Origin of the sequence: Chitinophaga costaii, assembly GCF_900094705.1 — a bacterium.
Classification (GTDB): domain Bacteria; phylum Bacteroidota; class Bacteroidia; order Chitinophagales; family Chitinophagaceae; genus Chitinophaga; species Chitinophaga costaii.
This window is the reverse complement of the sequence record NZ_FMAR01000003.1, coordinates 288,358-346,028: the sequence shown is the minus strand read 5'-3', so window position 1 is coordinate 346,028 and position 57,671 is coordinate 288,358. Positions and strand designations below refer to the sequence as shown.

Annotated in this window: 52 protein-coding genes (2 of these 52 only partly in view); 22 read left to right on the top strand and 30 right to left on the bottom strand. The window is 48.7% G+C overall.

Annotated elements, in window-relative coordinates; genetic code table 11:
- A protein-coding gene (gene tgt, locus GA0116948_RS06665) for a tRNA guanosine(34) transglycosylase Tgt (protein WP_089710531.1) crosses the window boundary here: on the bottom strand, positions 1–502 show its beginning. Its footprint begins 629 nt before the window's first position; 502 of the gene's 1,131 nt are visible here — the first part of the coding sequence; it begins with the start codon at positions 500–502; the stop codon falls past the left edge of the window.
- 253 nt (positions 503–755) lie between these two features.
- Between tgt and GA0116948_RS06660 the strand changes: the two genes are divergently transcribed.
- Positions 756–1,895, top strand: a complete 1,140-nt coding sequence (locus GA0116948_RS06660) for a glycosyltransferase (RefSeq protein WP_089710339.1) — start codon at positions 756–758, stop codon at positions 1,893–1,895.
- 126 nt (positions 1,896–2,021) lie between these two features.
- Positions 2,022–2,660, top strand: a complete 639-nt coding sequence (rsmG, locus tag GA0116948_RS06655) for a 16S rRNA (guanine(527)-N(7))-methyltransferase RsmG (protein ID WP_089710336.1) — start codon at positions 2,022–2,024, stop codon at positions 2,658–2,660.
- Between the two features lie 48 nt (positions 2,661–2,708).
- Here the strand turns inward: rsmG and GA0116948_RS06650 are convergent, their stop codons facing one another.
- On the bottom strand, positions 2,709–3,638 hold the full coding sequence (locus GA0116948_RS06650; RefSeq protein ID WP_089710334.1) for a cation diffusion facilitator family transporter: 930 nt from the start codon (positions 3,636–3,638) through the stop codon (positions 2,709–2,711).
- Positions 3,639–3,878: 240 nt separating this feature from the next.
- Between GA0116948_RS06650 and GA0116948_RS06645 the strand changes: the two genes are divergently transcribed.
- From GA0116948_RS06645 to GA0116948_RS06635, 3 genes are read left to right on the top strand one after another with little or no spacing between them, the layout of a single operon-like run.
- Positions 3,879–4,466 carry an RNA polymerase sigma factor gene (locus GA0116948_RS06645; protein ID WP_089710332.1) on the top strand — a complete coding sequence of 196 codons (588 nt, stop codon included), beginning with the start codon at positions 3,879–3,881 and terminating at the stop codon, positions 4,464–4,466.
- Between the two features lie 47 nt (positions 4,467–4,513).
- The gene (locus GA0116948_RS06640; RefSeq protein WP_205686040.1) at positions 4,514–4,972 is read left to right on the top strand and encodes a hypothetical protein; all 459 of its coding nucleotides are present in this window, start codon (positions 4,514–4,516) and stop codon (positions 4,970–4,972) included.
- A 53-nt stretch (positions 4,973–5,025) separates the two neighbouring features.
- Positions 5,026–5,235 carry a hypothetical protein gene (locus tag GA0116948_RS06635; protein WP_089710330.1) on the top strand — a complete coding sequence of 70 codons (210 nt, stop codon included), beginning with the start codon at positions 5,026–5,028 and terminating at the stop codon, positions 5,233–5,235.
- 155 nt (positions 5,236–5,390) lie between these two features.
- Here the strand turns inward: GA0116948_RS06635 and GA0116948_RS06630 are convergent, their stop codons facing one another.
- The 5 genes from GA0116948_RS06630 to GA0116948_RS06610 all read right to left on the bottom strand — a co-directional run bounded on the left by GA0116948_RS06630 (position 5,391) and on the right by GA0116948_RS06610 (position 10,586).
- Entirely contained in the window at positions 5,391–7,271 is a 1,881-nt protein-coding gene (locus GA0116948_RS06630; RefSeq protein WP_089710328.1) for a M1 family metallopeptidase, read from the bottom strand.
- 84 nt (positions 7,272–7,355) lie between these two features.
- On the bottom strand, positions 7,356–8,024 hold the full coding sequence (gene rsmI, locus GA0116948_RS06625) for a 16S rRNA (cytidine(1402)-2'-O)-methyltransferase (protein ID WP_089710326.1): 669 nt from the start codon (positions 8,022–8,024) through the stop codon (positions 7,356–7,358).
- A 90-nt stretch (positions 8,025–8,114) separates the two neighbouring features.
- Positions 8,115–8,360: a phosphoribosylformylglycinamidine synthase subunit PurS gene (purS, locus tag GA0116948_RS06620; RefSeq protein ID WP_089710323.1), complete on the bottom strand. Its 246-nt coding sequence runs from the start codon at positions 8,358–8,360 to the stop codon at positions 8,115–8,117.
- A 64-nt stretch (positions 8,361–8,424) separates the two neighbouring features.
- Complete coding sequence (locus GA0116948_RS06615) at positions 8,425–9,186, bottom strand: CDP-alcohol phosphatidyltransferase family protein (RefSeq protein WP_165798330.1); 762 nt, start codon at positions 9,184–9,186, stop codon at positions 8,425–8,427.
- Positions 9,187–9,293: 107 nt separating this feature from the next.
- On the bottom strand, positions 9,294–10,586 hold the full coding sequence (locus GA0116948_RS06610; protein ID WP_089710319.1) for an aminopeptidase P N-terminal domain-containing protein: 1,293 nt from the start codon (positions 10,584–10,586) through the stop codon (positions 9,294–9,296).
- Between the two features lie 274 nt (positions 10,587–10,860).
- On the opposite strand from GA0116948_RS06610, the gene pckA reads away from it, so the two are divergent.
- The 5 genes from pckA to GA0116948_RS06585 all read left to right on the top strand — a co-directional run bounded on the left by pckA (position 10,861) and on the right by GA0116948_RS06585 (position 17,704).
- Positions 10,861–12,432 (top strand): phosphoenolpyruvate carboxykinase (ATP), encoded by a 1,572-nt coding sequence (gene pckA, locus GA0116948_RS06605; RefSeq protein ID WP_240619128.1) that lies wholly within the window; start codon positions 10,861–10,863, stop codon positions 12,430–12,432.
- A gap of 195 nt (positions 12,433–12,627) precedes the next feature.
- Positions 12,628–13,515: a bifunctional methylenetetrahydrofolate dehydrogenase/methenyltetrahydrofolate cyclohydrolase FolD gene (folD, locus tag GA0116948_RS06600; RefSeq protein ID WP_089710314.1), complete on the top strand. Its 888-nt coding sequence runs from the start codon at positions 12,628–12,630 to the stop codon at positions 13,513–13,515.
- A gap of 107 nt (positions 13,516–13,622) precedes the next feature.
- A complete protein-coding gene (locus tag GA0116948_RS06595; RefSeq protein ID WP_089710312.1) occupies positions 13,623–14,240 on the top strand; it encodes a 7-carboxy-7-deazaguanine synthase QueE in 618 nt (205 codons plus the stop codon).
- A gap of 91 nt (positions 14,241–14,331) precedes the next feature.
- Complete coding sequence (locus GA0116948_RS06590; protein ID WP_165798331.1) at positions 14,332–16,224, top strand: OmpA family protein; 1,893 nt, start codon at positions 14,332–14,334, stop codon at positions 16,222–16,224.
- 151 nt (positions 16,225–16,375) lie between these two features.
- Entirely contained in the window at positions 16,376–17,704 is a 1,329-nt protein-coding gene (locus tag GA0116948_RS06585; protein WP_089710307.1) for a hypothetical protein, read from the top strand.
- A 55-nt stretch (positions 17,705–17,759) separates the two neighbouring features.
- Here GA0116948_RS06585 and GA0116948_RS06580 read toward each other — a convergent pair whose 3' ends face one another.
- Entirely contained in the window at positions 17,760–18,584 is an 825-nt protein-coding gene (locus GA0116948_RS06580; RefSeq protein WP_089710305.1) for a 5'-nucleotidase, lipoprotein e(P4) family, read from the bottom strand.
- Between the two features lie 92 nt (positions 18,585–18,676).
- Here GA0116948_RS06580 and dprA point away from each other — a divergent pair, with 92 nt between their 5' ends.
- On the top strand, positions 18,677–19,777 hold the full coding sequence (dprA, locus tag GA0116948_RS06575; protein ID WP_089710303.1) for a DNA-processing protein DprA: 1,101 nt from the start codon (positions 18,677–18,679) through the stop codon (positions 19,775–19,777).
- Between the two features lie 59 nt (positions 19,778–19,836).
- On the opposite strand, the gene GA0116948_RS21215 is transcribed toward dprA, so the two are convergent.
- The 8 genes from GA0116948_RS21215 to ruvA form a co-directional block, all read right to left on the bottom strand.
- Positions 19,837–19,998, bottom strand: coding sequence for a hypothetical protein (locus GA0116948_RS21215; RefSeq protein WP_165798332.1), 162 nt, complete (start codon positions 19,996–19,998; stop codon positions 19,837–19,839).
- Positions 19,999–20,113: 115 nt separating this feature from the next.
- Positions 20,114–20,869, bottom strand: coding sequence for an SDR family NAD(P)-dependent oxidoreductase (locus GA0116948_RS06570; protein ID WP_089710301.1), 756 nt, complete (start codon positions 20,867–20,869; stop codon positions 20,114–20,116).
- An 85-nt stretch (positions 20,870–20,954) separates the two neighbouring features.
- A complete protein-coding gene (locus GA0116948_RS06565) occupies positions 20,955–23,603 on the bottom strand; it encodes a PKD domain-containing protein (protein WP_123891690.1) in 2,649 nt (882 codons plus the stop codon).
- Positions 23,600–24,418 (bottom strand): alpha/beta fold hydrolase, encoded by an 819-nt coding sequence (locus GA0116948_RS06560; RefSeq protein WP_089710297.1) that lies wholly within the window; start codon positions 24,416–24,418, stop codon positions 23,600–23,602. The genes GA0116948_RS06565 and GA0116948_RS06560 overlap by 4 nt, the downstream gene beginning before the upstream one ends.
- Complete coding sequence (lnt, locus tag GA0116948_RS06555) at positions 24,369–26,063, bottom strand: apolipoprotein N-acyltransferase (RefSeq protein ID WP_089710295.1); 1,695 nt, start codon at positions 26,061–26,063, stop codon at positions 24,369–24,371. Before lnt ends, GA0116948_RS06560 begins: the two co-directional genes overlap by 50 nt.
- A 189-nt stretch (positions 26,064–26,252) precedes the next feature.
- Entirely contained in the window at positions 26,253–27,728 is a 1,476-nt protein-coding gene (gene guaB, locus GA0116948_RS06550) for an IMP dehydrogenase (RefSeq protein WP_089710294.1), read from the bottom strand.
- Positions 27,729–27,937: 209 nt separating this feature from the next.
- Positions 27,938–35,257, bottom strand: coding sequence for a T9SS outer membrane translocon Sov/SprA (gene sov, locus GA0116948_RS06545; RefSeq protein WP_089710291.1), 7,320 nt, complete (start codon positions 35,255–35,257; stop codon positions 27,938–27,940).
- Positions 35,258–35,362: 105 nt separating this feature from the next.
- Positions 35,363–35,950 carry a Holliday junction branch migration protein RuvA gene (gene ruvA / locus GA0116948_RS06540; RefSeq protein ID WP_089710289.1) on the bottom strand — a complete coding sequence of 196 codons (588 nt, stop codon included), beginning with the start codon at positions 35,948–35,950 and terminating at the stop codon, positions 35,363–35,365.
- A 209-nt stretch (positions 35,951–36,159) separates the two neighbouring features.
- On the opposite strand from ruvA, the gene GA0116948_RS06535 reads away from it, so the two are divergent.
- The 3 genes from GA0116948_RS06535 to GA0116948_RS06525 all read left to right on the top strand — a co-directional run bounded on the left by GA0116948_RS06535 (position 36,160) and on the right by GA0116948_RS06525 (position 38,135).
- Positions 36,160–37,158, top strand: coding sequence for a beta-ketoacyl-ACP synthase III (locus GA0116948_RS06535; RefSeq protein ID WP_089710287.1), 999 nt, complete (start codon positions 36,160–36,162; stop codon positions 37,156–37,158).
- Between the two features lie 289 nt (positions 37,159–37,447).
- The gene (locus GA0116948_RS06530) at positions 37,448–37,756 is read left to right on the top strand and encodes a type II toxin-antitoxin system HigB family toxin (protein ID WP_089710285.1); all 309 of its coding nucleotides are present in this window, start codon (positions 37,448–37,450) and stop codon (positions 37,754–37,756) included.
- A gap of 10 nt (positions 37,757–37,766) precedes the next feature.
- Complete coding sequence (locus tag GA0116948_RS06525) at positions 37,767–38,135, top strand: helix-turn-helix domain-containing protein (RefSeq protein ID WP_089710283.1); 369 nt, start codon at positions 37,767–37,769, stop codon at positions 38,133–38,135.
- 77 nt (positions 38,136–38,212) lie between these two features.
- Here the strand turns inward: GA0116948_RS06525 and GA0116948_RS06520 are convergent, their stop codons facing one another.
- Positions 38,213–38,911 (bottom strand): NUDIX hydrolase, encoded by a 699-nt coding sequence (locus GA0116948_RS06520; protein WP_089710282.1) that lies wholly within the window; start codon positions 38,909–38,911, stop codon positions 38,213–38,215.
- Between the two features lie 130 nt (positions 38,912–39,041).
- Here GA0116948_RS06520 and GA0116948_RS06515 point away from each other — a divergent pair, with 130 nt between their 5' ends.
- A complete protein-coding gene (locus GA0116948_RS06515; protein WP_089710529.1) occupies positions 39,042–39,512 on the top strand; it encodes a GNAT family N-acetyltransferase in 471 nt (156 codons plus the stop codon).
- A gap of 98 nt (positions 39,513–39,610) precedes the next feature.
- Here the strand turns inward: GA0116948_RS06515 and fabD are convergent, their stop codons facing one another.
- From fabD to GA0116948_RS06500, 3 genes are all read right to left on the bottom strand, one after another.
- On the bottom strand, positions 39,611–40,492 hold the full coding sequence (gene fabD / locus GA0116948_RS06510; protein WP_089710280.1) for an ACP S-malonyltransferase: 882 nt from the start codon (positions 40,490–40,492) through the stop codon (positions 39,611–39,613).
- Positions 40,493–40,595: 103 nt separating this feature from the next.
- Positions 40,596–41,192, bottom strand: coding sequence for a GTP cyclohydrolase I FolE (gene folE / locus GA0116948_RS06505; RefSeq protein ID WP_089710278.1), 597 nt, complete (start codon positions 41,190–41,192; stop codon positions 40,596–40,598).
- Positions 41,193–41,201: 9 nt separating this feature from the next.
- Positions 41,202–41,624, bottom strand: coding sequence for a 6-pyruvoyl trahydropterin synthase family protein (locus GA0116948_RS06500; RefSeq protein WP_089710275.1), 423 nt, complete (start codon positions 41,622–41,624; stop codon positions 41,202–41,204).
- A gap of 134 nt (positions 41,625–41,758) precedes the next feature.
- Between GA0116948_RS06500 and mqnB the strand changes: the two genes are divergently transcribed.
- Positions 41,759–42,466 (top strand): futalosine hydrolase, encoded by a 708-nt coding sequence (gene mqnB, locus GA0116948_RS06495; RefSeq protein ID WP_123891691.1) that lies wholly within the window; start codon positions 41,759–41,761, stop codon positions 42,464–42,466.
- Between the two features lie 12 nt (positions 42,467–42,478).
- The gene (locus GA0116948_RS06490; RefSeq protein WP_089710272.1) at positions 42,479–43,264 is read left to right on the top strand and encodes a 1,4-dihydroxy-6-naphthoate synthase; all 786 of its coding nucleotides are present in this window, start codon (positions 42,479–42,481) and stop codon (positions 43,262–43,264) included.
- Between the two features lie 83 nt (positions 43,265–43,347).
- On the opposite strand, the gene GA0116948_RS06485 is transcribed toward GA0116948_RS06490, so the two are convergent.
- From GA0116948_RS06485 to GA0116948_RS06440, 10 genes are all read right to left on the bottom strand, one after another.
- Positions 43,348–44,655, bottom strand: coding sequence for a cryptochrome/photolyase family protein (locus tag GA0116948_RS06485; protein ID WP_089710270.1), 1,308 nt, complete (start codon positions 44,653–44,655; stop codon positions 43,348–43,350).
- A 69-nt stretch (positions 44,656–44,724) separates the two neighbouring features.
- Positions 44,725–45,564, bottom strand: coding sequence for an aminotransferase class IV (locus GA0116948_RS06480; RefSeq protein ID WP_123891692.1), 840 nt, complete (start codon positions 45,562–45,564; stop codon positions 44,725–44,727).
- A gap of 126 nt (positions 45,565–45,690) precedes the next feature.
- A complete protein-coding gene (locus GA0116948_RS06475) occupies positions 45,691–46,347 on the bottom strand; it encodes a 3-oxoacid CoA-transferase subunit B (protein WP_089710266.1) in 657 nt (218 codons plus the stop codon).
- Positions 46,348–46,399: 52 nt separating this feature from the next.
- A complete protein-coding gene (locus tag GA0116948_RS21210) occupies positions 46,400–46,900 on the bottom strand; it encodes a DUF4240 domain-containing protein (protein WP_089710264.1) in 501 nt (166 codons plus the stop codon).
- A 22-nt stretch (positions 46,901–46,922) separates the two neighbouring features.
- Positions 46,923–47,621 (bottom strand): CoA transferase subunit A, encoded by a 699-nt coding sequence (locus GA0116948_RS06465; RefSeq protein WP_170876070.1) that lies wholly within the window; start codon positions 47,619–47,621, stop codon positions 46,923–46,925.
- Between the two features lie 73 nt (positions 47,622–47,694).
- Positions 47,695–48,156, bottom strand: coding sequence for a DUF4296 domain-containing protein (locus GA0116948_RS06460; protein WP_165798333.1), 462 nt, complete (start codon positions 48,154–48,156; stop codon positions 47,695–47,697).
- Positions 48,157–48,210: 54 nt separating this feature from the next.
- The gene (gene porD, locus GA0116948_RS06455; RefSeq protein ID WP_240619129.1) at positions 48,211–49,134 is read right to left on the bottom strand and encodes a type IX secretion system protein PorD; all 924 of its coding nucleotides are present in this window, start codon (positions 49,132–49,134) and stop codon (positions 48,211–48,213) included.
- Positions 49,127–50,350 carry a bifunctional phosphopantothenoylcysteine decarboxylase/phosphopantothenate--cysteine ligase CoaBC gene (gene coaBC, locus GA0116948_RS06450; RefSeq protein ID WP_089710255.1) on the bottom strand — a complete coding sequence of 408 codons (1,224 nt, stop codon included), beginning with the start codon at positions 50,348–50,350 and terminating at the stop codon, positions 49,127–49,129. Before coaBC ends, porD begins: the two co-directional genes overlap by 8 nt.
- A 191-nt stretch (positions 50,351–50,541) precedes the next feature.
- Entirely contained in the window at positions 50,542–50,883 is a 342-nt protein-coding gene (locus GA0116948_RS06445; RefSeq protein WP_089710253.1) for a DNA-directed RNA polymerase subunit omega, read from the bottom strand.
- Positions 50,852–51,682, bottom strand: a complete 831-nt coding sequence (locus GA0116948_RS06440) for an outer membrane protein assembly factor BamD (RefSeq protein ID WP_089710250.1) — start codon at positions 51,680–51,682, stop codon at positions 50,852–50,854. The genes GA0116948_RS06445 and GA0116948_RS06440 overlap by 32 nt, the downstream gene beginning before the upstream one ends.
- A gap of 613 nt (positions 51,683–52,295) precedes the next feature.
- Between GA0116948_RS06440 and mraZ the strand changes: the two genes are divergently transcribed.
- From mraZ to GA0116948_RS06415, 5 genes are all read left to right on the top strand, one after another.
- A complete protein-coding gene (gene mraZ, locus GA0116948_RS06435) occupies positions 52,296–52,763 on the top strand; it encodes a division/cell wall cluster transcriptional repressor MraZ (protein ID WP_089710248.1) in 468 nt (155 codons plus the stop codon).
- Between the two features lie 12 nt (positions 52,764–52,775).
- Positions 52,776–53,693, top strand: a complete 918-nt coding sequence (gene rsmH, locus GA0116948_RS06430) for a 16S rRNA (cytosine(1402)-N(4))-methyltransferase RsmH (protein ID WP_089710246.1) — start codon at positions 52,776–52,778, stop codon at positions 53,691–53,693.
- Between the two features lie 237 nt (positions 53,694–53,930).
- Positions 53,931–54,302: an FtsL-like putative cell division protein gene (locus GA0116948_RS06425; RefSeq protein ID WP_089710244.1), complete on the top strand. Its 372-nt coding sequence runs from the start codon at positions 53,931–53,933 to the stop codon at positions 54,300–54,302.
- Positions 54,303–54,335: 33 nt separating this feature from the next.
- Entirely contained in the window at positions 54,336–56,447 is a 2,112-nt protein-coding gene (locus GA0116948_RS06420; RefSeq protein WP_089710242.1) for a penicillin-binding protein, read from the top strand.
- Positions 56,447–57,671, top strand: the 5' portion of a protein-coding gene (locus tag GA0116948_RS06415; protein WP_089710240.1) for a UDP-N-acetylmuramoyl-L-alanyl-D-glutamate--2,6-diaminopimelate ligase. Its footprint extends 242 nt past the window's final position; 1,225 of the gene's 1,467 nt are visible here — the first part of the coding sequence; its start codon is at positions 56,447–56,449; its stop codon lies off the right edge, out of view. Before GA0116948_RS06420 ends, GA0116948_RS06415 begins: the two co-directional genes overlap by 1 nt.

Below are 57,671 nucleotides of genomic sequence, written 5' to 3'. Positions count from 1 at the left end.
AGCGGTGGGTAAGTTCCATAGACTTCCTGGCATACGCATATGTTGAAGGGTATGGCGGGCACTCGTCGAAGGCCATAATAATATCTGCCCCAATGGTGCGCTGTATATCCATCACACTTTCAGGCGTGAACAGGTGGCGGCTGCCATCAATATGACTTTGAAACACTACTCCTTCCTCTTTAATCTTCCGGTTGGCCGCCAGGGAAAACACCTGGTAGCCACCACTGTCTGTCAGGATAGGACGTTCCCAGCCGTTGAATTTATGCAGCCCCCCTGCGGCCGACAGTACTTCCAGGCCGGGGCGCAAATATAAATGATAGGTATTACCCAGGATAATCTGCGCTTGTACATCTTGCCGTAGCTGTTCCTGGGTCAACGCTTTTACACTGCCTACTGTACCCACCGGCATAAAAATAGGGGTGTTAATGACCCCATGGCCGGTAGTTAGTACCCCGGCGCGGGCGCGGCTGGCAGGGTCGGTGCCGGTTAGTTCAAAATTCAAATGATCAATTTTATGTATTACAGCCTGCAAAAGTATCTCAAAAGTTTTATGTTTGTTATCACGTTCCGGGATCAATGGTCATGGCGCATCCGGGATAGGCCCAAAAAATGTTTAGCCTTCACTAAACCTTATACCTGGTCATTCTGCTCCCATTCTCCTAAAAGGGCCGGCTTGTGCCGGGACTATTCCTAAATGAGCGATTTTATCCACAACATTATACAAATAAAGAAAAAAATATATTTTTGTTCCTAATATGTTGCAAGATCTGGGATTAATCGCATTTTATACATTTGCCGGGGTGGCAGGTATACAGGTATTATATTATTTAGTTTTGTTTTCACGCCTGGCTTTTTTTAAAAATAAATTAGAGGCGGACGCACCACCTACTGCGGATGTATCGGTGATTATCTGCGCAAAGAACGAGGAACATAATCTGCAAAAATACCTGCCCGCCATTCTCCAGCAGCGCTATCACGGCCACGATACGCCGGCTTACGAAGTGATTGTGGTAAATGATAACTCCGAAGACGACAGTAAATATTATCTCCGTTCCATAGAGCCTGGCTACAGCCATTTCCGCCAGATAGAAATTAAACAATCTGCACAATTTATTCCAGGCAAAAAATATCCCCTTTCTATTGGTCTTAAAGGGGCCCAGCACGAAAATGTGCTGCTCACCGATGCCGATTGCAAACCCGCCAGCACCCACTGGCTGTCGCTCATGAGCCAGGGTTTTACAGACGGTAAAGAGATCGTGTTGGGCTATGGCCCATATGTGAAGCGGCCGGGCTTCCTGAATAAGATGATCCGCTACGAAACTTTTTTCTCCGCCATGCAATACCTTTCTTATGCCCTGGCGGGCGTAGCTTACATGGGCGTGGGCCGTAACCTGGCGTATAAACGGGACCTGTTTTTCCGCCACAAAGGATTTACCTCTCACCAGCACATCGCTTCCGGCGACGATGACCTGTTTGTAAACATGGCGGCCACACCAGATAATGTATCGGTGGTGATCGATAAGAACGCCTTTACCTACTCGGAGGCCAAACCTACCTGGAGGGCCTGGTTCCAGCAGAAAACCCGGCATATGTCTACCGGCAAGCACTATCGTTTTGTGCATAAATTCTGGCTGGGCCTGTTCACCACCAGCCAGTTGTTATTTTACCCCCTGCTCATTGCAAGCTTGTTTTATCGCCCCATGCTGGAATGGACGCTGGGTATTCTCGGCGTGAAGATACTGGTGCAGTCTATCATCACTTACTCCGCCATGAAGCGGCTGGACGAAAAAGACCTTTTCTGGTATAGTTGGCTCATGGATATATTGATGGTGGTGTATTACATTATTTTCATCCCTGCCTTCGTGCTGAAACCCAAGCCGAATAAGTGGAAGTGATAATGCCATTAACGATCTGAGAGGTGCAAAGTAGCCAAGCTTTGTACCTTTTTTTTATGCCTGATCCCATACATTTTCCCCGCCCTACCTCCACTGTACCGCCTACATTTACTTACCTTTGCGGCCATGGACATTATCCTTAAGTACTTCGATGATTTTACGCCTGTACAATTGCAGCAAATGCAGGCGTTGTCAGGACTCTACCAGGAGTGGAATGAAAAGATCAATGTGATATCCCGCAAGGATATTGAATCGCTGTACGAAAAACATGTGCTGCACTCGCTCAGCATTGCCGCAGCACACAGCTTTGCCGATGGTACCCAGGTACTGGATTTGGGTACGGGTGGTGGCTTTCCGGGCATCCCGCTGGCCATATTTTTCCCGGATGTACAGTTTCACCTGGTAGATTCTATTGGTAAGAAAATAAAGGTGGTGCAGGAAGTAGCGGCGGCGCTGGGATTGCAAAATGTTACCACGGCCCATAGCCGGGTGGAGGAGATTAAAAACCGTAAGTTCGATTTCGTGGTATCGCGGGCAGTAGCGCCCCTGCAAGACCTTTGGCGTTGGAGCAAGCCGCTGGTAAAATCCAGTAACCGCGCTATCCATGATCCCACGATGGTAAGGCCGGGGCTTATTTGTTTAAAGGGAGGCGACTTGCATGAAGAGATTTCATTGAGTGGCACACGGCCTGCCCTTACGCATATTTATGACTTGTTTCCCGAGGAATATTTTAAGGAGAAATATATGGTGTACGTGAAAAATTAAAGCTATGAAAAGCCCCGGGATACGGGGCTTTTGCATGCTATAATGGTGCTAATCGCAACAGGTATCGGTGTCCATATTTAGCTCCGTTTCTATAGTTACGTGCTGAATGTTAAGATGTTCCATTTCATGGCGGAAATCTTTTTTAATATTTTCTATGGCTTCCATGGAACTCGTACTATCTACCAATACCTGGGCAGTGAGCGCGTTTTCTGTAGTACTCATGCCCCAGATATGAATATGATGAATGGCCTTTACCCCATTGATCTTCAGGGCCACCGCTTTTACCTTGTCCATTTCTATTCCTTCTGGTACGGCGTCCATGGCTAGTTTCAGGCTATCACTCAGCAAATGCCAGGTACTCACCACGATCACGATAATAATGGCGATACTGACCACAGCATCCAGCCAGTACCAGTGCGTGAAAATAATGATGACACCCACCACTACTGCACCCAGTGATACCAGCGCGTCGGCCACCATGTGGAGGTAAGCGCCTTTTACATTGAGGTCATGTTCCTTATCGCGGAAAAACAGCAAGGCTGTGGCCGCATTTACAACTATACCAATGGAAGCTACAATGGCCACCACGTTGCCCTTCACTATCTCAGGGCGGCCAATGCGCTCAATGGCCTCATATGCCACGAAACCCATACCCACCAGCAGGATAATGGCATTGAACATAGACGCCAGGATGGTGCTTTTGCGGTAACCGAAGGTGAAAGTTTCGTTGGGCTTTACTTTGGCCAGGCGGAAGGCCAGCAATGAAAGGCCCAGGCTGGCCACATCCATCAGATTATGGCCAGCATCTGAAATAAGGGCCAAGGATTGGCTGAAGAAGCCGGCACCAAATTCAATAACCACAAAAACGAGGTTCAGGATAATACCCATTATGAACGCCTTGTTCAAATGTCCGCCTGCCGGCAATTGTCCGTGATGATGGTGCTGGTGCCCATGCCCGTGGTCGTGATCGTGTGCCATGCAGTAAAAATAAATTAAATTCCGGGCAGGGATTTTCTAAAAAATGAAACATAGTGGCAAAAATAGCCCGCTATGGCGGCTTTGGGCTTGCTCTGCAAGCGTTTGGCAAAAATGATAACCTCGTGTTAAACCGGGAGAAAGGGGGGGTAACATGCCTTGCTGCCAGACCGGTACCGGCTGGTGAAAAATAGTTTCCTTTACTTAAAATATGGGACCTGATCATTCGTCTTCCTTAATAAGATGAAAGATTTGCTCCTTACAAACATGCCCATGTCGCAGGAACAAAATGAGCGTATCCAGGCTACGGTGCAGCAGGAGCGAAAAAGACTGCTGCAATTTATCCGGAAGCGGGTAAAAAATGTGGCGGATGCCGAGGATATCCTGCAAGATGTTTTTTATCAGTTTACCGAATACCTCCGCCTGGGCAGCCAGGTAGATTCTATCACCAGTTGGCTGTTTGCCGTTACACGCAACCGCATCACCGATTGGTTCCGCAAAAAGCGGGAAACCACTTTTTCCGAACACGTGCAGGAAAGAGATGGGGAAGAAAGTTTTTTCCTGGCCGAATTGCTAAGCGACACGGCTGCCAGCGCCGATATGCCTATGCTGCGCAAACTGATGCTGGAAAGCATTATGGAAGCCATTGAAGAATTGCCGGAAGAGCAGCGCACGGTATTCCTTCAACATGAGGTAGAGGGCAAGTCTTTTAAAGAAATGAGTGCCGACATGGGCGTATCAGTTAATACACTTTTATCACGTAAACGGTACGCTGTGCTATACCTGCGGGAGCGTCTGGCCGATCTGTACCAGGAGCTGTCTGATCGTTGAGGAAAGCGGGCCACTGTATGTACCCCTAACTTTTAAAAATACAAATCATGAAATATGAACGTGGCTGGAAAGCCAGGAAAGGAATTAAAATTTTATGCTGCGTTGTGGCCTTCGTGGCAATCATCGGCTTCGTGGTGATGTCTTTGTGGAACTGGCTGGTGCCAACGCTTTTCCATGGACCCATTATCTCTTTCTGGCAGGCATTTGGACTGTTTGTACTCAGCAAGCTTTTATTGAGTGGCGGCAAGTCTGGACACTGGGGTTGGAGAGGACGCGAACACTGGCGCGAAAAAATGCGCGATAAGCTGGCGCATATGTCTGAAGAGGAACGCAACAAACTGCGCGAAAATTTTCGCAAGTGCGGCTTTAACCGCGACCGCTTCCGGGATTTTGGCAACCACTTCCGCGACCGGGAACGCGGTCAGTACCGCGAACCAGGCTTCCCCTTTGACGACGATAAAACCAGCCCCGCACCGCCCCCTGAGCCAGGCAGCGACATGGCTTAACTTTTTACAATTACGTTATATCAACATTCCGCTTATTCTAAAACCTGACTGTTATGATTGGCATTTTTAAGACCAATATTAATACGACCGATGCCCGGCAACATATTGTTAGTGCCCTGCAAAACCGGTTCCCCGTGCAATCCTGCCATGTAGACCTTGATGACTGCGACAAGGTATTGCGCGTAGAAGCCCCGCAATTGCAGGAGGCAGCCATCATCGCGTTCGTACATCAGGAAGGTTTCGAATGTGCGCCGTTAGAGTAACGCTTGCATACATGGCAGGGCCGCAATCCATGGCTGTGGGACCACACACGCCTACGGGATTTCCGCCCCGCCACAAAAAATCCCCCGCACCAGGACCACAGGGTGCGGGGGATTTGTGTTTAATGCGGGATGCATCCCTTACACACTTACTAATTTTATAACGTCACTTTATTATTCTTTCTGTTCACATCGGCCAGGCGCAAACTAGGATCTATCTCTATTGTTTTTAGGCTATTTAACGGAGCGTCTACTATCACGTCGTAAGTATAATTTACCCATGGCCATCCTTCATGTACCATTCGCTGCATGCCAGGATATTCATTGGGCTTCTGTCCGTACATGATGGTAAGCGGTATGTAATGCATCACCGGATCGCCATTTTTGGGAGTCACCACCAGGTCTATCGGCATGGGAAACCCGCCGATGCGACGCAGGCGTACTACGGTTTTATTGTCCTGTGCATACACACTGTCTACTGCATAATCAATGTGTTTGGTAGAGTTTACAAAATACTGTTTATACCAGTCCAGCGCCAGGCCACTCTCCTGCTCCATCACACGGATGAAATCATTAGGATTAGGATGTTTAAAACGCCAGGTGCGGTAATAACGCAGCAGGCCCGCATCTCGCACAGGGGCACCCATTACGTAACCCAGTTGCTCCATGAAGGTAGCACCTTTGGAATAGGCAGTAAGGCTGTAACCAAAGTTGGTATTGTAATGATCGGAATGTGTACTCATCGGCTCTTCCAGGCCGCTGGCGGCCAGGTAAAAATAACCACGGTAAGAATCCAGCAGGGGCCAGCGGCCTTTCAGTGAATCGGTGGTATTATAGATGATGTAATTTTCGGCAAAGGTGGTAAAACCCTCGTCCATCCAGGGATACAGGCTTTCATTGGTAGCAAACATGCCCTGGTACCAACTGTGCATCCACTCGTGCATGGCCACGCCGTACAGCCCTTCCGGGGTACCATTGCCCATGATAAGGGTAGCCATGGGATATTCCATGCCACCATCTCCGCCCTGAATAAAGGAATATTGCTTATAAGGGTAAGCGCCATAATGGGCTTTAATGTATTGATAGGCTTCGGGCAGGCGGCGTACCAGCACCGGCCAGCTTACATTGGTGGTATCGTTGGGCAGGAAAAAGAAATGGGCGGTGAAACCTTCGGGACCATCTATTTGTGTTTTCAAGTGCTGGTAGTTTGGATCAGCGGCCCAGACGAAGTCATGTACATTGGGTGCGTTGAAGCGCCAGGTAAGCGTTTGGCCGGCGGGGCGGGTTACTTTACTGCCCTCGGCTTCGTAGCCATAACCTATTTCCTGCGGATTTTGCAGGTAGCCGGTACCCGCCAGAACATACCTTTTATCAATGGTAATATTCACCTTATAATCTCCCCATACGCCATAAAATTCGCGGGCAATGTAAGGCGTGGCATGCCAGCCTTCATAATCGTACTCACAAAGTTTCGGGTACCACTGCGACATGGAATAGTCTACCCCTTCTTTGTTATCGCGACCACTGCGGCGTATCTGCACGGGTACCTGTGCTTTAAAAGTAAGATCAAAAGTAGCCCTGCTATGGGGCAGAATAGGCTTGTCCAGCGCTACTTCCAGGATGGTACCGATTACCTGCGGCGTAAGCGGGCGGCCATTATATTTAAAATTGGATATTTGTTGGTAGCCAATTTCATCGGGCTTCAGGTTAGCAATGCGGTCGCGCACGCGGTTGTCCCAATCGGGGCGACCGTTTGGCAGGGTGATCTTACCCAATTCACGGCTGCGTACATCCATCATACTGCCGGGCTGAAAGGCGTTCCAGTACAAGTGGTAGAAAACTTTTTTGAGCGTATCCTCCGAATTGTTGGTGTATTCCAGATGCTGCGTGCCGGTGAAGGTGTGCGCTTGGGCATCTACCGTTACATCCATATTGTAGTTTACGTGCTGCTGCCAGCGATCGGCTTGTGCATGGGCCAGTAGGGTGGCAGAGGTAAGGGCAACAAGGACAAGGCCTTGTTTCAGAAGATATGTATGCATTCGTTTTCTTTAGCTGTTTAGACGGCTAAAAGTAGGAAAAAGTAGGGTTGACACCGGGATTTGCGTTAATTATTTTTCAAGTGGTTAATCCTTGCCGGCCAGCACGATCACGATCTCCCCTTTCACTCCCTTTTCCTGGAAATAATCGCGCACTTCCTGGAGGCTGCCCCGTTTATTTTCTTCAAACATTTTAGTGAGCTCCCGGCTTACACATACCTGCCGGTCGGGGCCAAAGTATTGGATAAAATCGTCCAGCGTTTTCAGCAGCCGCATGGGCGATTCGTAAAACACCATGGTGCGCTCGTCGGTACTAAGTTGGGTGAGCAGGGTATGCCGGCCTTTCTTCAGGGGCAGGAAACCCTCGAAAGAAAACCGGTTCATGGGGATGCCACTGTTTACCAGCGCAGGTACAAAGGCAGTGGCACCAGGCAGGCATTCCACGGGGATGCCGGCCCGCACACATTCCCGCACCAGCAGGAAGCCCGGATCCGATACACCGGGCGTGCCAGCATCGGTGAGCAGGGCCATTTGTTTGCCCGATTGCAATTGCTGCACCAGGTGTTGTAATACCTTATGCTCGTTGTGCTGGTGATACGCCGTCATGGGCGTCTGGATGTTGTAATGTTTCAGTAAAATGCCCGATGTACGGGTATCTTCCGCCAGGATGAGGGATGATGCTTCCAACACCTTTACCGCCCGGTAAGTGATGTCTGCCAGGTTGCCAATGGGTGATGGAATGAGGAACAGTTTCATCCGGGAAAGATTTAAAAAAGTGAATGGTTAAAGACAAATCCCGCAAGGTGGCCGGACTTCCCTTTAACCATTTAAAAACGTTTCGGATTATTATGCAATGCTAACTTCGAAAGACTCCATTACCTGGTTGGCGAGTAACTTCTGACACGCGGTTTCGGCCAGTGTTTTAGCTGCTTCCGCGGAATCTGCCTCGATCTGCAACGTGATATGCTTGCCTATCCTCACATCCTGCACCTGGCTAATGCCCAGGTTTTTTAATCCTCCCATTACAGCCTTTCCTTGCGGGTCCAGCAGTTCCTTTAGTGGCATCACATTGATATGTGCAGTAAATGTCATGATCTGTAAAAATTTGACGCAAACCTACAAAAAATGGTTGAAAACCGCCGCCGTTAAATTGTTTTTAAGCGCTGCGTGGCTTTACAACCAATGATAACACTACGTACAGGACAAATGCAAATGGCACGGAAGCAAAGCCCAGCAAAGGTATAGCCGCTGCGGTAAGCACTATTAAAACGAGGCGGGGAATATTGCCTTTGTCTTTCAGTCCTTTAAACTTGAGGCTCATCATCGGAATATCGGCCACCATAAGGTAACACAGTACGGCAATGATCCCGTACAATATCCAGATATTTTGCAGAAAATGCGCCAGGTTAAAGGGGTTGTACAACATAATTAGCGGAAAACTGGCCACCAGTAAGCCTACCGCCGGAGTAGGCACCCCCATGAAGTGTTCTGATTGCCGGGTATCAATATTAAATTTTGCCAGGCGGTATGCCGAGCAACAGGGTACCAGCAAGGCTGGCAACAGGTTGATATTAGACACGTCGAATACGTCAGGCAGCTCCATATAAGCACTGCGCAACAGGCGGTAAAGCATCATACCAGGCACCAACCCAAAGCTAACTACATCGGCCAGGCTGTCTAGCTCCTTGCCCATAGGCGATTGTACGCGGAGTAACCGTGCAGCCAAGCCATCGAAAAAATCAAACACGCCGGCCAGCACTACCAGGGCAGATGCCCAGTACACTGGTTCAGGATTGATGATGCTGTATTCATTATTATTGAACGTTGCGATATACTGCGGAGCGTTGAGGATGAAAATAATCGCCAGGGCGCCGCAACATAGATTTCCTAAAGTGAGGATGTTTGGAATTTGCTTCATAGTAAATGATTCGCCCCTGCGGGCGAAATAAGTGTAAGATGGGAATTTTGGTAATATGATCCAAAGACCGCTGCAAAAATCATCCTCTCCCATCCAGGAAATAAAATTTAATGCTTCATCGCTGCTTCCACTTCATCGGCAGTAAGCGGTATGCTCTTCATCAGGTCTACATTCCCACTGGCTTTTATCCAGATATTGTTTTCAATCCGGATTCCCATTTGTTCTTCTTCGATATATATGCCTGGTTCTACGGTAAGTACGGCACCTTCTTCCAGCGGTTGCAGGAAAGATGGGGCCAGGTCGTGCACGTCTACGCCCAGGTGATGGGAAATGCCGTGATAGAGGTATTTGCGGTAGGCTGGATTTTCTGGGTCTTGGTGGTCTATATCACTTTGTTGCAGCAGGCCTATTTTTACAAATTGCTTGCCGGCTTCCACCCCTACCAGCTCGTGGTAATCACTCACTTTAATGCCAGGGCGCAAGGTGGCTTTGCAGAAATTATGCAAGTGCAGGCAGGCGTCGTACACTTCGCGCTGACGTTTGCTAAACTTACCATTTACAGGCACGGTGCGGGTAAGGTCTGCATTATAGCCGCCGTATTCTGCACCAAAGTCCATGAGGATCAACTCCCCATCGAGGCACTGTGCGTTATTAGATACATAATGCAGGGTGCGGGCCCGGTCGCCGCTGGCAATAATAGAGCCGTAGGCCTCGCCGGCAGAGCGGTTGCGCAGGAACTCGTGCAGGATCTCCGCCTGTATTTCATGTTCCCATACCCCAGGACGGATAAATTGCGCCACGCGGCGGAAAGCTTTTTCAGTAATATCCATAGCCACCTGCATCACGGCTATTTCTTCCGGTGTTTTCACGGCGCGCAGGGTTTTGAGGATAACGGCAGCGCGCTGGAATTGGTGCAACGGGTATTTCGCTTTTAGCTCCTGCGTATAGCGATCGTCGCGTACAGCCACGCGGTTGTGGCGGCGATTATTTTCATTACTGTTCAGGTAAATATGTACCGCTTCATGAATCCAGGGTTGTAAAAGGCCTTCCAGGCTATCCAGCCATACAATGGTTTGTATGCCGGAGATAGCGGTAGCCTCTGCTTTGCGGAGACGGCGGCCATCCCATTTTTCTTTCAACTCATTAGGACGCATCAGTACCAGCACTTCCCGGTATTTCGGATCTGGATTATCTGGGAATAGTACCAGCATGGTATCTTCCTGCTGAATGCCTGTGAGCCAGTAAAGATCTGAATTTTGTTTAAACGCATAGAGGGCGTCGCCATTGGTTGGCAACTCATCGTTGGCATTAAAAATGGCAATTGCCTGCGGCAACATCTTAGCCACGAAGCGCTGACGGTTCTTAATAAATAGCTGTGGGTCTAGTGGCAAATGTTTCATGTTCCTGAATTTAAATGAAATTGGCGGAGGCCAAACCTAGTACAATTCGGCGAAACGGGCAAAGCATCCTGACCTGCTAAATTAATTAGATAAATTTAGCAAAACAACCGATCTTTATTGAAATAAATCTAATACAGAAGCCAAAAAGTGGCACAAAAAATATATTTTACAGTTTAACAGGGGAATAATTTGACAGATTCAAAAAATTACTAGTTTTGCCTTTACACCAAAACAATCTTTCTTTATGGAGATTGGAAGTATAAAGCATCCAACCATGGATCTACAAGACCTGGGCATTGAGAACGTAGCGCAATGCTATTATCAATTAAGCCCGGAAGAGCTGGTAGCGCAGACCCTGGCCCGCCAACAAGGCATGCTGGCAGATTCTGGCGCACTGGCCATTAATACTGGCGCATTTACCGGCCGTTCGCCCAAGGACAAATATATTGTCAAAGACGCTATCACGGCAAACACTGTATACTGGAATGATTTTAACATCCCCGTAACACCGGCTGTTTTTGATCAGCTACAGCAGAAAATAGCCCATTACCTTTCAGAAAAAGAGGTATGGGTGCGCGACAGTTATGCCTGTGCCGATCAGCAGTATCGCATAAACATCAGAGTAATTACCGAAACACCCTGGGCCAGCCTGTTTGCTCATAACATGTTTCTACGCCCTACTGAGGAAGAACTTGAATATGGCAGCATCGAATGGACCATCCTGCAGGTTCCCGGCTTCCTGGCCAACCCGGCAGAAGATGGCACCCGACAGCCAAATTTCACTATAGTGAACTTCACCAAAAAAATGATCCTGATTGGCGGCTCATCCTACACCGGCGAAATTAAAAAGGGCATTTTCACCATCCTCAATTATATTTTACCTCAGGATAAAAATGTGCTGAGCATGCACTGCGCTGCCAACCAGGGAAAGGATGGACATACGGCCATTTTCTTTGGCCTGAGCGGCACCGGCAAAACTACGCTGAGCACCGATCCGGCGCGTAAACTCATTGGCGACGATGAGCATGGCTGGACAGCTTCAGGTGTCTTTAATTTTGAAGGCGGCTGTTACGCCAAAACCATAGACCTCAGTGCCGACAAAGAGCCACAAATATTCCAAGCCATCCGCGAGGGAGCTTTGCTGGAAAACATCGGCTTTTATCCCGGCACCCGTACCGTGAATTTTTCCGACAAAAGTATTACAGAAAACACCCGGGTATCTTATCCTTTGCACTATATCGACAACACCCTGGAACCATCCATCGGTCAGTTGCCTAAAAATATTTTCTTCCTCACCTGCGATGCATACGGGGTACTGCCGCCCATTGCCAAACTTACCCCGGAGCAGGCCATGTATCAATTTATTTCGGGATACACCGCCCGCGTGGCGGGTACCGAGGCGGGTGTGAACGCACCCAAAGCCACGTTCAGCGCCTGTTTCGGCGCGCCATTCCTGCCGCTGCACCCCGCCAGGTACGCAACTATGCTGGGTGAGCGTATGCAGCAACAGCAGGTAAATGTGTGGCTGGTAAACACCGGCTGGACGGGCGGCCCCTACGGCGTGGGAGCGCGCATGAAATTATCCCACACCCGTGCACTGATCAGCGCTGCACTAGCAGGTCAATTGGACAACCTGGCCTATAAGGAAGATCCTTTATTTGGATTTGCCATGCCGGAATACTGCCCCGGTGTACCGGAACACCTGCTAGACCCGCGCAACACCTGGCCGGATGCCACCACTTACGACCGGCAGGCGATGGCCCTGGCCCATCTGTTCGTCGAAAATTTTGAGCAATACACGGCACATACTCCACCAGCCATACTGGCCGCAGGGCCCCATGTATAAAAATTGTTTTTTTGCCCTTTATAAATTCCATCCGTTATTTTATTCCACTTATTTATTCCACGCTATTTGTAACCGCCTCCTTCCGGAGGTGGTTTTTTTTCGGGCAATGCCCGGCTGATCCACACTATCCCAACAATGAGTTTAATCCCTGCCCGCCATAACTGAAAATCCTCTCAAAAATTAATACCTTTGCGCATGCAAATCATAGATGGTAAGCTCGTTTCAGAAACGATCAAAAAGCAACTAGCGGAAAAAGTAACGGAATTGAAAGCCCTCGGCAAAAAAGTTCCCCATCTCGCCGCCATCCTGGTGGGTACTAATCCAGCCAGCGAAACTTATGTAGCCTCCAAGGTAAAATCCTGCGCGGAAATTGGCTACAACTCTACCCTGCTGCGCTTCGATGCCCAGATATCAGAACAACACCTGCTCGATCACATCCGATCCCTGAATGAAAATGCTGATATAGATGGCATCCTGGTGCAATTGCCCCTGCCCAAACATATCAACGAAGAGCTGGTGATTAATACGATAGATCCGAACAAGGATGTAGACGGTTTTCACCCGGCGAATGTAGGCCGGATGGTAAGTGGTTTGCCCACCTTTATCCCTGCTACGCCTTATGGCATTATGCTACTGCTGGAACACTACCGGATTCCCACTAAGGGCAAACATGCCGTGGTGATTGGCCGCAGTCATATCGTGGGTACGCCCATGAGCATATTGCTGAGCCGCAACAGTTATCCGGGCAACTGCACCGTGACTATTTGCCACTCGCAGACCACCAACCTGAAAGAGATCTGCCTGCAAGCCGATATAATCGTGGCCGCTATTGGCCGTCCTGATTTTGTAACCGCAGATATGGTAAAAGAGGGCGTGGTGATTATTGATGTGGGTATTAACCGCATTGCCGATGCTACTAAGAAAAGCGGCTCCCGGCTTGTGGGCGACGTTAACTTTAAGGAAGTGTCCGAAAAAGCCAGCTTCATCACCCCCGTGCCCGGCGGCGTAGGCCCTATGACCATCGCAGCCCTGCTAAAAAACACGTACTTCGCATCGCAGGGGCAGCAGGTGAAATTGAATTAAATTGTACAGGGTACCTGGTAAAATGTATCAGGCTAAAGCTGCTATTCCTGAAGGGAATGCCTACAGGCGCCTGCTACAGGCTACCCCTTGTCCGCAAATAAATCACCATGACTACGCTTCAATTGACCGATACATTGCCAGTGATGGAAGACTTCTACACGTTGCAGGGAGAAGGCATGTACCAGGGTCAGGCCGCGTATTTCATCCGCCTGGGCGGGTGTGATGTGGGTTGCCACTGGTGCGATGTAAAGGAAAGCTGGGACGAAAACAAGCACCCGCAAGTGGCCATTACCGACCTGGTAGCCAAAGCAGCGGCCTTCCCGGGCCGGCTGGCCGTGATTACTGGCGGAGAGCCACTGCTGCATAACCTGGACGTGCTTTGCACTACCTTACATGCAGCCGGTTTCCGTACCCATATGGAAACCAGCGGCTCCTCGCCCCTGAGCGGTGATTGGGACTGGATCACACTGTCTCCCAAAAAATTTAAGGCACCCCTGCCCGCAGTAAGTGCGGCAGCGCACGAACTGAAAGTGGTGATCTTTAATAAGGCTGACTTTGCCTGGGCGGAAGAACATGCGGCCCTGGCTGGTCACCACTGTAAGCTGTACCTGCAACCAGAATGGAGCAAGGCCGACGCCATGACCCCCCTCATTGTGGATTACATTAAAGCGCATCCACAGTGGCAGCTTTCTTTGCAAACACATAAGTACATCAACGTACCCTAAGGGATTCTTTTCATTTTTACTAAACGCGGGATCGCGCAGCTATTGCGTAATGCCGCGTTTATTATGTATTGTTGTACCACAATTTTCCGCCATGAAAAAGCCTGTATTGCTCTTCCTGCTGCTGGCCTGCCATACCTTCCTGCGCGCGCAGGCAGTGACTTACGAAACGGCCAAAAAGAAAGCAAAAGCCAGCTTCGACGAGGCCCTTAACGCCATGCGCAATTACCAGCCGGCGCAGGCCTTGCGATCGTTGGAAGAAGCCATTAAGATAGAACCGAATTTTGCCGATGCCTATGGCCAGATGGGACTTACCTATTCCGAGCTTAAAGATTATCCAAATGCTATCAAAGCCTTTGAAAAATTAAAAAGCATAGACGAAGCCGGCCTGGCCCCCGTGATGCTCTCCTATGCACGCGCACTGGCGGGCATGGGAAACTTCGTACAGGCGTTGGCGATAGTAAACCAATACAGCACGCCCCAGCGGCAAAGCCCCTTGGTAAAATCGCTCAAGGCCAACTTCGAATTTGCCGTACAAGCTGCTACCAACGTGCCTTTCCAGCCGCACAACCTGGGCCCGGGCATTAATACCAAAGACCCTGAATATTTTCCTTCAGCAACCATAGACGGGAAAACCCTGGTATTTACCCGGCGGGTAGGGGGCCGCAATGAAGACTTTTATATTTCGCAATGGGACAGTGCCGCCCAAAGCTGGGGGGCCGCAAAAGATATGGGCGAGCCGGTGAATACAGAATTTAATGAAGGCGCACAAAATATTTCTCAGGATGGCAGCATGCTGGTGTACACTGGCTGCGATTTCCCCAATGGCAGGGGCAGTTGCGACCTGTATGTAAGCCTGCGTAATAAAGATGGCGGCTGGCTGCCACCCCAAAATATGGGTGCCCCTATCAATACCCGTGGGTGGGACTCTCAGCCCTGCCTGGCACCGGATAACCAAACCCTGTATTTTACCCGCGCCACCACAGATGCGGGATACGATATTTTCATGTCGCAACGCAAGCCGGATGGTAGCTGGGATGTGCCGGTGCGACTGGATTCCAACATCAATACGCCCGGCAATGAAACCACCCCTTTTATCCATGCAGATAATCAAACCCTCTTCTTTGCATCCAACGGTCATCCCGGCTATGGTGGCATGGATATTTTTTACAGCCGCCGCCAGCCCAACGGGCAGTGGGGACCGGCAGTGAATCTAGGCTTCCCCATTAACACCATCGATGAAGACGCCAGCCTGTTTGTGGCCGCTGATGGCAAAACCGCTTTCTTCGCCTCCGACCGCTCCGATAGCCGCGGCGCATTGGATATCTACAGCTTTGAGTTATACCCCGCAGCACGTCCCTTGCAAACGCTCTATGTTACAGGATTTGTGTATGATGTGAAGAGCAATGCCCATTTACAGGCCACCCTGGACCTCATAGACCTGCAAACCGGCCTGGTAATAGCCAGTGTAAAAAGCGATGCAGACGGCCATTACCTGGTGCCGCTGCCGGTGGGAAAAGACTATGCATTTAACGTGAACAAACCCGGTTATCTTTTTTACTCCGGCAATTTCTCGCTGAAGACCACAATTGGCGATACGCCCACTACGCAAAACATTCCGTTGCAACCCATCGCCACCGACGCAGTGACCATCCTGCACAACATTTTCTTCGACAACAAAGCCTACGCCCTGGAACCCGGTTCCCTGCCTGAACTGGACCGCCTGGTACAACTGCTGCAAGACAATCCGGGATTACATATAGAGATCAGTGGCCATACAGACAATGTAGGCTCCGACAAAGACAACCAGTTATTGTCGGAGAACCGTGCTAAAGCCGTGGTAAATTACCTGCAGCAAAAAGGCATTGCCGCCACCCGCCTGCAAGCTAAAGGTTATGGAAAAACCAAACCCATTGCAGACAATGGCAGTGAAGAAGGCCGCGCTAAAAACCGGCGTACCGAGGTAAGGATCACCGGCGTTCAATAAATAAAAACACCTTTTACTGCAAGCCCCGGCCATCACCTGCGCCGGGGCTTTTACTACTTGAAGCGCGTTTGATAAAGGGCCATACATATGTTAGTTATGTAAAATATATTCCCTATTTTTGAAAGTACACACCTACAATACATGTAACCATATGAAAACCTATCTGCGCTATGCCAGTCTGTTGCTGCTGCCCCTTACTTTCTGGGCCTGCTCTAAAAAAGACAGGGTAAAAACGCCCCCGCCAATACCCGATAGTGCTACAGTATATACCGCACAATTTAAATTTCCACTCACGCGTTATGGCGCTGGCGCCTTGCAGGACAGCCTGGTGGTCATTCCCGTAACCAATGGCCGGCCCCACCTGAGTTTCACCTACCTCATCACCAGCACCGGTGGCCTGAAGCCCGGCCAGCAAGCCGTACAAGGCAAAGGACTGCTGGACAACAACGGCACTGACACCCTGGACTTCACCCATTACCTGCAGGTATACAACGACGGCACGCTCACCCTCGCCCTCTCTTTTTCCGACAGTACGCATGGTAGTACTTCCACCCTGAAAGAGCAATACGGTATACGCACTTACGCCGACATACATGGTATTGAGTATGACCTTAGCGGTAATTACAAGCAACTGGAAGACATTGCCTTCCCTTCGCTTACCGCCTTACAAAACCTGCATCGCTATGGCGCAGCAATATGGTCTACGTTTAAAGGCACTTACGATGGCAATGGCAAAGCACTCAACAATGTTTCGTTTTATTCCGATCCTAATACACAATTTGGCGGCAATGAACTGGGCTTTTTCCAGTATGTGGATACCTTCGCTATCATTAAAAACGTGCGGCTAACCTTTTCTGCCGATGGCTCCAAATCTGTATCCGACGGTTATTCGGGCGGCATTGCTGCCACCAGTTATGGCACCATTGTGGGCTGCACGGTGAATGGTATCATTGACGTATCCGGTCCTACCATTTCTTATACAGGGGGCATTGCCGGGGCCAATTATGGCAGCATCCTGGCCTGCGCATTTAATGGTACCCTTAACGGGGAAATGACAGGTGGTATTGCCGGCATTAACCGGGGCAGTAATGGCAGGATAGACGCCTGTTATGCCAATTTTACCACCCTTACCCAGGTAGGCGGCGGCATATCCGGCAATGTGCTGGTAGATATCAATCACCAGACCACCATTGCTAACAGTTATGCTAACGTAACAGTAAGCAGTGCCAATAATTTTGGGGCTATCCGGCTGCAGAACAATGCCTCCTTTACGGCGGCAGAGGCCAACCTGATTGTGAATTGCTTCAGTAACATTTCTACGCCACAACCCAATACCAGCTTATTTTCCGGCCTAACAGACCTTACTGCGCAGGTAACGGCTTTCACCTTGTCTAGCTTTCCGGCCCAACTTACCCCGCCTGCAGATGGCAAGCCGTTCAAGGCAGCGGGTACCAATCCGCCGGTGTTATGGTGGCAGTAAAAATAGCTATTGCATAAAAAAATCCCTGGCGACTATGGCAAGGGATTTTTTTTATTTAGTAGTTGCGAAGACTGCTTCGCAAAATAGCATCTTTTTGAAGTATACTCAACCCTCTTTTATAGTGGTATAATGAAGGTTCCCAATCGCCATACATCACATTAGGCAGGATGATAAAACGTTTGCCAAAATCCGCTGCTGCATTTTGTACCGCGTGGGTGCGGGCATCGGGCAGTTGATTTTCAAAAGCAGCGGAAAAGTCTCCCAGGTTATCGCCTACCAGCAGGATGATCTCGTGTGTACTGGCCACCGCTTCACGCCGGCCTTCTTTACTGGAGGCAGTTCCTCGCAACACCAGGTGATCGCCCGTGGCCTGTGGAAAGTTCCAGCGCTGAAGATTTTGCAACGTGCCACTGCGTTCTGCTTCGGAGCGGTTGGAGATATAAAAAATATCGATGCCTTTGGCGGCGGCGTATTTAAAAAAGGTAAGTGCTCCAGGCACCGTATCTGCGGTTGCTTTGGCCGTCCATTCCTCCCAATCCTTTTCGTTAAATCCTTTTCCCTGGAGGGCCTGGTGCACTGTATTCGGACTATTGTCTAATATCGTTTCATCGATATCGGTTACGATGGCTAATGGTTTTGAGTGAGATTGTAACAGGTCCTGATCTACCCGCCATGCGGCCAATTGGTAGGCCTGCAAACAAAGCGCCTTGTACTCCGCAGCTTGTTGTTGCCACAGCGCCGCCCATGCAGGTCCATATGGCTGAAATATGGTAACAGGTGGCGTGGTAGCAATTTTTGGCGTAGTGGTCACCTGGTGGGCAGGATGGCAGGCCACGGCGGTTCCTAAAAATAAGTAAACAAAAAAGCGGTTTTTAAACATGTGCCTGGTTTAATAAATTTGATGTTAATGATGGGGGAAATTAAAAATCATCGGGGGGAAGAGTGTAAATTAGGTGATACATTTTGTTGACCATGACCCAGGAACTCATACACCAGATAGCCCTTACGCAGATCCCGCACATTGGCGATGTACTGGCCAAAAGATTGCTAGAACATTTTGGCAGTGCGAGTAATCTTTTTCAAGCGCGTTTGCACGAACTGGCATCCATCCCGGAGGTGGGGAAGTTCAGGGCCCTACAAATTAAGCAATTCAACAATTTTGCAAGGGTGGAGGCCGAAATTTCTTTTATCACGCGATATCAAATTCAGCCTGTGTTTTACACCGATGCGGCCTACCCGGAGCGGCTGCGCCAGTGCCACGATGCGCCGGTACTCCTTTATCAGAAGGGCGATGCAGCGCTGCAAGCGCCGCGCATGCTCAGCGTTATTGGTACCCGCAAGCCCTCCAGGCACGGACGGGAGGTATGCGAGACACTCATTGCCGGACTGGCGCCCATGGGCATCACCATTGTAAGCGGCATGGCCTATGGCGTTGATATCATTGCCCACCAAGCAGCATTGGCCAATGGCTTACCCACCATTGGTATCCTGGGGCATGGGCTGGATCGTATGTACCCGGCCATACATAAAGACGTGGCGCGGGAAATGATTCAGCAAAATGGGGCGTTGCTGACAGATTTCATCAGCGGCACCCAGCCAGACAAACAAAATTTCCCTAAACGTAACCGTATTGTGGCAGGTATCAGCGATGCCACCCTGGTCATAGAAACAGGGTTGCGGGGCGGCTCCCTGATCACAGCCGATATTGCCTTTAGTTACAACCGGGATGTACTGGCTGTGCCAGGGCGCATAAACGATGAGCTTTCTGCTGGCTGCCATGCCCTGATCCGCAACAACAAGGCACAATTGGTGACTGGCGCAGCAGATATTATAGATGCCCTGGGCTGGGATCTCCCCACCGTCAAATCTGTGGTGCAGCCTTCTTTGTTCTTAACCCTTAATCATATAGAGAAGGCTGTGGTAGCGCTTTTTAATGACGAGGCGCCAAGGCACATCGACGAAATATTCCGGAATAGTACCCTGCCCAACAGCGAGGTGGCCAGCGCGGTGCTAAGCCTTGAAATGCAATGTGTGATCAAAAGCTTGCCGGGACAATATTATACGATGGCCTAAAAAAACTATAGCCTCGCCAGGCAGCGAAGCTATAGTTATAAAATTTTTTGTACTGCATTTCAGCTAAAACTGAAAGCAAAGGGTTTGCTGGATTCCCATTCCTGCTTTTTAGCCCAACGGCCATAGGCATCTCTGCGGGTGTCAGCAACATAATGGCGCCATTGTGCCTTCCACTTAGGGTAGTAAAGGCGCACCAGGTAAACAGTGGTGAATGTAAGCATAGGGATATGGTTATAGTTATAGGATAGAAGACAATGAAACTATTAAACCAAATATAGTAAAAAAAAATATTCGTTATATAACACATGTGTGTTAAAACAAATTCGTTCCCCTGCCCTATTTCCGGTCGTAATAAAATGCGTTAGCCTGCTGTAGAGGGGTTACTACCAGGTCGTTAATGCAAACATGCCGGGGAAGCTGGCTACAGTAAAAGATGATATCGGCAATATCTTCCGCCGTAAGGGGCGTTAGGCCTTTATACACATCGGCGGCCTTTTGGGCATCGCCTTTGAAACGCACCAGGGAAAACTCTGTTTCCGCCGCACCGGGGTGTACGCCGGTTACTTTAATGCCGTAGGGCAGCAAGTCTATCCGCATGCCCTGGGAAATGGCATCTACAGCGGCTTTGGTAGCACAGTATACATTGCCTTTGGCATATACCTGCTTGCCCGCAATAGAGCCAATGTTGAAAATATGGCCCTGCTGGCGCGCTACCATCCAGGGCATTACTACCCGCGATACATAGAGCAGGCCTTTTATATTGGTATCTATCATTGTGTTCCAGTCTTCCACATCGCCTTCCTGTATGGGACTTAGGCCATTGGCGCCCCCGGCATTGTTCACCAGGATATCTATAGCCTGCCATGCCAGGGGGATATTGCCCAATACCTTTGCTACGGCTTCCTGGTCGCGCACATCAAAAGCCAGGGGTAGTATCTTAATGCCGTGCTGCGCCTCCAGCGTAGTTTGCAGCGTTTTCAGCCTTTCTGCACGGCGGCCAGTAAGAATAAGGTTGTAGCCAGCCGCGGCGTATTTTTCTGCACATGCTTTTCCAAAACCTGCGGTGGCGCCGGTAATTAAAATGATAGCCATATACTAATAATTTATGGGTAAAGAGATGGTTCCTGTAAACAAAAAAGCTCCTGCCTGGGCAGGAGCTTACAAAATTATTGCATTCTTACCGGATCAGCGTTACCGTTCCTTTTTCCATCACTATCTTTTTGTTCTGATCCAGGCCTCTTACCATCCATACATAGGTGCCCATGTTAGCCACCTGCCCATGAAAAGTGCCATCCCAACCCTTCATATATTCATTGGTGGAAAACATTTCATTGCCCCACCGGTCGTAAATGCTGAAATACTGGATTTGCAGAATGCCTACCGGCAGGGGCCGGAAAATATCGTTCTTCCCATCTCCATTGGGCGAGAAGGCATTCGGCACGTAGATGTTAGGACCATTCATGAAACGTATGTTGATATCGTCCTGATCTACGCAGCCCTCTTGGGTATATACCGTAAGGGTGTAAGTAATATCGCGGGTACTGTTAGTAATAGGATCGGCAATATTTGGATTCGTTAGCATGTCCGTGGGCGTCCAGGTGTAGCGGTAACCGCCGGTGCCGGTACCATGTAGTTGAAAAGCCTGGCCCAGCACAATAATGGTGTCATTGCCCGCAAAGGCATTGATCTGTGGCACCACGGTAACCAGCATGGTATCGCTCACGGCACGGGGGCATCCCAGTGTATCCGTTACCGTTACTATAAACTGATAGTCGCTTTTAGGGAAGGCTTTGACATCGGGTACATTTGTCTTTGAAAGCAAAGCAGCCGGCGTCCAGCGATAGGAACTGCCCCCACTTGCATGCAGGAAGGCCGTTTCTCCGTAACAGATAGTGGTATCCATACCAGCACTAGCTACAGGCGGGTTTACAAGGGTGTAGGTTACCTCATCGGTGGCAGAACAGCTACCCAGGGTGGCCAGCACTTCATAGTGTTCTACTGGCGAATCGGGCGTTATATCCAGGTCGGCCCCGCCGCCCAGATTGCGGCTACTAGGCAGTTCCAGCCAGGTTATAGCATACGGCCCGTCGCTGCTGGCGTGGAGGTGCACTGTATCGCCGGTACAGATGGTACTATCTGGTGGAGCGTTTACTAACAGGACCGACTTCACATCTATTTCGGTGCGGGCTGTATTGGTACACCCTTGCTGGTCGGTGAAGGTTACCGTGTAGGCCGTATCTAACTGGGGAGACACGGTGGGTGTAGCTGTGTTGGCGTTGGTAATATCATACAGGGGCGACCAGCTATAGGTGCCGGCCAAGGAGCTGTTGGCATTAAGTTGAAGATCATCTTTGGCGCACATAACTGTATCCCCGGTGGCGGTAAGTGGTGGCTTATCGTAGATAGAAATCTTTTGAGTGAGGGTTTGTTCACATCCTTTATCGGTGCGTACCAGCATGGTTACCGTATAATCGCCGGTAGCCGGGAATTTAAAAACTGGATTTTTTTCTAACGATGTATCAGCAGCCACCCCTGTTCCAAAGTCCCAGCGGGTATATGCCACAAAATCGCCTGCATTGTTAGTATAAGAGGTATTATTTAACTGGGTGGGGAACTCGGCACACAATCCTTTGAAGCCCAGGCTGGGAAAGAATTGCGGGAAGGCGTATACAACAGTGGTGGTGCTATCGTAGCAGGAATTTCCGGGATCTACTACCAGCTTTACATGATACACATTGGCACTTTTGTAAGTATGTGGCAGCGGATCGGTACTGTAAGTAGTAAGCGTATCGCCATCGCCAAAATCCCAGAAGTATTTTCTGCCGATTGTACTGTTATTAATAAAATTGATGGTAAGCCCATCGCACTGGGCGTATTTGTCGGGCGTATCGGCGGTTACGTATTTTACACAGGTAGTTACCGATATATGAAAATCTTTATGGTGGATGCCAATAAGCTGCCCATTGCGATATTCGCTTACGCAAACGGTTACCACATACTTGCCCGCCTGTGGCGCAATGCCGGAGATAATACCAGTATGTGGGTCTATGACGGCACCTACCCCCAACGGCGCACCGCCACTATAAGGTGAATAATAACCAACCGTTTGGTAAGGTGGCGGATCACTTGGGTCGGGTACGCCACCGCTTTGTCCATCGATGATCTTTCCGCCTTTATAAGCGTCGCAAAAACTGTACACCAGGCTGTCATTATCCGGGTCGCTGGCGGTAAAGGTGTAGGTAAATTTTTTATCGGCACACACAATGATGGCGGAATCTTTATCAAATATAGGGCTATTGTCGCCGGGAATTCCGGTAAGGCTGCCCGGTATTTCCGTGAAATAAGTAGCACCTGTACCCCGCTGGCCGCCTTGCTGCACTTCCAACTGGATATTGGCCATATTTTCGTCGCGGCAGCAGCTTTGAAAAGCCACCACATATCCCTGGTCATTTAACGGTAGGGTAACGGTAGTCGTATAGGTGCCGATCTGGAAACACACGGTGGGTGGGTTTACCATGCAAGGATCATTAGACTTCATGGATTTCTGGGTCAGGGAACCAAGTGCGGTAAAATGGTTGTCACCAACCTGCGAATTATCTTTTTTGTCGAACACGGAAAAGTAGATGTCAGGCGGCATGGGAGCCAGGCCATTGCCGGAGGTAGACACATCGCACACGCGATATAATTTCAGTGTAATCCGGTATTGGTATTGTCCATTGGCGTCTTTGCCGATATATGCATAGTACATTTCCCCCCCAATGATGTGAGATCCCCGGGCGGTAAGGCACAAGGCAAGGATGAAGAGGAGACTGTAAATATGTTTCACGATTGGTTGGTAAAATGAAGCTGGCTGCTAAAATCAATAAATTCCTGTAAAACCTGGCTGCTCGCTGTTGTTGATTCCCACATACCCATATGCCCGGTGTGATTAAAAACATGTATGCTACTGGTGGCTGGCAATACGGCCTGCGGCCAGATGGTGTTCATGGGTACGGCGGTATCGTCTTTACCCATCACAAATAAAACAGGGAAACGGGCATCTTCCAGTACCGCTGTACGGTCTGGACGATCTATCATGGCTTCGTAATAACCAATGAGTGTTTCCTGCTGGCAGCGCGCTCCCATGTTGATGTAATCTTCTACCAATTCGGGATGCGCGCTGCGAGTAGCGGGGCTAAACATGGCAGGCAATGCCTGCCGTACAAAGGCCTCGCTGCCATATTGCTCCATGAGCTTAATAGACTTGCGCCGGGCTTCTTTCTTCTCATCGGCATCTGCCAGGGCGGTGGAGTGGAATAAGCCCAGCCCTTTTACCAGGGATGGTTGCAGCGCCGCGATACCCAGGGCTACATATCCGCCCATAGAGTGGCCGATGACTACGGCGCTATTTATATTTTCCTGCTGCAAGATCGCTATCACAAATTCAGCCATAGTGTCTATGGTAAGCGGTGTGGCAATAGGGCTGCGGCCACTGCCGGGCAGGTCTGGGAGGATAACGCGATAACGCTGCGATAACCCTGCAGCCTGCTGGTCCCATATTTCATTATTCTCCGGAAATCCATGTAGCAACACGACTGCGCTGCCCTGTCCCTCATCCCGGTATGCTCCTTTTGCTTGATGCTGGTTGATCTCCTTCCACATAATTGGCCCTTTTTGCAAACCGTAGATAAATGCGATAAATAATCAGCAAGATACAAAAGATCGCTGCGGCTTTATAAAGGTAGTCCCCAAACCGAACGTATAACGTCTGAACCGTCTCGATTGTTACGGAATGTTCCATCACTGCCTGCTGCCAATATGGCTGAGCATCAATAACTTCGCCGCTAGGGCTAATGAATGCTGATATGCCAGTGTTAGCGCAACGTGCAATCCAACGATGGGTTTCGATAGCCCGCAACCGGGCGTAATTTAAATGTTGGCGATGTCCTTCGGTATTGCCCCACCAGCCATCATTGGTCATGATCACCGAAAATTGGGCGCCTTGTTTCACTTGCCGGGCCATGTATTCCCCGAACACCGATTCATAACATACAACGGGCGCCACCTGTGGGCCATTTGGACTACCCAAACCGGGCCCGGGTTTAATGTCCCTGCTCATTAATAATACGCCTGGTGTAAGGCCATATCCACCGGTAATGCCGCCCATATCCAGCGCAAAATTGCCCATAAAAGACAGGTACTTCACGTAGGGAACAATTTCTGCGCCCGGCACCAGTTTGGCTTTATGATACACCTGCACCCCACCTGCAGGGTCTATCTGGATAGCAGCATTAAAAGCGTCGTAGGCCCCGCCATCGCTCAGTGGGCGGGCAGTGTAGGGAAATTCCTGCAATTCGTGCCCATAACGTTTTAGAGTAGAGGCACCGCTAATGAGTACTGCATTGGGCGCATGCTGTTGCAGGAAATCGCGGATGCGTAATATCTCCGGATTCATGCGTAGCTCATTTTCCCAGGCACCCTCGGTGAAGAGGGCTGTTTCCGGCCAAATAATATACTGGGTACTGCTATCTGCTTTTTGGGCAGAGAGTTTTAGCAGCAAATCCAGTTGCTGGGCATCTGCACCTTCAGTAAATTTATCGTAAGGGTCTATGTTGGGCTGCACAATCACCACCTTTATTTTCATTGGCTTGCTGTCGTTTGCCGGATGAGTATTTAACAAAGCCAATACATTCAATACAAAAGGCACTACAAACAGAACCAGGGCCGGTTTCCATAATAGCCGCAGCATACGGCCCACATATTTGATATCCAACTCCGGAAATTTTCTCCAGCATTCGTAAGCGGTTATATTGACCAGCAATACCCATAATGTTCCTCCGCCCACGCCGGTATACTGGTACCATTGCACCCAGTCAGGCCGCATGGCAAATGCATTGCCGAGGCTCAGCCAGGGCCAGGCAAATTCCCAGGTAAGGTTTACATATTCAAACGTCATCCAGTACACGATGAGGGCTACATAGGCCCCTGTTCTGCCCAGGCGCTTGCGGGCACCATAGTAGGAAGTGAAGGGGATGGTCATGAGCAGTGCCGTAAAAAGATTGGCAAATACCCCACTGGCCGGCACCGTAGTATTGCCCACCCACCAGGTAGTAGCCGCGTTAAAGAGGGTGAATGCCAGCAAAGTCCAGGCCCAATAAGCCTTTATGTTGCGCACATTTTCTGCCAGCCAAAGCAAAGGCGTGAGTGCCACAAAAATAAACAGCGTGCCGGGAGAAGAGGGCCAGGCCAGCCATAACAAAGTACCGGCTATGAGGCTAAGCAGTAAATATTGGAATCGGGATGACATGTTTCAAATGTAAAAGCCTATTTCGAAAAAACAATTCACTACCGAATAATTTCCTGCAACCTATTGCATCCATATTTTTTTATATGTTATATGATATGGGTAATACCTAAATTTCAAATCCCGCAACGGCATGACCATTGCGGGATTTGAGCTATAGCAAGTTTACACTTCGTTGTTGGGAATCTTATTTTAGCGGCTGTAGTTCGGTGCCTCTTTGGTAATCACCACATCGTGGGGGTGGTTTTCTTTTACCGTAGCGGCAGTGATCTTCACAAACTGCGCCTGCTGCAAGGTGGCAATATCTTTGGAACCGCTATAGCCCATGCCAGCCCGCAGCCCGCCTACGAATTGCTGCACTACTTCAGACAAGTAACCTTTATATGGCACCCGGCCTACAATGCCTTCCGGCACCAGTTTCTTTATATCGGCTTCTACGTCCTGGAAGTAGCGGTCTTTGCTACCTTCAGACATGGCTTCTATACTGCCCATGCCACGGTAAGATTTAAACTTGCGGCCTTCGTAAATGATGGTTTCTCCGGGGCTTTCTTCTACGCCGGCAAAGATAGAACCCGCCATGATGGTGGATGCACCGGCAACGAGGGCCTTCACCATATCACCGGTATAGCGAATGCCTCCATCTGCAATCACGGGAATACCAGTGCCTTTCAGGGCATCTGCCGCGTTCATGATAGCAGACAGTTGCGGGAAGCCTGCGCCAGTTACCACGCGGGTGGTACAAATGGAACCGGGCCCCACCCCTACTTTCACCGCGTCTGCGCCTGCTGCTGCCAGGGCAAGGGCACCTTCGGCAGTGGCTACATTGCCAGCTATTACTTCCAGTTTAGGAAATGCTTTTTTAAGCCGGCGTACACATTCCAGTACACCCAGGGAATGCCCGTGTGCGCTGTCCAGGCCTACCACATCTACCCCCACGTGCAGTAGTGCCTGTGCGCGGTCCAGCACATCTGCCGTAATACCGAGGGCAGCGCCTACCAACAGGCGGCCATAGCCGTCTTTCACCGCGTTAGGATAACTAGTGGTCTGTAAAATATCGCGGTAAGTAATTAAGCCAATCAGCTTACCAGATTTGTCTACCACTGGCAGTTTTTCGATCTTATATTCCTGGAGTATGCTTTCGGCTTGTTTTAAACTGGTGCCTTCGGGAGCGGTAACCAGGTTTTCCTTGGTCATGGCGTTGCTCACAAGGCGATTCTGATCTTTCTCAAAACGCAGGTCACGATTGGTGAGAATGCCCACCAGCTTACCATTGTTGTCTATAATGGGAATACCGCCAATACCATTATCGCGCATCAGTTTTTGTGCCTGTGCAATAGTGGCGTCGGTTTTCAGGGTTACTGGGTCCAGTATCATGCCGCTTTCGCTGCGTTTTACCTTGCGTACCAGCTCGGCCTGTTTTTCGATGCTCATGTTTTTGTGCAGGATCCCTATACCACCCTGGCGTGCTAATGCAATGGCCAGCGTAGCCTCCGTTACGGTATCCATGGCAGCAGATACCATGGGAATATTCAGTCTTATATTACGGGTAAGTTGGGTCGAAATGTTAACTTCTCTAGGCAGGACTTCCGAGTAGGCGGGCACTAACAATACATCATCGAAAGTGAGACCGTCCGCGACGAACTTTGGTTTTGTAATTTCTCCAGGCATGCGCAACTATTTGTCAGTTAAAAAATAATTGCACGCAAATCTACGCTTATTTGATGAAACATTTGGCCGAATTCTTTCTCATGACAATTACTTAACATGCGGCAGGCTCTCAAGCAGATAAGTTTTCCCTCCGCTTTAAGAACATCCCGCGACTGGTAGCCTGCGCGGGATGTTCTTTTGATAGCAGAAAGTTTAGGCGTGTTGCAAGTCTATTGCTGTAACATAAAGCGGAGGGTAAGCCCACCGCTGGTGGTGGTGATGGGGTAGGCAGTGGAAATAACCGGGATGGTTTGTCTTCGATCATAGAAGAAGCGCAGGTTTAAGCGGTTATTCACGATGTAATCGATCGAGGGCGATATGGCAATCACCTTCTGGCCGCTGGTGGGTATTACCAGGTCGGCATCCAGGCGATTGTTCACCGTTTTATCATCCCGCAAACTCATGTCCAACCGGAAGTTCAGGTCATTTTGCAGTTTGTGTGATCCGTTCTTGCCCACCACAAAAGGCATTACCAGCCCACGTACACGGTAGCTACCACTTAATTCGATAGTGGTACTGCGCACTTCCGTCAGTTGGTAATCAATGAGACTCAGGCTCAGTGAGCGGGCTTTTTTGAAACCTACGCTGGCACTGATATTGTTGATGAAGGTTCCATCCAACCGTATCAGCGGGTCAAAGGCTTCGGTGAGGGTTAGGTTGGGCACCAGGTAGTACGGAATATAGTTGCCCGACACTGTATCGATGAAACCAGGATAACCCAGAATGCGGGGGTCTGCATAGTTCAGGGACGAGTTGAAAGAACTCATGTTCAGATCACCCGTGTAACGGTGGGTGATGGTGAAGTTGGTCATGAAATTCTTGAACGGCTCCAGGCGGGCCAGGCCACTGTAGGTGAGGCCCCAGTTGGGCAGCGACTTGATGCTGCTGAACGGATTGCTCTTTACGTTATTGGAACCACCGTCTTTCAAGAGTCCTATGGATTTCGGGTCTTTGCCAGTGTAAGCCGCCAGGAAGGCCGGTATCAATACGTCCTGGGCATACCGTCCATAACCATATTTGTAAGCCGGGTCATTGGGCTGACCGGACTGGGGCGCATACTTGGAATAGGGATTTTCCTGGAACAATCGGCTGGAAATAATGGAGCGATAATCCTGGAATTTCTGGAAGGTCCGCGACATGCCGTTTTGCTTGTTAATAGACCCGAACATGGTTTTCACTCCAATGAATGTTACATCGAAGCCGCCTGCGTCATAAGGATTAAGTCCCGCATAAGCACCCAGGCCTGTAGTATCCTTGAATAACTCGGAGTGGGTTTTGGTGAACATGCGTGTAAGATTCACATCTATACGAAGGTCGCGAACGGGTTCCAGCGTAGCTTGTATTTTCAGGTCGCGGGTAAATTGCTGCTGGTACTGAAGATTGAATAAGGTATCGTGCGTGATAAGTCCCCTGTTGGCAAAGTTACGCAGCCACTTATCATTAGGCTGCCCGCCCAGCACAAAGCCTATACCCGGCGACATGGTAGCCCAGTGCATGCCCAGCACCTTGGTACTGTCCATATACCCGGGCAGGGCGGTGGCGGCGTTCTCCGAATAGCTGATGTTTACACGCTTCAGCGACATCACCACGCGCATAGCAGCTTTCAGGGCCATGGATATACCGTCGTCTTCCGAAACCGCTTCTGGCTGTGGCTTTTTGCCAGCCTGGCTGCCATTCATTGGTGGGCGGCTATTGCCCGACGCACCAGCAGATTTGAAGGCAAATTTTCGCATCCACTTCGATTTACTATATAGCTGATCGAAATTCAGTTCACCCGTAATGTTCATGGTATGGGCGTTCTCGATGGCGTTTCCTTGCTCCAACGCCTGGCGGGATGCCGCCGTCCAGGTATATTGTGTATTGTAGTTCAGCGTGATATTAGTCCAGGTCAGGGCCGGGAATTTCTGCGTGGGCAGGGTGTAGGTGGCCGTGATGGAATGAAAATAGTTAGTGGTGCGGCCCAGGTGCAGCAGGTTGCGCCATAGGCTATCTTTTTTTGCGGAGGTATTTAAGCGGCCATCCGGCTCGTCTACACGGGCATTATTCACCGCCTGGAAATCGATATTGATACTGTGGGTAAGGTCCCACTTCAGGGCATAATAGCGGTCAAAGGTGAAGTACTTATTGTACGTTTCCTGTAGTAAATAGTTGCTGCCCACATTTCGGATGCGGGTGGCGCCAAACTGCCTGGTGAGGTCTATACGAAAACTAATGAGCGACGGCTTATAGTTTATGTTGAAGTCTTTGAGTAATGCCAGCCAATGCGATTTGCTTTTGATCAACTTCCGGAATGGCGTGAGGAATTTGGCTGTAGCACTATAGTTATATCCAAAACCGCCCCGGTTGCGCGTCAGCACATCGTTTTGTACCAATGGGTTATGGTGGGTGGTTTGTGAGAAGGAGTAATTAAAGTCGAAGTTTTCCAACGACCATATTTTTAACTTCTTACCCGATTTATTCAGCTTTCGGACGTTGGTAAAATTCAGACTGGTGATGGAGGTAAAGTCTTCTGCCTGTGCCTTGATGGAATCCCTCATTTGTTTAGAGGATGCCATGCGCAGTTTGGTTTTGAGTTTGATATCCAGGTCGTATGGATCATATTCCGGTGTACTGATAGCTTGTGAATAACCGGCGTATACGGGGATCACCAGCCCCATTTTTTTGGGCAACAGCTTGCCCAAATCCAGGTTGGTTGCAGCATCGTACTGGGTATAGTTATCGCGGAAACGTTCATTCACTTTCTGGTCTACAGCCCCAAAACCGGCCGTGTGCATATTGCCGGAAAGGGAAAGCGTACCCAAGTCGGCCAGTTGCATGTCTATGCGGGCCACGGCACCATAGCCGCCTTTTTCATCCAGGCCGGTAAGCCGCAATTCATCGAACCATACCTCGGCGCATTTGGCAACCCCGTCGTCGGCGGGGTTTTCAATACCGATCATGATGCTTTTCACATCGCCCAGGCTGGGGTTACCCACAACCGTAATGGTATTGCCAGTGGCACTGTCTGTCACAGAATAGGGCGTTACAGGCGAGAAGCCGGCCATATTACGTTTTAGTTTCAGATCGCTGAACTTGGTGAGGACTACGTCCAGATTATTGGCCGCAGGCCATATATCTACATCGCGTACTGCGCCAAAGGGCGTCACCGTAAGCGGTATTTTATATTCGTAATAATTCCCTACAAAATCACTTCCTACCCGGATAATGGCATTTAGCTGTTTGTTTTGTAGTGAATTTGGATCATTCACAGGTTCTGCGTGGATAAACATCTGTAGCTGTTTGTACTGACGCAAATCCATGCTCAGATTTTTATAGATGGCGCGGGAGTCTCCGTCTTTCAGGTTACACAACTGTACCGACAAAGACTGTTCGTTGAGTTGCAGGGTAGTATTATTTGTACTGATAGTGTTCTGGCGCTGGATGCCCGGCGGCAGTACGTAATGAATAGGGGTACGGCTGCTGTTTTCTTCCACGTTCACCGCTGTGAGGTTGAAAGTAGTACCAGCCGTTACCGGAACCGGGTCGCCTGATTTAAGCTGATATTGATACTGGCGCCATTGGTTGCGCACCAGGTCCAGCTTTGCAAAACGCAGCACGGTAGAATCCATGAAACCGGTCATGTACATACGCATAAAACGGATGGATTTGAAATCGGGGATCTCCCCTACTTTCTGGTCGTACTGGGCAATGGGTATTTTAAATTGATACCACACCTCCGGCGCGGTGGTGCCATTGGCCAGGGTGGGGTTTACCGTAATTGAATCTACCACGTAATCATAGCCCACCCGCATTTTCGGATGCAAATTTACCCGGTAGGCGAAATACTCTTCGGTTTCATTCATGGTATTATCATGATTCAGGTCTTCCGACTCCGGAATGTTTGTAGCGGCGGAAGAATACTGGGAACCGCTGGTACTCACGGGAGAGTTACCTTCCGGCATGCTGTAACGTTTGTAACGCTGCAGAATATTAAGTTTTTCGCGATCGTAATCATCGCCGCGGTAGTTATGGTAATCATCGTTCGAAGGATCACTGGCGGCCTGCTGGTAGATAAGCGAGTTAGCACCAAAATTCATACGCAGGGTATCTAGATAGCCCTTACGGTAAATGCTTTCATAATCGGTACGCAACCCATCATAGCCAATGTCTTGCCAGGCGCGGATGCTGGGGTCGTTGTCGAATGCCTGCGTAATCTGCTGCTGGTAGCGTGGTATGCGACCCCAGATGGTGGAGTCTAGCTGGTTGGCATTCTGTTGCGGATTAGGCATACCATTTTCAAAGAACTTACGCGAGTCTTTCAGCACATCCTCCGAAACGTTACCCAAATTAAAATATAACTGACCACCGTTTTGATTGGTCTTACTATTGAATGGGTCCTGAAGCCAGAATTCGATATACTCGATGTTGGCCGTTTCGAAATCGGAATTATCAATGCTGCGCATAACACCAGCCCAGCGTTTTTCCGGGTGGGTTAACAAGCCGTTGCCATTAATCTGAGCGGGATTATATTCAAAGTTATAAGGACCTTTTTCTTTCGGGTAATAAGCCAGGTCAAGGGTACTCAACTGAGCTTGCCCAAAATCGGTGCTGCGGTTAGGGAATACCTCTTGCTGATACACCAGGCGGGAACGAGGGTCCGACTGGTCATCTTTGGATATGTTAGCAGGCAATCCCGCGGAATTGGGTATTTGCAAGGTTGGTTCAATGGTATACCAAGCCAGCAAGGCCCTGTTCTTGCCATAGTCCAGCGAGTTGTCGTGGGTAGCCTCGGGAAACATGACCATACCGTTGGCATCCTGTGCATTTGCAGGCGTAGAAGCCAGCGCCCAGCTAGTGGCCGGGAATTTCAGGTCGTAGTTACTCTGCGCGCCTTCAAAATCATCGATATATACCTGGCCCTGTTTACTGCCAGCAGCGTCTACCAGTTTATTATGACCTGGGAAGAGGCGGGCCACTTCACCGGTGATATTTACGTGCGACATTGCCGTGGTACTATAGTTGGGCAGTTTGTCCAGAAAACGGGTTAGTCCTTTCCAATCGGAGCTGTAGTTTCCATCCAATCCTAATACAGTATTTTTAATCGGATCATCGCCATAGTTCACCTTCTGATAGTAGGGCCTTTCACTCATCCGCACAATGGTAGAACCGATACTCAGCTTGTCATTCACCAAATAGTCGAACCGGGTACCGAAGTAGTTGCGCACCTGCTGTCCAAATAGTGCATTGTTTTCGAATTGCACATTGATGGGCATGCCCGAACTCAATACGCCTTCGTTCACAATGGTTACCTGGCCTACGTTATAGTCAATGATATAATCTACATTCTCGCGCAGCACCTGGCCGCCGGCTGTGATGGTCACAGAACCCTGGGGTACGTTGAGTGCATTGAGCGAGATCTTGTTACTCACGGTAGATTTAAAAGACCCCTTCATTACGTAGCGGTTCAGTTGCGGGAACTGCTGGGCAATCACTTTAATGGAGTCGTACAACTGGGGATATAAATATTGCTTTTCCAGCGTAGCATTGCCACCAAAGGCAGGCCGTAATCCATTAGCAAAAGGTTCCAACTGGGGGAACATGATCTTACCCGTTTGGGAATTAACCGTATATCCATCCACGTAATCAAACACACCATCTGGTTGCGGATCGTTTTGGGAATTGAGCCGGTCCAGGTTAAGGATGGTAATGAGTGGCGCGCCGGAATACTGACCGGTAGCATCGGGGATGTACCGTTTAAAGCTGGGCACCCGGTTTTCGCCACCTGGGTCGTTATAGTACACGTCCATCTTAAAATCGGCCTGGGTAAGCCCGTAAGCGCCGGTGGCGTAAATATTTTTCATCATCAGGTCCCAGATAGGGAGCTGTGGGCGGGCTGAGGTGGCTTTCAGCATTTTCAGGAAAGGAATACGGGAGTTCGCCGCATCGTTCTGATCGGGTGGCACATCCTGCGAAAATTCACCCACCTGATACACCCTGCCGTTGTAAGTATATTGATAGGCTACTCCCAATACTTCATCTGGCTGGAGCTGCTGGGCCAGGGAAATAAAACCCAGTTGTTTATTGAAAGTGTATTGAGTAGAGTCAAGTTTATGGGCAAAAGTTTTTTCGAAGTCCTGCGTGGGTACCAGGCCCAATGCAAGCAGGCGGCTCACCACGGTACCTGTGTTACGGGAGGCAGGGTCGGATACCAGGTTTCTATACAGATCGTTGAGGCCGTTGTCTGGTAGTTTGCCAGCGCCCTGCACGTGTACATTGCCGTTGTAAGGCTTGTATTCCCCCAAGTCTGCCAGGGCTACGATGTCGCGGGCATTGGTAGTGGCGCCGGTTTTGTTCGTGACCCAAACTTCCAGGCGAATGATATTGGCCTGAGAGCGGATAACGGGCAAGTTGGACATCGCATAGTTGAATGTATCGCGGAAGAACTGCGCCATCAGGAAGTGGCGGTTGTCTTCATACTGATCGGCGGTGATGGTGTAGTCTTGCGACTGTGCGCCACCATTTACCATAAGGTTTTGTTTCTGTGATTTCTGGTTAGACAGTACACTTGTTACAGTAAGTCTGCCAAACTGCAACTGCGTTTTCACGCCAAACAGGGATTGCACCCCAGCTATCAGGGAGCTGCGCAGTGGAAAGCTTACGTTACCGGCTTCGATCTTTTTAATGATCTCATCATCGTAACCAGTGTATTCCAGTTTAATTTGGTTTTGGAAATCGAAATTTGCCTGGGTATTGTAATTGGTAATGATTTTAAGCTTGTCTCCGATACGGCCCGTTACGTTCATATTAATATCCATATCGAAATTGAACGTACCATTTTTGCGCGCCTGTTCTACCAGTACGGGATTTTTGATATTTTGGCCCTGGTAGCCAAACGTGAGGTCCAGGTTGCCCTGTGGACGGATGTCTACTTTGTTGCCACCAAATACCCGGTCAAAGAGGCTATTGCTTTTGTAAAGCACCGGGCCTGAGCCTCGTTGGTTCAGAGTGCTGAGTGATCCCGAGCGGGTTTGCCAGTAATCATCCATATCACTCTCCGATTGCAGTTTGTAGTAGTCGTCAAAACTCAGGATGGTAGGATAGCGGTAGTATTGGTCGCCAATCTTTTCGTAAACCGTGTATTGTTTTGTAACCGGGTCGTAGATCACCGATTTTTTAATGGCGTTGGGGTCTTTAAGATCCACAGCGTTGCGTTGTGGATCGGTCAGGGCAGTACCCCGCCTATCTTGCAGGCCGAACCTTAATGAATCAGTCGTTTGGGGGGCAGTCGTATCCCTCCCCTTCGTGGTGTCGGGTGTAGGGAAGAGCTGCTGGTGCATAGCAGGCCTTTTGTCATCGGCACCTGGCGCTGGCGCCGTTTTAACGGGGGGTAAACCAGGCAGGTGGGGCAGGTAGGACCGTTGATGCGCAATGTTTCTCGCAGCGGTACTAAAAATGACAAAAGATACTACGCCTATTGCTGCAAAAGCACCAAAATATGTCTTCCTTGCCAAGCGTAATAGGTTTTTATAGCGGTCAGGGTAAAGTAATAAATTAGTCAAGAATGTTCTAAATCCTCTCTCAACGCGATATACGACGATAAACGATATAGATGATAGTTATAGACTTTTAAGCGCTTTTTTGATCAGTTCTTCCAGATCCTGTGTTTGTGGATTGGCTTTCATCACTTTCTGGATAGCTTGTTCTGCCATATTTCGGGCGATCCCTAATGTCACTAACGCATTTAACGCGTCATCTTCCATTGTATTGTGAACAGATACAGATAAATATGTAATATCTTCTTTGTTCTTTTTCAATTTATCTTTCAATTCAAGTATAATACGTTTGGCGGTTTTAACACCTATGCCTTTAATGCCTTCCAGCATACGTTCATTTTCCATGAGGATGGCTCGCTGCAGGTCTTCTGGGGAGAGGCTGCTCAGCATCATACGGGCTGTATTTGCACCAATGCCAGATACGCTGAGCAGGGCCAGAAACATTGTTTTTTCAGCTTCTTCGAAAAAGCCATACAATGTATGAGCATCTTCCTTGATGTGCAGAAAGGTAAGTAGTTTTACATGATCCAAGGCCTGTATGCGGGAATAAGTGTGAAGGCTGATCTGCACCTCATAACCTACTCCATTCACGTCGAGGTGTAACAAGGCGGGCGATTTATAGGCTAATTTTCCACTGAGATAAGCGATCATAAGGGTTTATAAGATTCGATATTTAACAAACTTACGAATTCCAATGGGTTAAATATGCTTTCCAGGAGCTAAATTACATTTTGAACAAGCTGGCAACCACGGCTACAAGGCTTTACTCCCACTAACGGGTGGTTTTTAGAAATTGAAATGTTGGTTTTGGAATTTAATGGTATTTTTACGGCGCGTTTTATAACCTTATTTATTTTAATATGAGCAAAATAACAGCCGCTATTACAGCGGTGGGTGGGTATGTTCCCGATTATGTACTGACGAACCAGGAATTAGAGAAGATCATTGACACAACGGATGAATGGATCACTTCCCGCACTGGTATTAAAGAACGAAGGATTTTAAAAGGCGAAGGCAAAGGCACATCCGACCTTTGCGTACCGGTTGCTCAGCAAATATTGGAAAAGAAAGGCCTGCAGGCTGATGATATTGATCTCATTATTGTAGCGACAGTAACACCAGATATGGTATTTCCGGCAACGGCCAACATTCTGGCCGATAAGATTGGTGCCACCAAAGCATTTGGTTTTGATATTGGTGCTGCTTGTTCCGGTTTTTTGTATGCGCTGGATACAGGGGCGCGCTTTATTGAAAGTGGTCGTTACAAACGCGTAATGGTAATTGGGGCAGATAAAATGAGCGCTATCGTAGATTATACCGATCGTGCCACCTGTATTATTTTCGGCGACGGTGCCGGCGGCGTGCTGCTGGAACCCAGTACCGAAGGGTACGGTTTGATAGACAGCATCCTGAAAAGCGATGGCCATGGCCGTTTATACCTGCATATGAAAGCTGGTGGCTCCGTAAAACCGGCTTCTATTGAAACGGTGACCAACCGGGAACACTATGTATACCAAGAAGGCAAAATGGTGTTCAAGTATGCCGTGTCTAACATGGCTGAAGCTGCCTACGAACTGATGCAGCGCAATCACCTGCGTCCGGAAGACATTGCCTTTTTGGTACCACACCAGGCCAACAGACGCATTATTGACGCCACGGCGCTCCGCATGGGATTGCCAGAAGAAAAGGTGATGATTAATATTGACCATTTTGGCAATACTACAGCAGCTACTATACCACTATGCCTTTGGGAATATGAAAAGAAATTGAAAAAGGGCGACAACCTGGTGCTGGCAGCCTTTGGCGGTGGCTTCACCTGGGGTTCCAGCTTCATCAAATGGGCGTACGACGGGAAATAATGCTATTCATAAATATTTATTTGCAAAAGGCTGCTGGTATTACACCGCAGCCTTTTGTTATAGGCATTATACTAAAAAATTTAGCTTATTAACAATACATTAAGGAATTAAGTTAGAAACTCCTTCATTTTTGTAATTATAAACAATTGATTGCCATTATAACGTAACAGCAGGCAAGCGATTATTTACATTTGTAAAAATATTATTCATTCGTAAAATTTGTATCCCATTGAAAAAAGTGTATCTTTGGGGGAATAGGGCGGGGTATAAACCAGCGAGCAATTCATTGATGATGAGAGTTATTTCCCGACCACCGCTTATTGAGTTTGGCAAAAAACATCCACCCGCTGTTATTCCATTATCAGACTGGCTTAAAAAGATTTCGCAGGCTACCTGCAATAACCTGCATGAGCTGAAAATATTATTCAACACTTGCGATTACATTGGCAACGACCGTTACGTTTTTAATATCGCAGGTAATAATTACCGGCTCGTTGTAATTGCGCATTTCAAGCGGCAGGCTATTTATATTCGGGGTGTACTTACCCATGCAGAGTATACTGCCTACAACAAAAAAGGATCTTTAGTGGACCTCTAAAATATGGAAGATGATGACAATTGAAAACAAACAAGGTTACTTCCAAGCCATGGCCGAAATAGAATCTTTGCTTCAAATAGGCCTTTCCAACCTCACTGAAGAAGCAGACGCACGCCTGGACGAACTTACCTCCGCTGTAGAAAGCTGGGAAAACAAGGCCTACCCTATTCCTGAAAATCCGGATTTTAAATCGTTATTGCAGTATCTGATGAGAACGAAAGGTTATAATCAAACACAGTTATCGAGTGAATTACATATCTCTAAAGCCTTCCTTTCCGCCATCCTTAATGGTACCCGGGAGCCTAATGTGCAGTTGCTAAAAAGCATGCATACCAATTTCAATCTGGATGGCAACCTGTTGCTGGAAAGCCTTCACTGATAAGCATTTCAGTGCTAAACATACAAAAGGGAGACATTTTTGAAATGCCTCCCTTTTGTATGTTTATTGAATTTCTTTTATATTTCAAATACAAATCCTTTCTGCGCCAGTTGTTCATATTTCTGCTTATCGAAACGATAAAGATGCGCCCCTTTTTTGGAGGTGGTTTTATCTTTTTCTTCCAGCTTTTCCAGGATATTCATGGCGAGTATTTTTTTCCGGAAATTGCGTTTGTCCAGCACCCGCTGGTAGATCTCTTCATATAAACTGCGCAACTGGGAAAGGGTGAATTTTTCGGGTAATAATTCAAAACCGATCGGGTGAAAATGAGCTTTGTCCCGCAGGCGAAACAAGGCGTCTTCAATCATTTTGCGGTGATCAAAAATCAGTTCGGGGATCTCATCGAGAGCCAGCCATTGTGTGCCATGTTGGATGGCCAGTTTCCGGTCGTGTTCTTCCACGCGGATGAGGGCATAGTAGGCCAGGGATATTACCCGGGAGCCGCTGTCGCGGTTTACATCGCTGTAGCAATGCAACTGGTCCATGAAAATATTACGGAGGCCGGAAACCTGTTGCAACACGCGGGTGGCAGCATCGGCGGTGCTTTCGCTTTCCAGCACAAAGCCACCTACCAGCGAGAAGGAACCCTGGAACGGATCTACCATCCGCTGCATGATCAGTAATTTTAACCGGCTGTCTTCAAAACCAAAAATGATACAATCCACCGCCACCAAATGCCGGGGCGCCTGGGCGTAAAAGGACTGTTGCAAATTCATAACTACATTATTTAATAATTTCAGCCCGAAAGGTGGTAGACAATACAGGGCTATGTTGACGTACAAGGTACGCTAATTAAGCGGTAACTTCATCCATTCAAATTCAATGCATCCTGTTAAACAAACCTTTATGCAAGATATCGTTCGCCTCCGGGAAGCGCAGCGCACAGACTGTTCCCGCATGCTGGAACTTATCCGAGAATTAGCCATATATGAAAAAGCACCAGACGAGGTTACCGTAACACTGGAGCATTTTGAAGAAACTGGCTTTGGCCCAAATCCGGTATGGAAGGCTGTTGTAGCCGAACATACTTTGGCAGACGGGCGGCCAGCGATCATTGGTATAGCACTTTATTATATCCGTTACTCCACCTGGAAAGGCAGCAGGTTGTACCTTGAAGACCTCATCGTATCAGAATCGTTCCGGGGCAAGGGTATCGGCAAAAAGTTACTGGACTCCCTGATAAACATTGCCCGCCAGCAACACTACAGCGGCATGATGTGGCAGGTGCTGGACTGGAATGAACCAGCAATTAATTTTTATAAGAAATACAATGCCCGCTTTGACAGCGGGTGGTTGAATGTGCATATAGATTTCTAAAAGAATTTTACCTGGAACAAAAAATTCCAATTTACCATATGGCAGATTGGAATTTTTTGTTGCTGATCTATTTTTTCATTATTTGTTACCCAGGTGTACTAGCTGATACCCGCTACCACAGCCGTTTTATCTATTTTCTGAATAAGGCCTTGCAACACTTTGCCCGGCCCTACTTCGGTGAAGGATGTAGCGCCATCGGCGATCATCTGCTGCACGGTCTGTGTCCATCTTACCGCACCGGTAAGCTGGTCTATCAGATTTTGACGAATTGCTGCCGGATCGGTTACGGCGTTGGCTACCACATTCTGGTACACGGGGCAGGATGGTTTGCTGAAGGTAGTGGCTTCGATAGCGGCTTGCAGTTCTACCTTGGCAGGGGCCATGAGCGGAGAATGAAAAGCGCCACCTACCGGCAATACCAGCGCACGTTTAGCGCCGGCAGCCTTCATTTTTTCGCAAGCGATGTCAATGCCCTTGATACTACCAGAGATCACCAACTGACCAGGGCAGTTAAAATTAGCTGGCACCACGATCTCTTCTGTAATCGCTGCACAGATGGCAATAACCTTTTCATCGTCGAGGCCCAGTACAGCGGCCATGGTGGAGGGTGCTAACGCGCAGGCTTTTTGCATGGCATTGGCGCGGATGGCAACCAGTTTCAAAGCATCTTCAAAGGTGAGGGCACCATTGGCCACCAGTGCAGAAAACTCGCCCAGGGAGTGACCTGCCACCATATCGGGGGTAGCATGCTCACTGCATAGGAAGGCGATCACTGCGTGCAGAAATACAGCCGGCTGCGTTACATTGGTTTGTTTCAAGTCTTCTTCCGTACCGTTAAACAGGATGTCGGAAATGCGGAAACCTAAAATATCGTTGGCTTTTTCGAACAGGACTTTCGCTTTTTCATTTTGTTCATACAGCGACTTGCCCATTCCCGGGAACTGGGAACCTTGTCCCGGAAACACGAATGCATTTTTCATTTATAAGGTATTAAGTAATAGACAACCCGCAGCCGTGGCCCGCCAGGTAAAAGATTGAAATAGCGCTGCAAATATATAATTATTTGTAATAAGTATTATGCCCTCATATGATATTAGCGCCTATCAGTCGAATAAATTCGGCCCTGGTGCGCCCATCCTCAAACTGCCCGGAGAAGGCGGAGGTAGTTGTTACGGAATTTTGTTTTTGTACGCCGCGCATCATCATGCAAAGGTGTTGGGCCTCGATCACCACGGCTACTCCCAGTGGTTGCAATGTTTCCTGGATAGCGTCTAGCACCTGGTGGGTAAGACGCTCCTGTACTTGCAGCCGGCGCGCAAATACATCCACTACACGGGCCAGTTTGCTCAGGCCGGTGATATAACCGTTAGGGATATACGCTACATGGGCTTTGCCAAAGAAAGGCAGCATGTGATGTTCGCACATGGAATATAGTTCAATGTCTTTTACGATCACCATCTCGCTATATGCTTCGGTGAATTTTGCTTCATTGAGTATAGCATGGGCATCCAGTGTATAGCCCTGGGTAAGAAATTGCATGGCCTTGGCCACGCGTTCCGGCGTTTTTAACAGGCCTTCCCTGGCCGGATCTTCTCCTAATTTCTCAATCACGTCGTGGTAGTGGGCCGTAAGCTCCTGTGTAATTTTTTCGTCGAAAGATTCTTCTTTGTGATAAGCCATGTGTGTCGTTTAAAGCCCACTGTGAGTGCCAAAATATTCCACGTAGATGCGTGGCGTTTCGTAAAGTTTTATGCTATGCAACTGCACGCTGGCGGGCAGGTGCGGAGCCAACTGGTCCCAGATGCCGATGGCCAGGTTTTCGGCAGAGGTAAATTTGCCTGCCATAAATGCTACGTCCATATTGAGGTTGCGGTGGTCTATTTTTTCGATTACCTCATTCTTGATGATTTCTCCCAGGATTTTGGCATTGAAAACAAACCCCGTATCCGGATCGGGATTGCCTTTGATCGTTACATGCAATTCGTAGTTATGTCCATGCCAATTTACATTGGCGCATTTTCCAAATACTGCTTCGTTTTTCTCGTCGCTCCAGGCCGGGTTAGATAACTTATGCGCTGCATTGAAGTTTTCTACTCGAGTTAAGTAAATCATTGCGTGTGTTAAATTTCCGCAAAAATACCACTTTTGGCCCGATATCCCTTAAGCCCGTATGGAGGGCGGGGAAGAAACTACAATTGAGGGACAGTTCTATCGGTGAATACCGCACAAAGGACTATTTTTACATCATGAAACTTGCTATCGTGGCGGCCACCCGCCTTGAAATACAACCCTTTATCACGCAACTTTCTGCAATAGCTACGCCCCTGGGCGCAGATGTGTTTCAATGGAATGGCCATACGGTGACTATCTGGATTACCGGCATTGGACCCATGCATACTGCCTTTACCCTGGGCCAGCGCTTGCCTGCCTGGCAGCCCGATTTTGCGGTGCAGGCAGGCATTGCCGGCACCTTCCGGCACGATTGGGAGCTGGGTAGTGTGGTAGCCATCCGCCGGGAAGTATCCGGCGACCTGGGCGCAGAAGACAACGGGCAGTTCCTGGACCTTTTTGAAATAGGGCTTTGCCAGCCCGGGGAACCGCCTTACCAGGGAAAATACCTGGTGAATGGTTTTACAGGATGGCCATCCCCCCCCGCCTGGCCACTAGCCACCGGTGTTACCGTAAATACAGTAAGTGGAAGCGTGTCTACCATATCCCGGCTGGAAGCCCGCTACCAGCCAGAAATTGAAAGTATGGAAGGTGCGGCCTTTCACTATGCCTGCCTTGTGGAAAAGGTGCCTTTCCTGCAACTCCGCTGCATTTCCAATTATGTGGAGGTGCGCGATAAAAGTAAATGGGAAATAGGCCTGGCTGTGAAAAACCTGAACAACGCCCTGCTGCAATTAATACAAAGCATGGTAGTTGAAAATACCAATGCAATAACAGCAAACTAAAAAGATAATAATATGAAACTAACGCTCGGATTTTCTCCTTGTCCCAACGACACTTTTATCTTTGATGCCCTGGTAAATCATAAGATAGACACCCAGGGATTTACTTTCGACACCCAGTTACTGGATGTGGAAACACTGAACCAGGGCGCGCTGGAAGGCCGCCTGGATATTACAAAACTAAGCTTTGCGGTGTATGCAAAAGTAAAAGACCAGTACGAACTACTGAATAGCGGCAGCGCTTTGGGCCGTGGATGCGGACCTTTACTCATTGCCAAAAAACCCATCGCGCTGGAAAACATTGACCAGTGCCGCATTGCCATTCCTGGCGCAAATACTACGGCCAACCTGCTTTTCTCTACTGCCTTCCCTAATGCGAAGAACAAAGAAATCATGGTATTTTCCGACATTGAGCAGGCCGTGCTGGACGAACGGGTAGACGTGGGCGTAATCATTCATGAAAACAGATTTACTTATCAACTAAAAGGTTTGATAAAACTGATGGACCTCGGCGCTTACTGGGAAGAAACCACTGGCAGCCCCATTCCCTTGGGCGGTATATTCATTAAGAAAAATATTTCCGCAGACGCCCGTCAACAACTGAACGATCTGATCCGCCAAAGCGTGCAGTACAGCTTTAGCCAGTATCCTCAGCTCTCTCCTTACATACGTGAGCATGCGCAGGAAATGGATGAAAACGTAATGCGTCAGCACATCGATCTCTACGTAAATGATTTCAGCATAGATCTGGGTAAAGAAGGATACGCCGCCGTACAACGTTTGATGGAGGCGGTAAAGTAATTTCAATCACTACCTGCCATTAAAAGGGCTGATCGAAGCATAGCATTTGATCAGCCCTTTTAATGAAATGGTGAAGAGGTCGCCTACGGCTTAATACCCGCTTCATACACTGCCAGTGCACGTTTACGGGCAGCTTCGTGTATAACTATGGGTGGCGGATATTGCAAGGTATCTAACTCCGGAACCCAGTGGCGGATGTATTTTAACTCCTTATCGAAACGCGTGGTTTGCAGATAAGGGTTAAAGATGCGGAAATAAGGTGCCGCATCGCAACCACTTCCTGCTGCCCATTGCCAACCGCCATTGTTGGCGGCCAGGTCGTAATCCAATAGTTTAACGCCGAAGTAAGCCTCCCCCCAGCGCCAATCTATCAGCAAATGTTTGGTAAGAAAACTGGCAGTGATCATACGTACACGATTGTGCATAAACCCGGTGGTATTTAACTGCCGCATGCCAGCATCCACAATGGGATAGCCGGTTTCACCCTTACACCATTTTTCAAATTCTGCTGTATTGTTACGCCATGATATGTTATCGTACTGGGCTTTAAAACTTTCTGTAACTACCTTTGGAAAATGCCAGAGTATCATCTGGTAAAACTCCCGCCAGATCAGTTCATTCAGGTAGGTTTCATTGAGTTGCAGTGCCTTGCGCGCCAGTGTGCGAATACTAATGGTACCAAAGCGCAGGTGTACACCCAAACGGCTGGTACCTTGATCTAATGCAGGATAGTCACGTGTTTTATCGTAATGCTGAATAATGGCATCGGCGGGTTTACTGCCGGGGAAATGCTTATCCGTTTCTATAAAACCCAGTTGTTGATACGAGGGCAAAGCAGGTGGTGCTTGTTGGAAAAAAGAGCTGGCATATTTATCACAGGGATAATTTTTCAGCGCAAAATTTGTAAGCAGGGATTTCCATTTTCGGCTGTATGGGGTAAACACCGTATAGGGTTCACCGTTATCTTTCATTACTTCAGATTGCTCAAATATCACCTGGTCTTTATAGAAATGCAAAGCAATGTTCTTTTCCTGCAAGTGCTTACTGATGGCTGCATCCCGGGCTATGGCGTAGGGTTCATAATCCTGATTTGCAAAAACAGCCTGCACATCGTAGCGCGTTAAATAATGATCAAAAGCCTGCTGCGGCGTGCCGTAAAAAACGTCCAAACCACTTCCTTTTTTGATCAGTTGGGCCTGCATATTTTCTAAAGTGGTATAGATGAAAGTAATGCGGCGGTCACGCTTATCTTCCAGATCGTCTAATATGTTAGTATCAAATATAAACACCGGCACCACGGGAAAGCCACTTTTCAAGGCATGATAAAGTGCGGCATTATCCTCCAGCCTCAGGTCACGCCGCATCCAGCAAAGACATATTTTATCAGACATCCTGTTATTTTTTTAAGGGCTTAACATGCATGTGCATGCATATATTAACAGGTGAAACACTGGGAAGGTTTACAATACGGCCTCCTGCAGTAAGTCGTGCAAGATGGTGGCTGTGGCATTGCCATAGCTATTATCGCGGAAACGCTCTACCCAGCGAATGCCATAGATGGTATTGGTAAGAAAAATTTCGTCTGCATTTTCCAGGTCGCTCACCGTGATGGGATGTTCCATGAGATGCAAGGTGGTATCAAGTGCCAACAGGTATTTGCGCATCACCCCACACACGCAGCCTTCCCCCAGAGGCGGCGTCCATACTTGATTGCCGCGCACTATGAAGACATTACTACTGGTGGCGTCTGCCACTCGGCCATGGGTATTGAGCAACAGTGCATCGTTCAGCTCATGTTCGCGGGCATACATGCCAGCCATGATATAAGGCAGGCAATTGGCGGATTTAATAGTGGAGAGTTTTTCGCAGGTTTTGCGGCTTTCTGGATAGATGTCAATATCAAGCCCGGTTTCATTTAACTCAAAGACTTGTTTATGCAGCTCCCAGCATTGAATGAGGAACTCCGCCGTATTATTTTCAGGAGTATACAATCCACCTTCGGTACGGAATACGCTCAGGCGTACGCGTGCTAATGTTTCCACCTTATTTTTCACGCATAATTGCGTAACCAGGTCCATCAGGTAATCGCGGGTAAAATGTATGGGCATTTCCAGATGCAGGAGATGTACGCTGGCCATGAGCCGTTCAAAGTGCAATTCTTCCAGCAATACCCTTCCCTGGTACACTTTCATGGTTTCAAAACATCCGTCACCATAACGAAAGCCGCGATTGTCCGCTGAAAAGATGGGGCTGGAACAAGACTGAAAACGACCGTTATAACATAGAATTCCCGTATGCACCTTGAACAGATTTATGATCCCCTGAGCGGGTTTGTTAAGGTACGAAAAATTGCAGGTTGTGCAATGTCATATTTCGTTAATAGTAGGCCAAAAAATAGTATGCCCCGTCGTAGCCGGTATTAAAATTTACAATACCATCTCCGGCACATTGCCCTTAATGATGAGCCGTCCCGCTGTTTTGGCGATGATCTCCTCCACGGGTACACCCGGCGCTCGTTCCAGCAGTTCAAAACCGGAAGGGGTAACGTTTAACACGGCTATTTCCGTTACAATTTTTTTTACGCAGCCTACACCCGTGAGGGGCAGTGTGCAAGCCGGCAGCAGCTTGCTTTCTCCTTTGGGATTGGTATGCATCATGGCCACAATTATGTTCCTTGCAGACGCCACCAGGTCCATGGCCCCGCCCATGCCTTTCACCATTTTACCGGGTATTTTCCAATTGGCAATATCGCCCGTATCGGATACTTCCATAGCGCCCAGCACGGTGAGATCTATCTTGCCAGCGCGTATCATGCCAAAGCTCTCTGCGGAGTCAAAAAAGCTGCCGCCGGGCAGGATGGTTACCGTTTCTTTACCGGCATTGATGAGGTCTGCATCAATGGCTGCGGGATCGGGATAGGGCCCCATGCCCAGCATCCCATTTTCCGACTGTAACATAATGGAAATGCCCGTAGGTATGTAGTTAGCCACCAGCGTAGGTATGCCAATGCCGAGATTCACATACATGCCGTCTTGCAGTTCCTGTGCTATTCTTTTGGCAATGCCGTATTTATCAAGTGACATGTGGTGTATGATTTGTATAACGTGGAGTTGGGGGGTTACATGGTATTTTTTCTTATGCTTCGGCTTCGTCCCAGCCGCCATCTTTATTGGAAGTAGATTCCGTATTATGTATCAGGTTACGCTGAAATTCTTCTGCAAATTTATCTTCGTACACATCATAACCCGCAAATACAAATTCATCGCACTCCACATCCTCGGTAGCTTCCGAAGGATTTTGATCTATCTTGTTGTAATATGCCTCACCCATAAACACGATGAAGCCGCGGGCATATAAAAAACCGTCGTCACTACCGTCGGTATTGTTGTGAATTTCCTTGCGGTCTAGGTGAAACAGCTTCTCCTCCAATATTCGCAGGAAAGCCGTCAGGGAAGCCTGATCCAACGCGGCGAGCCGCTCGCGATAGTTATGCACGATTACATCGGTCATCGTATCGCTTAGTTCCAGTAGCTCATCTTCATCATTGGTCTCCAGCGCCTTCAGGCGGTCTTCGTTATCTTCCGGAGCGTCTGCCCAGGAGGCTTCTATTAACTCCCAGAATAATTCTTCATTCATGACTTTGGATTTTAAAGACTTTTTATTGAGCCATGGCCACCGTTCTTTTCTCGATACGCTTCTCATAGGCTGCGCCCTTGAAAATGCGGTGTACATAAATGCCTGGTACGTGAATATGATTAGGGTCTAGCTCACCCGGCTGCACCAGCTCCTCTACTTCTGCAATGGTAACCTGGCCTGCTCTGGCCATAGCGGTGCTGAAATTGCGGGTGGTTTGGCGAAACACCAGGTTGCCCATAGTATCCCCCTTCCAGGCCTTCACGATCGCAAAATCTGCCTGCAGGGCTAACTCCATCAGGTAGTGCTTCCCATTGAACGCCCGCACTTCTTTACCTTCGGCCACTTCGGTGCCATAACCCGCCGGGGTAAAAAAGGCCGGAATACCCATGCCTGCCATCTGGATGCGGGTGGCCAACGTTCCTTGCGGGATGAGTTCCACTTCCAGCTCACCAGACAGCAACTGCCGCTCAAATTCTGCGTTCTCCCCTACATAAGAGGCCAGCATTTTTTTAATCTGCCGCGTTTGCAGTAACAAGCCAAGACCAAAATCGTCTACACCCGCATTATTAGAAATGCAGGTAAGGCCTTTCACCCCCTTCTGCACCAATGCGTGAATAGCATTTTCGGGTATGCCGCATAGACCAAAACCTCCCAGCATAAGGGTGGCGTGATCTCGAATATCAAACAGCGCGGCGGCTGCATCGTGGAATACTTTGTTCATGAGGAATACACATGGTTGGAGCATTCAATTTACAGTAAATTTTTTATAAGGAAGATGGCGAAAATACCTTTTCCTAATAAGGCCCACGCAGGAAAGGAATACGACCATGAAATGAACGGGGATACCACTTTTCCCAAAGAGGTGCCTGGTCATGAGCGCGCCGGTTAGCCTCGTTGAAATTGTTGTGTGCATTGGCGCTATCATTCATAATTTTATACACGTCTTCCATACGGTCGGCATGCAGTTCGTAATAGTGATAACTTTTCATAAAAGCATCCACCGTGAGACCATGCACCTGCAAGACCTGTGCATACAGGGTTTTCACCCGCCGCTCCCGCAGGGAATCGGCCAGGTGGCCCGTGTCGGGGCGCGTGCCGCTGCCAGTTACCGGGTTACGGCCATAGGCTTCCGCCAGATTAAAATCCAGCAATATGTTGGCCATTTTCTCCTTGGAGAGCACGTTACCTGGTACCTTGCCATCCTGACCACAAGCTACGCAACAAAGTATGATGAAGAAGGCTAGTGCTTTACGCATAGGCCGCAAATATAAGTTAGATGGTGACATGGTGTAATGGCAGGAGTGTTAAAGTTACTTCAACTGCAGGTACTTATTGGCGTTGGGAACGTCCAGGGTAGCCAATAGCTGCGACACCCGGCCCTTTTCCTGGGGAGTGGCTTTGTTGAATATTTTAAACAGCTCATCATTTTTTGCCAGAAAAAATACCTGCAACAACATAGCGTTGGGAATGTCTTCATTGATAGCCGCCAGCATGTTCACACAGTTTATCACCGCCCCTCTCCCGCGGGCCACATCGTCATACATCACATCCAGTCCCTGGCGGTGGTATTGGTACATCACATCATGAAAGCGGCTAAACTTAACGTTCATCAGGTTATCGACGAGCCAATAGCGGTTACGGTTGCCTTCAAAGGCTTTCCAGCCGGCCACGTCTTTGCCGTCGGGAGCATTGTTTACAATATTCAGGGCCTTTTTAAAGAAGGGATCACCACCGCGTGGTGTAAAGGAATCGTAGTCCAGACCCAGGATAACATACACGTAGTAAGCCAGTACCGCCGTTAGATTGGAGGTCATAGGATCATTGCCCACCACCCGGGTGTCGCTGAATTCCAGCGGTTGAAACTCGGCGTATTTAAAAGTAAGATTGTTATCCTGATAATTCAGCAAGGTAGTGCTGTAATTGGTGTTGTACACTGGCCGGGTAGCCTGCACGGTAAGATTGGCCCTGTAGGTGCCGGAGCTTATTTCTGCCGTAATATTGATGAGGAAATTACATTCTATCCTTTCTGCCGGCGCAAAAGCATCGTCGCTCCAGCGGCGGTTATTTACAAATTCTTTGATGGCGTTCTGCAGCGTGGTGTACACCCGCTTGTCCGTAGTGCTTTGTACAGAAGTGGCTACCACGTTCACCGTGGCGCGCAATTCCTGCGCCCTGGCAGAAATACCTGCCAGCAACAGGCTTGCAGCGAGCAGAGAACGTAAGTATTTATGCATGGTGCAATGAGATAATGGCATTCACAATCTCCCTGGCCACTGCTTGTTTGGATTGCAATGGCAAGGCTGTTTCTTTGCCCCGGTTATCGAATAGGGTCACTTTGTTCGTATCGTAGTCAAATCCTGCGCCTGCATCGGCCAGGGAATTCAACACCACCAGGTCCAGGTTTTTTTCCCTCAATTTCTTTAACGCGTTTTCACGTTCGTTATTGGTTTCCAGGGAAAATCCCACCAGCACTTGTTCGGCGGCTTTATTATTACCCAGGGTACGGAGTATGTCGTGTGTTTTTTCCAATGCTAGCTGCATGCCACCCTCCCCTTTTTTGATTTTCATTTCGGCCACCTGGGCAGGGCGGTAATCAGCCACGGCAGCAGCCATTACAATCACATCTGCCAGGGGATATTCGGCCACACAGGCGTTGAACATTTCTGCGGCAGATTCTACGGGGATAATGCGCACACCGGCATGGGTGGTGCTAATATGAGTAGGCCCCAATACCAGCTTTACTTGAGCGCCTGCATCGGCCAGCGCCTCGGCAATGGCAATGCCCATCTTGCCGCTAGACCGGTTGCTGATATAACGCACGGGGTCTATAGCCTCCACGGTAGGGCCGGCAGTCACCAGTGCTATCTTTCCCGCCAGTGGGCCGCTGGCGGCCATCTGGGAGGCATTGGCATCTTTTTGAAAATGCTGTTGCAGGTATGACACGATGGTTTCCGGTTCGGCCATGCGCCCTTCGCCATAAAGTCCGCTGGCCAGTTCCCCCATTTCCACAGGAATTTGTTCATGCCCATAATCCAGCAATTGCTGTATGTTGGCGCGGGTAGCCGGATGCCGCCACATATCTTCGTCCATGGCAGGGGCAAACAATACCGGGCAGGTGGCAGAAAGGTAAGTGGCCATCAGCACATTGTCGCAAAAGCCGTTGGCCATCTTGGCAAGGGTATTGGCGGAAGCAGGTGCCACCAGCATCACATCTGCCCATCGGCCCAGCATCACATGGTTGGTCCAGGTGTTGTGTTCAGACAAAGAGACTACGACTTCATGTTTGGAAAGGGTGGATAAGGTGAGCGGCGTAATAAACTCGGTAGCGTTAGGCGTCATCACCACTTTTACAAAGGCGCCTTCTTTTACCAGGAGGCGGGTAAGGATGGCCGTCTTGTAAGCAGCGATGCTGCCAGTGATTGCGAGGAGAATTTTTTTTCCTTGTAACATAGGGTAATAGAAAAGTGGCATACGGGATGTGGCTGCCACTATGAAGATAAGCCTAAAAGGGAATTTCCAAAAAGACAATTTCCGGGATGCCTGACCAGTAGGATACCTCCTTCTACAAAACACAATTTCCAAAAGCCAAAGCCGTTACGGGCATTGATTTTTGGAAATTGAGCTATTAAAACCTACAGCACTTAGCTGAACAGGTCGTCGTCGTTCTTGCGGAAATAGATCTTATCGTCCAGAAATTCCTGGGTAGCCTGGATAGCAGGATTAGCCAGACGCTCGTAAAAGCGGGAGATCTCGATCTGTTCTTTGTTTTCGTGTACTTCTTCCAGGTTGTCGGTATGCGTGGCAAACTCGTCCAGCTTGGAATGCAGTTCTTCCTTCACCGAAATATTGATCTGGTTGGCGCGTTTGGCGATCACCGCGATAGACTCGTACAGGTTTCCAGTACGGTTCTTAATATCCGTGGTGTTCTTGGTTTCTACCCAGGGGTTTAAATTACTGGTTAGATTTCTCTTTATTTTGCTCATGTTCCAGGTTTTTAATGTTATTCTGCGCTAAGGCGTAATATTTTTCTGCATCTGGTTTCAGCTTGCTGTTACCATAATGGTCATTGAAGTCCATATACTCGGTCAGCACCTGCTTATAACGTTCCATTTGCTTTTCAGGAATACTATTTTGCGCATAACGGTAGTAGGCGCGAATAGAATACAATTTATAACCGTCGCTTTTATCGGAGTCCGGATAATTACGCATCAGGCTTTTAAAGGCAATGCCTGCTGCTTTGTAATAACCCAGGTTGAAATAAAGTTCTGCAGCGTTAAATTCTTTTTGTTCCAGTTTCTTGCGGCACAGTTCAATGAGCAGGTTGGCCTCTGGCACTTTATCACCGTTAGGAAACTCATTGATAAAGGTCTGCAATGCGGCAATAGCCTTAATGGTATTGGTCTGATCCAATGGCACTTTAGGCGACTGCTTATAGTAGCAGTAAGCTTGCATGTAATCTACCTCCTGTGCGCGGGGGCTGTTTGGAAATGCTTCCAGGTAATTTTTGAACAGGAAAGCACCCTGTACATAATCCTTTAAGTTATAGGAGCAATAAGCATTGCGGTAGTTAATATCCTCAAACTTATCGGTGCCTTTATACACAGGACGCAGCTCTTCATAAAGCTGCTGGGCCGTGGCAAATTTCTTCTTGTCGAACAGCTTGTTGGCGTATTCCAGCTTTTTCTCCGGATCACCGCTTTTTTCAATACGATGCATTTCGCGGTTACAAGCCGATGCTAACACCAGCACACAAAGACAACTATATACTAAAAATTTCCGCATAAAGGACTGCAAAGGTAAGGATTTTAATGAAACGTAAATGTAAATAGAGTAATTGAGGCGACTTGTTAAAATTTATTTAAATTCCAATCATAGCAGTCACCTGTATTATCCGGGGATAGGCCTTGAATTTTCCACTTTTTTCCACCTTACCGGGTATTCTCCCACTTTTCTACACGACCCCGGTTATTTTCACCAAATTTGCCTTTTCAATCCCTGCCAGTTATCCAAATATCCCATGACCCGGACCAAGTCGGTCGGCTTAATCTACAAATACCCTCTTTTGCCATATGAATATTAAATTTTCTGGTCATTTTTCAAAATATACCAGGGATCTAGGTGGGATGGCGCGTTTTTCCAGCATATGTTTTTTCACTGCATATGCGCCACCAGCTGCTATCGAGCTTACTTATCCACTAAAATAAACCCCCATTAACATTTTATCCACATTTCAATATGATTATCCCCATTAACTGTCCTCCATTTCCACGAAGCGGGGCCATCATGGGCATATCGCGGCTGTGGAAAAAATTTAAAGTTCATTTTTTCGTTAAGAAGTGGGAAAAAGTGTTATTTTGTGTTAGAAAATGGAATTCAAGCACTTTCACCCCATGGTATGACCGGATTTCTGGGCGAATATGAAGCAACAATGGATAACAAAGGTCGTTTTCTGCTCCCTGCTGGATTTAAAAAGCAGTTGGCAGAAAGCGCCGGAGACCAGTTTGTGCTAAACCGTGGCTTTGAAAAGTGTTTGACATTATATCCCATGAATGAATGGCAGCCCATATTTGAGCGTATCGGAAAGTTGAATGATTTTGATCCGAAAGTTAGAGAATTCCGGCGCTATTTTCTGAACGGGGCTACCATTTTAGACCTGGACAGCGCCGGCAGGCTGCTGGTTCCTAAAAACCTGATGACGTACGCCGGTCTGGAAAAAGACATTGTACTGTCGGCAGCTACCAATAAAATTGAGATCTGGGATAAAGTGAAGTACGCAGCGTTCTTTGAAAACTTTTCACCTTCCGCGTTCAGCGATCTGGCGCAGCAAGTGATGACGGGCGGCGATCAACCTTTCACCCTTTAACTGAAGATTGGAATGGATGACGCTCAACAATATCACCTGCCCGTACTATTGCAGGAAGTGGTTCAATTGCTCCCGGTAAATCCGGCGGGAACTTACGTAGACGCCACCTTTGGCGGCGGCGGCCATTCAAGGGCTTTATTAGAAAAGCTCAACGAAAACGGCCGGCTCATCACCTTTGACCAGGATGAAGACGCTTACGCCAACCGCCTTACCGACGAACGGGTGCTCTTTATTCCGCAAAACTTCCGCCACCTGCAACGCTTTCTGAAGTTGCATAATATAACTGCGGTAGACGGCATCCTGGCAGACCTGGGTGTTTCCTCCCACCAGTTCGACACGCCGGAACGAGGATTTTCCACCCGCTTCGAAGGCGAACTGGATATGCGCATGGACCAGCGACAGTCGCTCACTGCGGCCAATTTGTTGCAAACCTATTCCGAACAAAAGCTACAATTGCTTTTCCAGGAATATGGAGAAGTAACTAATGCCAAAACGCTGGCCCACACCATTTTTACCCAACGCCGTAACATGCCGCTGCACACCATCACCGAGTTTAAACGCATGATACACCCGGTTGTAAAAGGCAATCCGGCCAAGTACCTGGCGCAAGTGTTCCAGGCCTTACGCATAGCAGTGAACGATGAAATGGGCGCACTTAAAGACTTGCTCACCCAGTCGGCGGCAGTGATAAAACCAGGCGGACGCCTGGCTGTTATCACCTTCCACTCGCTGGAAGACCGGTTGGTCAAGAATTTTATCAAATTGGGCAGCTTCGATGAAGTGCAGTACGATGAAATTTATGGCACACCCACTACACCGGCATTGTTTCAGTCTATCACCAAAAAACCGGTGACGGCCTCGGAGGAAGAACTTAAAAACAATAGCCGCTCCCGTAGTGCCAAACTACGCGTGGCGGAAAGATTGCCATAAAAATACCGGGTATCCTGTACCAGGTAAGATGTAGTGAAATAGGATGTATTGATTTTTGAATGATATGCCCTCGATTTGCGACTGTCCTTAATTGAATGCCCTTGTACTGGGAAGATATGCACTGGTAACGAGATACATTAAAAGCCCTCAATTTGTGACTGTCCTTGAAAATTATTGCGTAACGGCCTTTAAAACCGCCACGCCTTCCTTGCAAATCACCATATAAACTGAAACACCGTGCAGGACGAAGCCTTTTTTGATGAAACCGAACAGGAGGAAGTGGAAGACGCTTCTGCAGACACCGCCGACCGCAAACGGGCATGGCGGCTGCGCATCAATTATCGCTTCATCGTGCAGCATTCGCCATATATTCTTTTTTTATCGGGTCTGGCCTTGATCTACATTGCCAACACCCACCTTACAGAAAAAAAAATCTGGCGCATCAACAAACTGGATAAAGAAATAAAAGAGCTGAAATGGGAGTACATCAGCCTCAAAAGTGAGCTGATGTTTAATAGCAAAATGAGTGAAGTGGGCCAGAAAGTATCCGATCAGGGATTAAAACCACTGATTACGCCCCCGCAAAAAATTGAAATTGAGCATAAATAATTGCTGAATCGTAACATCTAACCACATACCGCCGTGGAAATCAAGAAAGACATATTGTGGCGCGTGTATGTATGCTTTATCGGCATGTTACTCTTTGGTGTAGCAATCCTGGTTAAAGTATTCTACATCCAGCAAGTGGAAGGCCCCAAATGGCGCAGCATGTCGGACAGCCTTCACACCCGCTACGTACCCATCGATGCAGACCGGGGTACCATATATTCGGAAGATGGCAGCATGCTGTCTACTTCCATTCCGTATTTCGACATCCGCGTAGACTTTGCCGCAGACGGGCTACGGGATAAGGATGGTAAGATATTTAAAGAGAACGTGGATTCGCTGGCCTGGAGCATGGCACACCTGTTTGGCGATAGAAATGCCGCCGAGTATAAAAAACTCTTTTACCAGGGTTATAAAAGCATGGACCGTTATTTTTTATTGAAGCGGGACATCGATTTTAAACAATACCTGGCACTACGCGACTTCCCAATGTTTCGCCTCGGCAAAAACAAAGGTGGTATGATCGCAGAGCCAAAAAATAAACGCATAAACCCTTTCCGGCTGCTGGCCAACAGAACCATCGGCCTGGCGCGGGAAAATGCACAAAGCGTTGGCCTCGAAAGGACGTACGACGCATCGCTCAAGGGAGCAGCCGGTAAACGCCTTATGCGCCGCATTTCCGGCGGGGCCTACATCCCGGTAGACGGTTCCGATATTGATCCGGAAAATGGAAAAGATATTATTACCACCCTGGACGTAAACATACAAGACATTGCGGAAAGCGCATTGATGAATATCCTCACGGAAAATGAAGCGCAGTATGGCACCTGTATCGTGATGGAGGTAAAAACGGGTAAGATCAAAGCTATCGCCAACCTGGGCAGGCAGGAAGATGGCAGCTATTATGAAGATATGAATTACGCCCTCCAGGTAACGGAGCCGGGTTCTACCTTCAAACTAGCGACGGTGATCTCCGCCTTCGAAGACAAATATGCCACCATGGACGACATGGTAGACATTAATAATGGCCGCTGGCAATTTGGCAAGCGCACCATCTTCGATAGCGAACCTCACCCAGGTATTACCAATGTAACGATCAAACATGCCTTCGAGATCAGCAGCAACGTGGGACTGGCTAAAGTGGCGTACACGTTTTACAAAGATCATCCGAATGATTTTGTGAAACACCTGCGCCGCCTGCACCTGGATCAGCCTACCGGTATAGACCTGCTGGGCGAAGGCCAACCGGTGATTAAAAACACCAGTAGCCGTACCTGGAGCGCTTCTACCCTGCCCTGGATGGGTTTTGGTTATGAAGTGCTGATCAGCCCCTTGCAAACCTGTATGTTGTATAACGCAGTGGCGAATGGTGGAAAGATGATGAAACCCTACCTGGTAAGCGCTGTCCAGGAATATGGGCAACCGATAAAAACCTTTGAGCCAGCAGTAGTGATGGATAGCATTTGCTCTTCCTCCACCCTGCGACAAGTGAAGAAGATGCTGGAAGGGGTCATTATGAACGGTACAGCAAAAGCGCTGTGGACGCCAAATTACAACTTCGCTGGCAAAACTGGCACCGCCCTGATGGCCAATGGCAGCCATGGTTATGCCGAGAAAATTTACCAGTCGTCGTTTGCAGGTTATTTCCCGGCTAATCATCCGTTGTACACCTGCGTGGTGGTGATCCGCAACAAACCGCACGCCACCAAATTTTACGGTGGATCTGTAGCAGGCCCGGTGTTCCGCGAGGTAGCCGACCGCCTGTTTGCCATGAATGCAGAAAAGGAAAGAACGCCCCGCAAAGGCATTGCTTTAGATACGGCCCTGGCCATGAAGACCGCCAGGACAACCACATGGAAAACGATCATTGAAACGCTGGAGCTACCCATGAACGACGCCGATATGCCAGGCATTAAATGGGTAAGCGCCAAAGTAGACACCAGTCATAAAGTACAGTTCGAACCCGTGAGCAACGAGGCAGGAGAAGTACCCGATGTAGTGGGCATGGGCCTGAAAGATGCCTTGTACCTGCTGGAAAATGCAGGCCTCAAAGTAGTCGTTCGCGGCACGGGAAAAGTAAAAAAACAATCATTGCCGGCAGGTATGTCCCGCAGTAATGAACAAACCATCGTAATAGAGCTGAGCTGATGAAGACGCTGCAGGAAATATTATACAATGTGCGCATCGTGGCGGTGCAGGGCAATAACAACATTGCCGTGCCGGCCCTCCGCATAGATTCACGGTCCGTAACACCTGGCGATGTTTTCATTGCCATCAAAGGCGTTCATGCAGACGGGCATCAGTTCATAGACAAAGCAGTGTCCTTGGGCGCTACCGCTATCGTGTGCGAAACGCTGCCGGAAGAAAAGCCGGAAAATGTATGTTTTGTGCAAGTGGCAGATAGCGCCCTGGCTTGTGGTATTATAGCGGGCAACTTTTACGATAACCCCTCCCACAAACTGCAACTGGTGGGCGTTACGGGAACCAATGGCAAAACGACCATTGCAACCTTGCTTTTTAATTTATTTACCAAACTGCGTTTTCACTGCGGCCTTATCTCCACCGTGGAAAACAAGATAGGTGACGAAGTCATTCCCGCCACGCATACCACCCCAGACGCCATCAGCCTCCAGGCCTTGCTGGCCAACATGGTAGACGAAGGCTGCTTCTATGCGTTTATGGAAGTAAGCTCACATGCTATTCATCAGCAACGTATTGCCGGGGCCAAATTTGCAGGAGGCATTTTTAGTAATATCACCCACGATCACCTGGATTACCATAAAACCTTCGACGAATATATACGCGTCAAGAAATTGTTTTTCGACAATATGCCGGCGGCTGCCTTTGCACTCACTAACCTCGACGACAAACGGGGTACGGTGATGCTGCAAAACACGAAGGCCAAAAAAGCCACATACAGCCTGCGCACTATGGCAGATTATAAGGGCAAGATCCTGGAAAACAACCTTACCGGACTGGTAATGCAGGTAAACGAAAAGGAAGTGCATTTCCGCCTTATCGGCGAATTCAATGCCTATAACCTGCTGGCCGTATATGGGGCTGCCATGTTGCTGGGGCAGGACAAAGACGAAGTATTGCAGGCACTCAGCGCCATTAATGGTGCGGAAGGCCGGTTCGATTATATCGTAAGCGACAAAGAAAAAGTAATTGGCATCGTAGACTACGCACACACGCCAGATGCTTTACTGAACGTGCTGAACACCATCAACAACCTGCGCAAAGGCAATGAAAAAGTCATTACCGTAGTAGGCTGTGGCGGCGACCGGGACACCACCAAAAGGCCTGTGATGGCACAGGTTTCCGTGGAACGCAGCGATCGGGTGATCTTTACATCAGACAACCCTCGCTCAG

Bases quoted from the DNA above. Each gene is read 5' to 3' on its own strand.
- GA0116948_RS06660 (WP_089710339.1), top strand. From the start codon at position 756: ATGTTGCAAGATCTGGGATTAATCGCATTTTATACATTTGCCGGGGTG.
- rsmG (WP_089710336.1), top strand. From the start codon at position 2,022: ATGGACATTATCCTTAAGTACTTCGATGATTTTACGCCTGTACAATTG.
- GA0116948_RS06650 (WP_089710334.1), bottom strand. From the start codon at position 3,638: ATGGCACACGATCACGACCACGGGCATGGGCACCAGCACCATCATCAC.
- GA0116948_RS06645 (WP_089710332.1), top strand. From the start codon at position 3,879: ATGAAAGATTTGCTCCTTACAAACATGCCCATGTCGCAGGAACAAAAT.
- GA0116948_RS06640 (WP_205686040.1), top strand. From the start codon at position 4,514: ATGAAATATGAACGTGGCTGGAAAGCCAGGAAAGGAATTAAAATTTTA.
- GA0116948_RS06635 (WP_089710330.1), top strand. From the start codon at position 5,026: ATGATTGGCATTTTTAAGACCAATATTAATACGACCGATGCCCGGCAA.
- GA0116948_RS06630 (WP_089710328.1), bottom strand. From the start codon at position 7,271: ATGCATACATATCTTCTGAAACAAGGCCTTGTCCTTGTTGCCCTTACC.
- rsmI (WP_089710326.1), bottom strand. From the start codon at position 8,024: ATGAAACTGTTCCTCATTCCATCACCCATTGGCAACCTGGCAGACATC.
- purS (WP_089710323.1), bottom strand. From the start codon at position 8,360: ATGACATTTACTGCACATATCAATGTGATGCCACTAAAGGAACTGCTG.
- GA0116948_RS06615 (WP_165798330.1), bottom strand. From the start codon at position 9,186: ATGAAGCAAATTCCAAACATCCTCACTTTAGGAAATCTATGTTGCGGC.
- GA0116948_RS06610 (WP_089710319.1), bottom strand. From the start codon at position 10,586: ATGAAACATTTGCCACTAGACCCACAGCTATTTATTAAGAACCGTCAG.
- pckA (WP_240619128.1), top strand. From the start codon at position 10,861: ATGGATCTACAAGACCTGGGCATTGAGAACGTAGCGCAATGCTATTAT.
- folD (WP_089710314.1), top strand. From the start codon at position 12,628: ATGCAAATCATAGATGGTAAGCTCGTTTCAGAAACGATCAAAAAGCAA.
- GA0116948_RS06595 (WP_089710312.1), top strand. From the start codon at position 13,623: ATGACTACGCTTCAATTGACCGATACATTGCCAGTGATGGAAGACTTC.
- GA0116948_RS06590 (WP_165798331.1), top strand. From the start codon at position 14,332: ATGAAAAAGCCTGTATTGCTCTTCCTGCTGCTGGCCTGCCATACCTTC.
- GA0116948_RS06585 (WP_089710307.1), top strand. From the start codon at position 16,376: ATGAAAACCTATCTGCGCTATGCCAGTCTGTTGCTGCTGCCCCTTACT.
- GA0116948_RS06580 (WP_089710305.1), bottom strand. From the start codon at position 18,584: ATGTTTAAAAACCGCTTTTTTGTTTACTTATTTTTAGGAACCGCCGTG.
- dprA (WP_089710303.1), top strand. From the start codon at position 18,677: ATGACCCAGGAACTCATACACCAGATAGCCCTTACGCAGATCCCGCAC.
- GA0116948_RS21215 (WP_165798332.1), bottom strand. From the start codon at position 19,998: ATGCTTACATTCACCACTGTTTACCTGGTGCGCCTTTACTACCCTAAG.
- GA0116948_RS06570 (WP_089710301.1), bottom strand. From the start codon at position 20,869: ATGGCTATCATTTTAATTACCGGCGCCACCGCAGGTTTTGGAAAAGCA.
- GA0116948_RS06560 (WP_089710297.1), bottom strand. From the start codon at position 24,418: ATGTGGAAGGAGATCAACCAGCATCAAGCAAAAGGAGCATACCGGGAT.
- lnt (WP_089710295.1), bottom strand. From the start codon at position 26,063: ATGTCATCCCGATTCCAATATTTACTGCTTAGCCTCATAGCCGGTACT.
- guaB (WP_089710294.1), bottom strand. From the start codon at position 27,728: ATGCCTGGAGAAATTACAAAACCAAAGTTCGTCGCGGACGGTCTCACT.
- ruvA (WP_089710289.1), bottom strand. From the start codon at position 35,950: ATGATCGCTTATCTCAGTGGAAAATTAGCCTATAAATCGCCCGCCTTG.
- GA0116948_RS06535 (WP_089710287.1), top strand. From the start codon at position 36,160: ATGAGCAAAATAACAGCCGCTATTACAGCGGTGGGTGGGTATGTTCCC.
- GA0116948_RS06530 (WP_089710285.1), top strand. From the start codon at position 37,448: ATGATGAGAGTTATTTCCCGACCACCGCTTATTGAGTTTGGCAAAAAA.
- GA0116948_RS06525 (WP_089710283.1), top strand. From the start codon at position 37,767: ATGATGACAATTGAAAACAAACAAGGTTACTTCCAAGCCATGGCCGAA.
- GA0116948_RS06520 (WP_089710282.1), bottom strand. From the start codon at position 38,911: ATGAATTTGCAACAGTCCTTTTACGCCCAGGCGCCCCGGCATTTGGTG.
- GA0116948_RS06515 (WP_089710529.1), top strand. From the start codon at position 39,042: ATGCAAGATATCGTTCGCCTCCGGGAAGCGCAGCGCACAGACTGTTCC.
- fabD (WP_089710280.1), bottom strand. From the start codon at position 40,492: ATGAAAAATGCATTCGTGTTTCCGGGACAAGGTTCCCAGTTCCCGGGA.
- folE (WP_089710278.1), bottom strand. From the start codon at position 41,192: ATGGCTTATCACAAAGAAGAATCTTTCGACGAAAAAATTACACAGGAG.
- GA0116948_RS06500 (WP_089710275.1), bottom strand. From the start codon at position 41,624: ATGATTTACTTAACTCGAGTAGAAAACTTCAATGCAGCGCATAAGTTA.
- mqnB (WP_123891691.1), top strand. From the start codon at position 41,759: ATGAAACTTGCTATCGTGGCGGCCACCCGCCTTGAAATACAACCCTTT.
- GA0116948_RS06490 (WP_089710272.1), top strand. From the start codon at position 42,479: ATGAAACTAACGCTCGGATTTTCTCCTTGTCCCAACGACACTTTTATC.
- GA0116948_RS06485 (WP_089710270.1), bottom strand. From the start codon at position 44,655: ATGTCTGATAAAATATGTCTTTGCTGGATGCGGCGTGACCTGAGGCTG.
- GA0116948_RS06475 (WP_089710266.1), bottom strand. From the start codon at position 46,347: ATGTCACTTGATAAATACGGCATTGCCAAAAGAATAGCACAGGAACTG.
- GA0116948_RS21210 (WP_089710264.1), bottom strand. From the start codon at position 46,900: ATGAATGAAGAATTATTCTGGGAGTTAATAGAAGCCTCCTGGGCAGAC.
- GA0116948_RS06465 (WP_170876070.1), bottom strand. From the start codon at position 47,621: ATGAACAAAGTATTCCACGATGCAGCCGCCGCGCTGTTTGATATTCGA.
- GA0116948_RS06460 (WP_165798333.1), bottom strand. From the start codon at position 48,156: ATGCGTAAAGCACTAGCCTTCTTCATCATACTTTGTTGCGTAGCTTGT.
- porD (WP_240619129.1), bottom strand. From the start codon at position 49,134: ATGCATAAATACTTACGTTCTCTGCTCGCTGCAAGCCTGTTGCTGGCA.
- coaBC (WP_089710255.1), bottom strand. From the start codon at position 50,350: ATGTTACAAGGAAAAAAAATTCTCCTCGCAATCACTGGCAGCATCGCT.
- GA0116948_RS06445 (WP_089710253.1), bottom strand. From the start codon at position 50,883: ATGAGCAAAATAAAGAGAAATCTAACCAGTAATTTAAACCCCTGGGTA.
- GA0116948_RS06440 (WP_089710250.1), bottom strand. From the start codon at position 51,682: ATGCGGAAATTTTTAGTATATAGTTGTCTTTGTGTGCTGGTGTTAGCA.
- mraZ (WP_089710248.1), top strand. From the start codon at position 52,296: ATGACCGGATTTCTGGGCGAATATGAAGCAACAATGGATAACAAAGGT.
- rsmH (WP_089710246.1), top strand. From the start codon at position 52,776: ATGGATGACGCTCAACAATATCACCTGCCCGTACTATTGCAGGAAGTG.